Source organism: Lysinibacillus alkalisoli, assembly GCF_014643595.1.
Classification (GTDB): domain Bacteria; phylum Bacillota; class Bacilli; order Bacillales_A; family Planococcaceae; genus Metalysinibacillus; species Metalysinibacillus alkalisoli.
In genome coordinates this window covers 1-57,671 of record NZ_BMJT01000012.1, presented here as the reverse complement: position 1 = coordinate 57,671, position 57,671 = coordinate 1, and the positions used below count along the sequence as shown (strand labels likewise).

The following is a 57,671-nucleotide window of genomic DNA, read 5'->3' as shown; positions in this document are numbered from 1 at the left end:
TAATGAAAGTTTGTCATAAAACATATTGCAAACTTGTATCAATACCTGTATAATTGCAAACTAGGTGCCAAACCTATGTGATTATCATTTTGATTTTCACAAACTAAGGTTGTCGTTATGCGCGGATCGCTAGACAGCCTTAGCTTAATGAGCGGAGATGAGCCCGCTCTTTTTTTATGCAAAAAAAGGATTTCATAATGAAATCCCTTCCCCTTTATCCGATATGCTGTTTAGCTGGCTTTCCAAAAAATAATAAAACACAGCCTACTAGTAATAACACTACTGCCACAAAAACGAGAAAACTAACTTGTGGTATATGCTCAATAAATACGCCGCCAACTACTGGTCCAATCAAGCTGCCGATACTAAAGGCAATCCCACATAATAAATTGCCTGTTGGTAATAGTCGTTTTGGCGTTAAATCCGCCATATAGGAAATCCCTTGCGAAAATACTGAACTTACCATAGTGCCTGCTAAAAAGAAACAAACTAACACAGACCATTCACTATGCTCTACTAAACTGGCAATAAAGAAAATAACACTACTGCCTAAAAACCCTACTAATAAAATCTTTCGTCTTCCAATTTTATCGCCTAACATTCCTAAAGGTATTTGTGTTAAAATGCCGCCTAATGTGAATAAAGACAACATAATAGGTACTAAATTGCCATTAAAATTATTGCGTAGCGCATACACTGGGAATAATGCATTTAATGACGACTCTAAAAAACCATAAACGAACGGGCCTAGAAAAGCCACCCATGCCACAATAATAGTCGTTTTATAGCGTTTCCATCCTTCTTCACTAGGATTACCTTTCAAACGTTCTGGTCTTTCATTCTTCACAAAAAAGACGAATGACCATGCTAGTAAACATAGCACTGATGATAAAATAAATGGCAATGCCTGTGAAATAGTTAATAAACTAACCATTAAAGGTCCTACAGCAAACCCCATACTAAAAGATAAACCATAGATTGCCATGCTTTTACCTAAACTTGAACGTTCAGATGAACTTGTCACCCAAGTTTGTGTTGCAATATGTAGTGCTTGGTCACCTACTCCAATAATTAAGCGTAAGGCAAACCAAAACCAAATACTCTGCCATAACGGAAATAACATCAACGAGATAAATACAGTAGCCCCACCAATTAAAATAATTGGCTTGTAACCAAACTTACGTAACGGTTGCTCTAAAAACGGGGATATTAACAATACGCCAATATATAACCCTGTTGCATGTAAACCATTGATGGTTGATGATACACCGTTTTGTTCAAATATTACAGAAATTAAAGGTAGCAGCATACCTTGGGAGAAGCCTGATATGGATACAATGGCAACAATAATCCAAAAGCGTCGCGACTCCTCATTCGTCCAGAATTTCATAAGATGCCTCCAATCCTATGCTGTTTTATGCAAAACACACCTCATAGTACCACATTATTTTCTACACTGTGAACCCCTTATTAAGCGAATTAACCCAAATTCACTGTTTCAAGCTAATCATATATTTGAATAAATATTCTTTTCAAGTAATAAAAACCTATAGTTTGTCAGCGCCTTTTACTTGCCAATTTAAATCTGATACTTTAGGCTTATTTTGCAATAAAATAAAATGCTTTACTATTAAGATGATTATGAAAGAGGTGCGATATTTTATGTCAGAGTTAAATAAAGTCGATTACTTAAAAGAACGCTTAGAGAATTTCTTACACGCATTAGAGGAAATAGACCCTGAAACGACAGAATTAGCAGATATTGACCGTTTAATTTCGATGGTTGATGATTTAGAAGAAAAAATGAAAGAAATATAAGTAGAGTAGCTATTTTTTAGAGTGTTTCACTTTTACCAAACGTAAAAGTAAGCGCTCTTTTTTTAATGTAGGGAAAAGAGTATAATGAGTGTGGTTGTAACAATTAATTTTAGGGGGAAAAATAACCATGAATTTAGCAACATTGGAGAAAAGTATTTATGATTTAATTACAGAAACGTCAACTAACTTGCCAAAAGACGTACGACGCGCGATTAAAGCCGCAAAAGAAGCGGAAAATGCTGGTACGCGTGCAGCTATGAGTTTAGACACGATTACTAATAATATCGTTATGGCAGAAGATAACGTTTCTCCGATTTGTCAAGACACAGGTCTTCCTACTTTTAAAATCAAAACTCCTATTGGCGTAAATCAACTTGAAATTAAAGACATTATTAAAAAAGCCATTACTCAAGCGACAAAAGATGCAAAATTACGCCCTAACTCTGTGGACTCATTAACAGGTGAAAACAGCGGAGATAACTTAGGTGAAGGTGTACCTGTTGTAAAGTTTGAACAGTGGGAAAAAGATTATATTGAAATGAAACTTATTTTAAAAGGCGGCGGCTGTGAAAATAAAAATATTCAATACAGCTTACCTTGTGAACTAGAAGGTCTTGGCCGTGCTGGCCGTGACTTAGATGGCATTCGTAAATGTATTTTACATTCTGTTTATCAAGCACAAGGACAAGGTTGTTCTGCTGGCTTCATCGGTGTCGGCATTGGTGGCGACCGTTCTTCAGGTTACGATCTTGCAAAAGAACAATTATTCCGCAGTGTTGATGATGTAAACCCTAATATTGACCTAGCAAAATTAGAAGACTATATCGTTAAAACATCTAATACATTTGGCATTGGCACCATGGGCTTTGGTGGTGAGGCAACATTATTAGGCTGTAAAATTGGTGTGATGCACCGCATTCCCGCTTCATTTTACGTATCAGTAGCATATAACTGTTGGGCTTATCGCCGTATGGCTATTGATCTTAACCCTGAAACAGGTGAGATTATAAATTGGCATTATCAAGATGGCGAAAAAATCACATTTAAAGATGACGCACAAGAAGATACACCAAAAAAAGAAGTAGTAAAATTAACAGCCCCTATTACAGAAGAGCAAATTCGTGCGCTTAATGTTGGTGATGTTGTGTCTATTACAGGTCGCATGTATACAGGCCGTGACGCTATTCACCACCACTTAATGGGTGAAGGTGTGGAAGCACCTGTTGACTTAAACGGACAAATTATTTACCATTGTGGTCCTGTTATGGCGAAAGACGAAAACGACAATTGGGTTGTTAAAGCAGCTGGGCCTACAACTTCAATCCGCGAAGAGCCATATCAAGGTGACATTATGAAGCGTTATGGCATCCGCGCTGTTATTGGTAAAGGTGGTATGGGGCCTAAAACACTTAAAGCACTTGAAGAACACGGTGGTGTATATTTAAATGCTATTGGCGGCGCTGCTCAATACTATGCAGATTGTATTAAATCTGTTGATGGTGTGGACTTAATGGAATTTGGTATTCCAGAAGCTATGTGGCATTTAGGTGTTGAAGACTTTACAGCAGTTGTTACAATGGATTCTCATGGTAATTCATTACATGCTGATGTGGATAAATCCTCTTTAGAGAAATTGGCAAAACATGCCGAACGTGTATTCTAATCAACATGTATTCTCAATTAGATTTTTCTTGAAAAATTAATTTAAATTTATAGCAAAACCGCTATCCCTTCATACGTAAGGGGTAGCGGTTTTTTATTACGCAATGATAATTGTTATCGGTATAAAATGGTTGATTATAATTTATCCTTTGTTATAATTATTTTAAATTAAGAATTAGATACACATCAGCTTAAAAATAGTATTAAATTCATTACAAGCTATAATATCAATATTTTGAAATTGAATTTCATTATCAGGAGGGTTATTATGAATACATCTAATCGAGAAAAATTATCATTAAATGAGAAAATAAAAGAACATGGTGAACTTATTGCCGCATTGGCCTCTGGTATCATTATTTTGATTGCTTGGCGCTTGAATGTCGCTGGTTTAGAAACCGCGTCAGTCATTGCTTATTTAACAGCATTTGTTATAGGAGGATTTGCCAAAGCTAAAGAAGGTATTGAAGATACTATTGCAGATAAACGTTTGAATGTAGAATTGCTCATGATATTGGCTGCTGTTGGTTCGGCTATTATTGGATACTGGGCTGAGGGTGCTATTTTAATCTTTATCTTTGCTGTTAGTGGCGCATTAGAAACGTATGCTATGAATAAAAGCCATAGAGAAATTTCGGCGTTAATGGCTATGCAACCTGAAGAGGCTTGGTTAGTACGTGATCATCTTGAGCCCGTTAAGGTATCTATTGATACACTTGAGCTTGGGGATTATTTATTAATTAAACCTGGTGAACGTGTACCTGCAGATGGTGTCATTGTTAAAGGAACATCTTCTATTGATGAGGCTGCAATCAGTGGTGAACCTATACCTGTATCTAAAAATATAGGAGACGAAGTATTTGCAGGTACCGTTAATCTAAATGGACTCATTACAATGGAAATGACAAAGCCTAATAATGAAACACTCTTTCAAAAAATTATTGCTCTTGTACAATCTGCACAAAGCGAAAAATCGCCATCTCAACAATTTATCGAAAAATTTGAAGGTACTTATGTCAATGTCGTTCTTATCACTGTAGCAGTGATGATGTTTCTTCCTCACTTTGCATTAGGTTGGGACTGGACGACAACATTTTATCGCGCGATGGTATTACTTGTAGTAGCGTCTCCGTGTGCACTTGTAGCGTCGATTATGCCTGCCACTTTAGCGGCGATCTCAAATGGTGCGAAACAAGGGATTTTATTTAAAGGTGGCTTACATTTAGAGCATTTAAGCGTCTTAAATGTCTTAGCTGTAGACAAAACAGGTACATTAACACAGGGCAAACCGGTTGTGACTGATATGATTGTGCGTCCTGATTTGGATGAGAAAACGACTTTGCATGCACTTGCTAGTATTGAAGCACAATCTAACCACCCATTAGCACAAGCTATTACACGCTATGCTAGAGAACAACAAGTTGGCGAATTTACTCAACCCGCAATTGAAGATGTCCCTGGTTGGGGGATTAAAGCAACCATTCAGCAACATCACTACACAGTTGGTAAGCCTGAATTTGTTGGTAAAGATGAGGCTGCACAATTTGCTAATCATGCAGCAGATCGATTAGCACAAGAAGGAAAAACCGTAATCTTTATGAAAGATGAGCAAGGTATTGCAGCACTTGTGGCATTAAAGGATACTGTTCGTCAGGAAGCTAAAGATGCGGTTGCAGCCTTAAAACAACTTGGTGTTAAAGTTGTTATGTTAACAGGTGACAATGAAAAAACCGCTCATGTTATTGCACAGGAGGCAGGTGTGGACGAATATGTTGCAGAATGTTTACCTGAGACAAAAGTTACGTACATTAAACAATATTTAGCGTCCGATAAATTTGTTGGTATGGTTGGTGATGGGATTAATGATGCACCTGCTCTAGCTACTGCTACCACGGGTATTGCTATGGGCGAAGGGACTGATGTTGCCTTAGAAACAGCAGACATGGTGTTAATGAAAAATGACTTATCTAAAATTGCTTATGCGATTAAACTATCACGCAAAATGCAGCGCATTGTAAAACAAAATATCATCTTCTCTATTTCTGTTATTGCTTTGCTTATTATTTCGAATTTTTTACAAGTAGTAGATTTACCTTTAGGTGTTATTGGTCATGAAGGCAGTACAATTTTAGTTATTTTAAATGGTTTACGCATGTTGCGAAAACAAGATTAAAAATAGCATAATTACAATAAGCACAGACGGTTTTCATTTCGTCTGTGCCTATTTTATGAGATGATTTTGTTCAGTTACGAAACAAATTTCAAACCTACTACACCTATGACAATAAGTAGTACACTCGCAATTCGTCCAACACTCTTAGATTCCCCAAAGAACAGCATATTAATAATGACTGCCCCTGCTGTACCAATCCCAATCCATACAGCATATGCCACACTCACTTGTAAATATTCAAAAGAAAAGTATAACCAAGCAAATGCGCCACCAAAACCTAATAAGTAAATAAAACCATTAAACAACGTTTTATGCTCACTGTATTTTTTCAAACCAATAACGCCCAAAAATTCAAATGCAGCGGCTAAAATGACTAAAATCCAACCTAATGTTGTACTTGATAGCCCTGGTACAGCATCTACGACGAAATCCAATGTTGCTGCTGTTTCATATGTGCCCATATTATTCTAAACCTTCCTTTGCTTTCTTCTCATCTATACTATCAGCAATGTTTAATCCCATCACACCTACAACGACAATAAACATAAAGATCACTTTAGCTAAGCTTAGAGACTGATCAAAGAATAAAACATCCATAATAGCTACACCTACTGTACCAACACCTGCGAATATCGCATATACTGTACCAGTTGGTAAATGCTCGCATGCTTTTGTTAAGAAGTAGAAATCTACAAAAATAAAAATAATAATGGGAATCCAGTGCCACCATGCACTAGCAATATTAAAGCCAAAAATCCAAACTAATTCAAAAAAGCTCGTTAACGCAACATATAACCATGCGCGTTCTTTACCTGTTTTCATGATAAAACCTTCCTTTATTTTTTGAGGGCATGCATAATAAACTCATATACTTGCTCTTGTTGAGTAATCGCTTGAGCCTCTTTATCTGTGTCATACAAATAAATTTGTTCTGCTGCAGACTCAATTAAACCAATGATTAACTTAGATATAGCTTCCGGTTTAATATCCTCGCGTATACTGCCTTTTGTTTGCACAGCAGTAATCCATTCACTTAACCAATCATATAAGGGAGCGTATACGGTTTCCCATTCCTTAAGATGTTCTGTTGACGCGAGTCCTGCATACATCAATGCTTGGATGTCATGGTATTTTCTTGATACATCAAAAATCGCATGAATGATTTGTTGAAGCTGTTGCTCATAATCTGCTTGTTGTTCTACTTCCTCATTTACCATTGCTAATGTTTTCTCTACCATTTCTTCTGCAATAGCTGGCATTAACGTCCATTTAGACGAGAAATATAAATAAAATGTACCTTGTGCAATACCTGCGCGCTTAACAATATCTGAAATTGTAACTTTATGCACACCTTTTTCCTTAAAAACTTCTATTGCTGCAGCTACAATCATTTCTTTTTTACTCAATACTCTTACCTCCTCCTATAATGACTGATTGTCATTCATTATATACCATTCAGAAAAAAATCGCAAATCAACATGGAAAAACCTTATAATATATCACTTCTTTAAATCCATAATAAAACACTACAGAACGTTATGATTGCTCTGTAGTGTTAACTGATTATTATTCAATTGTTACAGCTAGCGACGGTAAATACCAAGAAGGACTACTTACACTTCCAAAGCCCACATACACATCATTACTCACTTGTTGTACATCTTGTAATAATGTAAAGAAATTACCTGCGATCGTCATCTGCTTCAAAGCACTTGCAATATTTCCATCTTTAATATGGAAACCTGTTGCGGCCAAAGAAAAATCACCTGACACACTATTAGCACCTGCATGCAATCCTGTTAAACTATGAATTAAAATACCATTCGTAATAGTGCTCATCATCTTTTGGAATGACTCTGTACCTTGTTGTACTACAAAATGATGTGGCGCTACACTTAAGGTATCTTTATAAGATGCCTTTGCTGCATGCCCTGTTGTTGTCTCTCCTGCTTTTTTTGCTGTTTGTCGATTGTGCAAAAACGTTTGTAAATAGCCTTGCTTTATAATGGTTGTTGGTATTGTTGCTACACCTTCTGCATCAAATGTTGTTTGTGTTAATGCTTCTTTATAACGAGGCTCATCTATGATGGTCAATACAGAAGATGCAATTTGCTTGCCCACCTGCTTGTCTAGACGTGACATGCCTTTTTGCACTTGCTCTGCTGAAAAGGCATTCGTATATACACTTAGTAAAGAAACCGCAGCCTTATTTTCTAAAATCACAGGATATGAAGCTGACGGTAAGGATTGGCCTCCTAGTAAAGCAATTGCATTTTTTGCTACTTGTTGAGCAAATGTCTGCCAGTCAAAAGTAGTAATATCGTGAATTTGCGCACTATGAGCTCCTGTCTTTGTTTCTTGATTACTTTTGGCGACAGCATTCGCTAACACAATAAGGCCATTGCCTTTCTCATACAAGTGCAAACCTAAACTGTTAGCCAGTTGGCGTTCGCCTTCATATTGTTGTAACTGACAATAATTCACGCTGATAATTCTTTCATCATATGCCTTAATTTCTTTTTCGATATTTCTTAATAATGTAATCATTTGTTCAGGCGTTGCTGCTGCTGCTTTGGGTTTGTAAAAATCACCTTGTGCATAATCTGTACTCCCTGTAAAAATAGTCGTTTCATCTTCTACTTCTAATACCTCAGCATTTTCCTTCACTGCTTCAATTAAAAATGGAATACTATCCTCTGTGATCTTTTCTGTATACGCGTAACCCATTTTGCCTTGATGTACTGCACGAAAACTAACACCACCTTGTTGCGATGTTTCATAAGCGTCCACATCTTGGTTATACACTTTGATTAGTAGAGATGTACTGCGTTCGGCATACATTTCTGCTTGTTGTAAGTTAGCTTCTTTAGACGCTTGTAATAGTAGTGCTTCAAATTGTTGTAGCTTCATTATACTTCCTCCTTTGTGCCACCAACCGTCATTTCACTCACGCGAATCATCGGCTGCCCGACATTTACAGGTATGCTCCCACTGACAGAACCACACATGCCTGCACCGTGTGCTAAATTATTACCTACACGATCTACTTTATAAAGAGTCTCTGCACCATTTCCTATCAATGTAGCCCCTTTAATCGGTTGTTTAATCTCGCCATTTTCAACAATATACCCTTCCATAACAGCAAAGTTATAATCACCTGTAGCTGGATTTACTGAACCCCCGCCCATATACTTTGCATAAATCCCGTATTCTGTATCTTGAATAATGGATGCTGGTGTTGATGTGCCATTTGCAATAAATGTATTCGTCATGCGAGATGTAGGATTGTAGCGGTAAGATTGTCGACGAGAAGAGCCTGTTAGTGCTGTGTTCATACGTCTTGCATTAAATTTATCTACAAGATATCCCTTTAAAATACCGTTTTCAATTAATACGTTGCGACGCGTCGCTTCTCCTTCATCATCCATATTTAAGGAGCCCCACTCATTCGCTAATGTACCATCATCAATATAAGTAACTAAATCCGATGCCACCTTTTCACCAATACGATTTGCAAATACCGAGTTTCCTTTAGCTACAGCCGTTGCTTCCAAACCGTGCCCACAAGCCTCATGGAATATTACACCACCAAATTCATTATCAATAATGACAGGAAACTTACCACTTGGGCATTCTTCTGCCTTTAACATCGTCACTGCAATGCGAGAAGCCTCTGTGGCATAATGCTTAATATTTAAATTTTCAAGAAACTCAAAACCTGCTGAGGCACCTGGTCCATAATGACCGGTTTGTATCTGATTGCCCTCTTTAGCTGTAGGCATAATACTAAATCGTGTATGTACACGTAAATCTTCCACAAACTTTCCTTCTGAGTTCGCAATCATAACACGTTGCTCATCTTCTATATAATTAACACGCACTTGTGTAATCTTATCACTATAAGCACGGGCAATATGGTCTGCTTCTTTCAGTATACGCACTTTCTCGTCGTATGCTACATCACTTGGCATACGTGTAATTTCATTTACGATTTGTGCTTCTTCACGCGTTAATGGTTGCACATGAGTATCATCTCCTTTTAAGGCTGCTGCTGCACGTTTAGCCACCTCGATCAGATTGCCTTCCTCTGCATCAGTTGTATAAGTATACACATTGCGTAATCCTGAGAAAATACGTATACCTACACCATAATCACGGCCAGTAATAGCGCGCTCTATTTGTGATGTTTGCATCTCTAAACGGCTTGAAATTTTATCTTCTACAAAAATCTCAGCAAAATCGCCACCTGTTGAAAGCGCTGCTGTAATCACATTATCAATTGTTGTTTGCTTTAACATATAAATTCCCTCCTGTGTGAACCATAGTATAAGAGTAGTGGAATGCGTGCACTTTATGCAAGTCATACGTTTACTAGAGAAGAGATGAATGACTCTTAGATTTACTATGTATGCTAACGACTAAAAAAGAAAAAAGCGGTAAGAGGAAAGATCGTCTTCCCTTTACCACTTATTTTATATCCCACTCGTTACTATTATGCTTTGAGTTGTTGCTGTTGTTCCTTAAGTTGTTGAAAAGTAACAGCTCTTTTATTCATAGAAGCATTGAGAATGCCACCAAAAATTAAAATAATACCTGTGAAGTACAGCCATAACATCAACATAATGACCCCACCAATACTGCCATAGGTAGCAGAATAATTACCAAAATGCGAAATATAAAAAGAAAAACCATACGTGAGTAACATCCAAGCTGCTGTAGCAAATACAGCACCTAACCACACACTTTTAAATTTTAATCGTGGTGACAAATTGGGTACAAACCAATACATGCCAATCAACACAACAAAGATTAATAATGGTGGTGTTGCCCAACTTAAAATATTAATGATTTTTAAGAAGCCTAAATCAATATGCATATAATGTGTAATGAAATTTACGATTTGCTGACCAAAGACAGGTAATAATAAGGTGAGTAAAATGACAATCGCCAATGCAAAAGTAAATACTAGTGATAATACACGTGTTTTAAAACCTTGTACATTCGTTGTATCATATGCCTTATTCAATCCATTCATTAACGCATTAATCCCTTTTGAGGCTGACCAAATCGTTGCTAAAATACCAATAGATAATAACCCACCATTACGATTCGTCAATATATCGTTTAATGGCTTTTCCAACATGCGATAAATCTCTTTAGGCATTAAATTTTGCAAGAAATCAAAAATTTGACTCACTTGTAAATTTAAAAAGGGTAGTAAAGTCACTAAAAATATAATTAATGGAAAAAAAGATAACAAAAAGAAATACGCTAATTGCGCACCTTGTGCTGAAATATCCACACGCTGTGTACGCAAGATTAAATCTTGTAAAAATCCTTTCCATGTCGTCATATCAATTTCTTCTAAGTCTGGTGATACATATGACTTTACCAATGATACAGCTTCTTTACTGCGCTTCATTTGTTCGCCCTGCATGCCACCCCTCCTTATGACTTAACGCTGCTCTTCATTTTGCTTTTCAAATGCTGATTTTGTATCACTAATCATCGATTGTAATGTTTCAGGCATGCCTTTCAAGCCATCAACTTGGCCTAATAGTGATTGTACCGTATCAGATGCCCCACCATAAAAGCCTTGTGCTTGTTCAATTTTTTCAGCAATCTTTTCTTGTAATTCATCACGGTTTGATGCGTAATAGGATACTGTCGAAGCCACTTTTTTAGTAGTTGCTACTGTGTGCTCGCGAGTAGCACGATCTAACATGCTAACTGCTGCTCCTGCTAATGCTCCTAAAATCATTGAAGATACTAATTTGCTTTTCGCCATTGTTATGTCCTCCTAAAATATGTTTTACTCTATTCCCCTTCGCGTTTAGCATAAAACGCTACTCTATTTTATATCTTACCAAAAAACAGCTTATCACGCTTGTTTTAATATGATAATTCTAGCTAAGTATCACTAGTCCAACCATAAAAACGAGGGATTCATTATTGACTTTTGATACACTTAATGGAATGATAAATTTATTGAGAAAGGCGGTATGTCAAAATGGATTTATCTACACCTTCTAAAGAAAATGTAGCGTATATGATTGAGCAATTAAAAGAAAAACTGCGCATGGTTAATGTTGACGCTATGAATGCAGATAGTTTTACTGAAAACAATTATGAAGATTTATATGACCTGTACACGATGGTTATGAAACGCACTAATTTTAGCCCCAATGAAATGCAAGCTATTGTAGCTGAATTAGGCTCTTTACGTGCATAAAAAAAGAAGTCGCAAACTACTGCGACTTCTTTTTATTTGTTGTCTGGTTCTTCTGCTGATGTTGTTTCTTGTTGCTCTTTGATGTTGTCTTCCATCGTGAATGTGCCATCCTCTAGCACACGCGGTTGTATCAATACTTCTACTCGACGGTTTTTATTACGTCCTGCTTCTGTATTGTTATCTGCTACTGGTTTATTCTCCCCGTAACCTTTCGCACTAAAATACTGAGGATCAAGATTAGGGTTACTTTCAATCAGTAGCTCTAAAAAGTTGACAGAACGTTTAACAGATAATGACCAGTTAGATGAAAACTCTGCTGTACGGATTGGAATATTGTCTGTATGGCCTGTAACAACAACATTACGTGCTGGGTCAAAGACAAGTAATTGTGATAACTCCGCTGCTACTGGCTTATATTCATCCTTAATCTCCGCTTGCCCCATATTAAATAATACGGAGTCACGAATTGTAACGAGTAAGCCTTCATCCGTCAACGTTGTATTAAACATTTCTTCTAATTCATTATTTGCAATAAATTGTTCAACATTGTCTTGGATCTCCCCTAATGCTTCTTGATCTTCTACATAGGCTGAGCTCTTTGGCATCTCAGCAGCATCACTAGGATTTTGTGAATCTACTGGTGCAGGATGTTCCATAAAACTAGAACCACCATCAAACACTTGATTAAATACAGCTGACATTCGTTCTAATTTCTTTTCGTCAACAGTACTTGAGGCAAACAGTACAATAAAGAGCGCAAGTAATAATGTTAAAATATCTGCATAAGGAACGAGCCATGACTCATCTACATGTTCCTCTGGTTTTTTACGCTTAGGCTTCCTTGCCACCGCCTCCACCTTCTCCCATGATTTGTTTACGTTCGTCCATCGTTAAGTAGGATGCTAATTTTTGTTCAATGACACGCGGTGCTTCACCTTCTAAAACAGATAAAATCCCCTCAATCATCATATTTTTTTGACGTACTTCAATTGATGATTTTCGCTTAAGTTTATTCGCAAATGGGTGCCATAAAACATAACCTGTAAAAATACCAAGTAATGTAGCAACGAATGCTGCTGAGATGGCAACACCTAATTTATCGATATCATTCATATCTTTTAAGGCGGCGATTAACCCAATTACCGCTCCCAAAACCCCTAGCGTAGGTGCATATGTACCAGCTTGCGTAAATATCGCTGCGCCTGAAGCATGACGATCTTCCATCGCCTCTACCTCTTCTGTTAAAACATCTCTTATGTAATCTGCATTTTGACCATCAATGGCTAGTGTTAAACCATTTTTTAAAAATGGGTCTTCTACTTCTGATGCTTTTCCTTCTAATGCTAATAGCCCTTCACGACGAGCTAAGTCTGCCCATTCAGAAAACATCTTAATAATTTCAATGTCACTTGCCAATTTTGTTTCCGTAAACAAAATCTTAAAAAGCTTTGGTACACGTTTTAACTCTTTCATTGGGAATGCAATGGTAACGGCTGCGATGGTACCAAAGATAATGATTAAAATTGCGGCAGGGTTCGCTAACGCGTCAATGCCTACACCTTTTAACATCATACCTGTAAGTAGTGCCACAAAGGCAACTACTATACCTACTACTGATGATAAATCCATTCTTCTACCTCCATGTATACTTTATGTACTGTGTAATCTTCTACTCCTTTATTTTAACAATTTTCACAAGCAAAACGGCTTTTTAAAGACAAATGTTTTAAAAGATTTACGCTGCATGTACATAAAATTGTTAAAATTAATTCGTATTTATACTTTAGTAGCTTGCTCACGCTTGCTTCTTAAAGTCCTTGTGAAATGCATTTCATAAATTGTCCTTACTTTTAATAATCGACTATTGTATACTTGTTGTATAATAGATATTGATTATTTGAAAGAGAGGAGTATGTAATTATGTTTGCTGCAACTGTATTAGGTTTCTCACTAGTTCTTATTCTTTGCATTGTGTTCTTCGTATTCTACTTAATGGTAGGTCTAGACTCTTCATCTTCTATTAAAGTGGATCCAATGCCAGAAAACCAGATTGACTAAGACTAGTCTCACAAACAGCCCTGAGCTTTTATGCTTAGGGTTTTTTATTTTTCTAATTACTTCTTCATTGTATAGGATTCTTACCTATATTCCTATATATTTAAATCAATATAAATCTTATGTACTAATAGGTGACCCATTTGACCTATTACTCATTTCGCTATTTTTGTAAAAAATACCATGCATTATATTGCGAAATAATTATGAATACTTTAACAAATCCAAAATTCGCTATATTTTTTCACATTTTGTACAAATTTCACTGTTAGCATGTTCAATTAGCATAAGTTGATTTAAAATAACACTATTGGGAGGGGAAAGAATATGTCGATTTTGCAAGATATTTTAACGTATAATGCATCATTTGTTGAAAATAAAGAGTATGAGCCGTATATTACGACGAAATACCCTAATAAACGTATTGTAGTATTATCGTGTATGGATACACGATTAGTAGAGTTATTACCTAAAGCAATGAATATGCGTAATGGTGATGTTAAAATCGTTAAAAGTGCGGGTGCACTTGTTAGCCATCCTTTTGGTGCAATTATGCGTAGTTTACTTGTTGCTGTCTATGAACTACAAGCAGATGAAGTTTACGTAATTGGGCATTATGATTGCGGTATGAGTGCTGTAGATCCTGAGAGTATGATTCGTAAGATGGTTGACCGAGGGGTGTCGCAAGAAATCATTGATGTTGTAGAGTTCTCTGGTATTGATTTAAAAGAATTTTTACGCGGCTTTGGCGATGTTGCAACGAGTGTTGTAAAAAGTGTTGAAACCATTCGTAATCACCCATTAATGGCAAAAGACATTCCTGTTCATGGCTTAGTAATTGACCCAAACACAGGCCGCTTAGATGTAATTGAAGATGGCACTGTGATTCGCGCTAAATAAATCTATTATTTATAAAAAAACACATTTTTCACGCTTGTGAAAAATGTGTTTTTATTTGTATTATTTTTGAAGTAAGTAATCTTCTCTAAGTAGCGCATATAAATAATGGTCTTCCCATAATCCATTAATATAGAGCAATTTTCGCAGTAAGCCTTCCTGTGAAAAATTTGCTTTTTCTAACACACGAATAGACGATATATTTTGAGGCGAAACGTAGGCCTCTAAACGATGTAATCTTAATTGTTCAAATGCAAAGCGTTCTAAAAGGTGTACAGCCTCTGTCATAATACCTTTTTGCATAAAATCTACGTCCATACCATAACCTATGAAGCCACTAGAATATGGCATCTTCTTCACAGCATATAAAGAAAGATGCCCTACTAATTGTTGTTTACAAAAAACGCCAAATGTAAATTCTCTTTGGCGTCTTAACATATGTAGGCTTTCTTTTAATTTTTTACGCTGTGCCTCTGGCGTATAATAATAAGCTTCGTGTATCGGTTCATAAGTAGACCATGCTTCTTTATTACGTTTTAGCATCACTGCTAATTGCTCAGCATCCGTTGGTACAAGAATACGTATTGTACAAGTCTCACCTTGTATTGTAATAGGTAAAACAGGTTTGCCTATTATTCGTTGAAGCCAACTCTTCATTTCGTTTTTTTATTTTTTTTCTTTTTGCGCTTTTTTTGTTTTTCTTTCTCCTCAATCATCACTTCGCCATCGGGCTCATTACCTAATGCATCCGTCAACTTCAAGCCACGTTCTTCTAAATGATACTCGATTTGACGCAATGTCTCCTCTAATACGTGTATACGTGCATATTTTTTGTTGTTACCTGGCACTAAAATCCAAGCTGCATTATCTTTATCTGTTTTATCAAACATTTCTTCAGCTGCTACTTCATAACGTTCCCATTTTTCACGATTACGCCAATCTTCATCTGTCAACTTCCACGCTTTATATGGATCATTTTCACGGTCAAGGAATCGTTGTAATTGTTCTTCTTTTGACACATGTAACCAGTACTTGACAATGATATAATTACCATCTGTTAGCATCTTTTCAAAGTTATTAATTTCTTCGTAGGCGCGAGACCACTCTTTTTTAGTGGCGAAGCCTTCAACACGCTCAACTAATACACGACCATACCACGAGCGGTCGAAAATACCAATTTGGCCATGTTGAGGTAATTTGCGCCAGAAACGATGCATATAATTATAGCGTAACTCATGGGGTTGCGGTGCAGAAATCGGATGTACAATATAACCACGAGGGTCAATGCGCTCTGTAATACGTTTAATTGCGCCACCTTTACCTGCTGCATCCATGCCTTCAAATACAAGAATTAAACCAATTTTATTTTTTAATAAAAATTGCTGAGCATTCAGCATTTCATATTGGAGTACTTCAAGCTTCTGAAAATAAGATTCTTTATCAATTTTTTTTGATAAATTTAAGTTTTTTAGTCGTTCAGACATTTTACCACTCCTCTATTATTAATATATCTATTTTACTAAATATTGAAAAATAATGATACTAGATTCACATACTTTATTTTATTGAAATACTTTAAGGAGGGACTTATTGTTGTTGTATTTGCTGTTAATGATTGTGTCTTTTGGGTCAGCAGTCGCTTGTAGTATTATTTTTTACAATTGGCATATTACTGCTACAAATGCACTCAGTACCATTACACGCTATCCTGTATTACTCTCACCTACACATGTGATTTATATGATTGTATTTATACTTTATGCTTTTATGGCATATTGGATTTGGCAACAATATAAACATCAACATACCTTATACCAAAAACGTGCTTTATATTTTTCGCTAGCTATGGTAATACAAGCTTTACTATATATTGCTTGGCATAAAGAGAATTTAACTTATATGTTGCTATTACAAGTATTACTAATTGCTATCGCGTATCTTTTATACCGCACATATCCGAAAAGAGATTATCAATGGACAGGTCGCTTACCATTATCCTTATATTTTGGATGGTCCTCTGTATCACTTTTATTTATTTTAGAATTTATCTTTGTATACCATAATTTTCATGGCTTTGGGTTAAGTCGACCATTTTGGGCTATTGGACTATTAACATTAGGTGCGATAATGGCACTTTATATTCGTTATCGTTATGATGATATTGCGTTTATTATTCCTTTTACCTTAAATTATATCGGTATAGCAATACATCTACAATTTGATGAAATGTTAGTTACAGCTGTTACACTATTTCTAACAGGTAGTATGCTTGTTGGCATGATGTATTTTCAACCAAAGCAACAGGAATAAAAAAATGCACCTCAAAACGAGGTGCATTTTTTTTATTCATCATCTAATTTTGTTAAATAAATAGGCTCACCTTTTGTCACTACAATCGAATGTTCAATTTGTGCAACACGGGATTTATCAGGCGTGATAAATGTCCAGCCATCACCAGATTCGACGATATGTTCTGCTTTCTCTGAGATAAATGGTTCTACAGCCAATACCATCCCCTCTTTCATAATAGTCGTATCCCAAGCGTCATAATAATTTAAAATATGGTCTGGTGCTTCATGCAATGAACGCCCTAAACCATGCCCTGTTAAATTCATAATAACTGTTAAACCATGTGCATTTGCCTCACGCTCAACCGCCTTACCAATTTGATTTAGTTTAGAACCTGCTTTTACTTTTGTCATAGCGCGGTCAAAAGAACTTTTTGCAACATCACATAACTTTTGTAACTTCTCGTCTTCTCCAACGACAAAGGAAATGCCTGTATCTGCAAAGTAGCCTTTATAAGAGCCAGAAACATCAATGTTAACAATATCACCTTCATTAATTATACGGCTCCCAGGAATACCATGAGCCACTTCATCATTTACACTAATACATGTATAACCTGGAAAGTCGTACTCCCCTTTTGGCCCTGACACTGCGCCCTTTTCTTCAAACATACGGCCTGCAATATCATCTAATTGCTTTGTTGTTACGCCTGGTTTAGTTGCTGCTTTCATAGCTTCTCGAATCTCTGCCATAATGCGGCCTGCTTTTTTAAACGCCTGTAATTCTTCATCAGTAGTAATAATCATAAAAAATTCCCTCTCATCTTTATAAGATAAGTCAATAATATCATAGTTTTTGATTTCATAAACGGTTTCGCTTTAGTCATTCTTTGGCAATTTATGTTATGCTTATTTTATATTAAGAATAGAGGTGTTTGTACATGGAAAATAATCGAGTTTTAAGCGCTTTGAATTATTTTAGCTTATTTTTTGCACCGTTTTTATTTCCTGTCATTGTGTGGATTTTAGTGAAAGATACTGACGTTCGTTACCATGCAAAACGTGCATTACTATCACATTTAATTCCTTTCCTCTTTGGGTTGTTTTTTGGATTTTTATTCTTGACTACATTTGTTGTTAAGCAAGATGCTTCTAACGCAGATACACTTTTTGGTGTCTTAGCTGTTGGTGGGTTTATCTTCTATCTTATTATCACCATTGTTTTAATGATTTGGAATATCGTGCAAGGCTTACGCTTGTTAAGGTTTTAACATATACACTTTAGGTTATTACACATAATAAAGGAGTGGTTATTATGGCACAAAACACAAAAAAAGAAAGTGGCTTAACAATTGGCAATGTGATTCGATTCGCCATTACCTATAGCCCTATTATTATCCCGATTGTAAAAAAAGTGCTAGATGCGCGTAAACAAACAAAAAGGTCCTAATAAAATAAGTGGTAAAGGGAAATGTTGTAATCCCTTTACCACTTTTCTATTTGACTATAATCGACTGCGATGCTATTTTTGCAGTATTAATGTTGTCATTTCTGGACGGTTAAATAAACGCAGTTTTAATGTCCCACTCCCTAAACCTCTACTCACATACATTTGTTTATCTTGATGTTGATATAATCCTGCATCATAAAGAGGGAACCAGTCTCTCTCTGGCGATACTACGCCGCCCACAAAGGGAATACGTATCATACCCCCGTGCATATGACCAGCCAGTGTTAAATCATAACCGAATGATGCGTATGTCTCAAAATACACAGGATTATGTGTGAGTAAAATATGATAACCTTCTTCATGAATCGGCTCTCCCATTACCTCTTGCATAGTATCTAACGAAAAATGATACGGCAATGTGTCATTGTCCTGACTAATATCACGATAATAACGAAGATTAAACCACATTCCACTCAGGGTGATCTCTTGTTGTTTTCTCTTAATTTTCGTGTGTTCATTATCCAGTACTGTAATGCCTAATTTTTTTAAATCCGTTACTAATTGTGTACGCGCAGCTAATGGCATCGCTTGCTCATGGTTACCAACAATATAATAAGTATCGTAAGTTTTGGCAATTTGCTCAGCAATATGTAAAAATGGTGCTGTACTTTTATCTAAAGTACTAACCATATCACCTGTCATAACTACAATGTCAGGAGATTGTTTGGTAATTTCACGTAATAGCATTTCGTTATTTTTACCATAAACTTTATTATGTAAATCGGTTAGTTGGACAATTTTAAAACCATCAAAAGCTGATGGAATCTCGTCATCTTTTATCGTAATTTGTGTAACCTCAACACGCGAGAAATAAACATACATTCCACCTATTAATACTAAAAACAGTAGCCATTTGCGCATATTACCCCTCCTAAAAAGGAGATTATATCATAATTCTAAAACATAAATAAAGACACAACCTCTCAGTCAACACTGTGTGAATAGCCTAAGAAAATAAGAGAGCCGAATTCCGACTCCCTTACCATACTTCTTTTACTTAATAATAATTTGCGTTGTACTAGAGCCTTCTGCATTTTTCTGTACTTGCAAAATGGCTGGCATTGCATTTTTTAATTCCTCCACATGTGAGATGACACCAATTGTACGTCCGCTCTGTTGCAGTTCAATTAAAGTATCAATCGCCTTAGTGAGAGAGGCATCGTCTAATGAGCCAAACCCTTCATCAATAAACATCATATCAATTTGAATATTCCCTTTAAATTGCTGAATGACATCTGCCATACCTAAAGCAAGACTTAATGAAGCATTAAATTTCTCGCCTCCTGATAAGGTTTTTACATCCCTAATTTGATCAGTATATACATCATAAACATCTATAGTTAAGCCACTTTGTGCATTATGACGCGCTAATTTATCTGAACGTAATAAACGATACTGTTGATTGGCGAGATGTTGCAGTCTTAAATTAGCTGCTTCAATAATTTGGTCAAAATAATACATTTGTACATAACGTTCAAATGACAATTTTTTCGTATTATCACCTTGTCCACGTAACATATCATCTAAATGCTTAGCCGCTTGGTACTTAGTTTCAATATGAGCCATTTCCTTATGTACGGCTTGTAAGTCTAGCAAAGATTGTTCACACAAGTTAACGGCTTGTTTAACGTGATGCAATTGTTCATAACAAGAAGATTTTACTTGTTGTTGATTTTGCAAAGCCATTTCTATTGGTTCAATAGGTGCATAAGTCACACCTTGTAATTGCTGGTCTGCCTCTGCAATTTGTTTAGCTAAGAAACTTCTTGCCTCATCAAATGTAGTAATAGTAGTTTGCCATGCTTTAATGTCTTCTTCACTCGTTAAGGCTTGTTCATATGCTGTTATTGATAAGTTATGCTTTTGGAGCATTTGTTGCAGTTCTTGCTTGGCTACGTCATATTGTGTAGCTGTCATATCTTGTACCTGTTGTTGGTGCTTAACATTTTCTTCAGCACGAATGCTTGCTTGTTCTACTCGTTCTTTTTGTTCATTGAATGCCTTGACTTCCTGATGCCACTGTTGTAACTGTGCTTCACCTTGTTGCAGTTCTGTTTGTATACTGGTTAATGTCACATGTGATGGCACTTGCTGCTGGTATACCGTCAATTGGCCTTCTATAGTTTGTTTTTCGCCTTCAAGTTGTTGTGCCTTTATCATAAGGTTTTGATAATTCGCTTGTTGCGCTTGCCAAGCGGTTTGACATTGCGTAATTTTTTGTTGTTGCTGTTTCTTTAATCCTTTATGTGTTTCTTGTTGTGCTAATTGTTGTGTCACATATGCGATATCACTTTCAATATCTTCCGCTACCTCTATCGATTGTTGGTATTCTGCTAGCTGCTCATTCAACTGGTCTTGCTTGACTTGTAAAGTAGTCAACTTATGATGGATTGCCTCATATTGCGCTTGTGCTTCTTCATATTCTGTTATCGATACGACGTCTTGTGCTAATGGCATTAAAGCAATATTTACAGTATGGCCACATACTGGACACTCATCGCCATCATGTAAATGATTGGCAATTTGGGCAGCTTCGTAATGAAGAAACCGTTGCTTGACTTGTGCTACATGTGCTGTCATCTGTTGTTTAACTATTGTTACTTGCGCGATTTGCTCTGTTACTTCTTTCAGTTGTTGGCGACATTGCTGTTGTTGATTTATCAATTTTTGTTGTTGCTCAAGATCACGTAATGATAACTCATAATTGGTATGATCTTCTTGCTCTTCTAATTGAGCGAGTTGTTGTTGGGCTTGTTGCAAGGCTTCTGTATAATGCTCGTATTGTTTCTTTGCCTCATCACGCTGTACAATCATAGCTTGCAACTGTTGTTGTTGCGTTTGTAACAATTGTTGTTGCGCTGTTATTTTCTCCATAATAGGCAACCATTGTTGATATTGTAAAAGGCGTTTTTCTATTTGCTCATACGCCGCTTTTCTTGTATTAATTTTTTGCTCTTGTGTTTGTAACTCTTTTTGATATTGTTGCTGTTCTGCTTGCTTTTGCATAGCCATCTGCACGTGTTGTTGTGCCATTTTATGCGCCTCTTCTGCACGTGTTTTGTGCGTGACAAATGGCTTGATCTGTTGGGCTTGTTGCGCCATTTTTAATTGCTGTTTAAGTGTGGCAATTTGGGTGAGTTGCTGCTCATACTGTTCATACTTTTCCTTGCGTTGTTGCTGAGCTTGTAATTCCGCATTTTGTTGGCGTTGTTGCTGTAACTGTTCATTTATTTTTTGTTCCTCTGCAACAGCGTCTTCGTACTGCTGTTCTGCTTGCTGTTGCAACGCTTGCAAAAACTGCACTTCCTGTTGTAGCGCACGTTCAATACGGAAAATGTTCAAAGCTTCAAGTTGTTGAATAGCTTCACTATGTGGTAAGTTTTTTTTCAATGTTTTTACTTGTTGTTGTAGTTGTACTTCAAAACCTTCACGCTCTTTATTCAATTGTTGACATCGTTCTTTAACGTGTTGTGCGACTAAGTCAAAGCGTTCAGTAGTAAAGAGTTGTTGTAAAATAGCCTCTTTATTTTTAGAGTCAGAGGTTAATAATTTACGAAATTCACCCTGTGGTAACATCACAATTTGACTAAACTGAGCTTTGCTTAAACCTATGAGTTCTATGATTTTAGCGTCAATCTCACTGACAATAGCACGCTTAGTTAATGGGACTTCGCCATCTGCGGTCATTTCTACGAACAAAAATTCTTTACCTGTCACTGTTTTTTGCCCTGCTTTAATATGACCCGGTTGTCGTACAATGCGGTATTGTTTACCACGCAATTCAAACACTAACTCTACACGAGTTGGTATTGTATCATCCGCAAAGTCACTACGTAGCATGGTTTGGTCATTGCGATCCTCGCCACTAGCGCTGCCATATAAAGCAAAGCAAATGGCATCAAAAATTGTTGTCTTACCTGCTCCTGTTTTACCAGTAATCGCAAATAAACCGTATTGATGAAGTGTGTCGAAATGAATTTCTTCACATGTTTTATAAGGGCCAAATGCGGTCATTTTAAGTGTTATCGGTTTCATGAGTTCGCCTCCTCACGCATGCTATGTGTCAACGTTTGCAATGCTGTTTGGAATAATTTTGTTGTTTCCTCTTCAGGGTATTTCCCACTTACTTCTTTATAAAAGGCTTCGAATAATTGTTCATCTGTTAAACCTTCTATTTGGACAGTAGTTGTGGATGTTAAATGTTTTGTTGCGATTATGCGCTCGACATGCATAGCATTAGGGAATACTGTGCGCACCTTCTCCATCAGCATCGCAATAGGTTTTTCGTCTAATAATTGTACAAAAACATAATCGTCACTTTGAGGCTGTTGGAGTAGCTCTGCTAAGGTCATTTTGATTTTTCGCAAATCGCGCTGTGGAATGAGCGGTTGCTTTTCAATCTCTAAATTACCATCACCTTGTAATGTAACGATATAATAGCCCTTCTCGTGTTGATGTTCTGAGGCAGAGTATTTTAGTGGAGAACCTGCATATCGGACATGCTCACTACCTACTTTATGTGCTTTATGTAAATGTCCTAATGCTACATAATTAAAATTTCCAAACAGTTGGGCGTCCACATACTCTACCCCACCAATAGCAAGCGGGCGCTCTGAATCACTTGTATTTTCCTCTTGTTGCCCCATTGGTGTAACGAACGCATGCCCTACAAAAATATGTCGTTCACCCTCTTGCATAGTTTGCTCGATTTGATTAACAATTGCTTGCATTGCCTGTTGATGTGTACGAATGGTATCATCTTGAAATGCGTAACGTACTTGTGAAGGCTCTGCATAGGGCACTAAATGAAAATGGACAATGCCATGTTCGTCCTCGAGTTGTACACATTTGATATCACTTGTTAATTCACCTGCTACATGGTAACCACTAGCTTGCATTAACTCACTACCAAACTGTAAACGCGTTGGGCCATCATGGTTACCTGCTATACTTAATACAGGTATTTTTAGTGCTAGTGTCAACTCTGCAATAATTTCATTTAATAAATTTACAGCTTCTACGGGTGGTAATGCTCGGTCATACACATCCCCTGCAATAATAATGACATCGGGTTGAATCACTCTCATTTGTGTAATAAATTGGTGCAAAATATAAGATTGGTCTTCCGTCATATACACACCTTGTACTAATTTTCCTAAATGCCAATCTGCTGTATGAACAATTTTCATTCCAATCCCTCCAAATAAAACGTATGTTCTCTAATTATCAAAAAGTAGAGAAATCTCTTTTACAAAAGATTTCTCCACGTATTATTTATTTGTTATGTTGTTCTTGTGCGATTATTTCTTCAAAGCTTATGGGGTTTGCTGGTGGCGCGACAGGGATTTGTATTTGACGATTAGTATATTGTTGTAAAAATGCATTTGCCATCACACGATATCCTTCTAAATTGGGATGAATATCTGCTACGTTAGGTAAATAACTGCGGGCATTTGTCCCAAATTGTTCGTCTACAGCAACAAAATGAGCTTTTTGCTTTTGAGCAGTTTGTTGTAATAGTTGATTTAATGTAGCAATTTGTTTAACAACACCCTGCTTTTGTTGCTCATGCACATAAGGATAAGCAAAATAATATCCCATTACATAAACGTCGGCTTGTGGTGCTAATTGTTGTACACGTTGTAAAATCTTTTCCATATCTTTACGCACGCCATTTAAAGCAAAATTAGCCACTGTTTGCTCAAATGCTACCATACCCGACCTTACATCGCGTTTAATAAGCGGTAATACATTATTTGCTCCTGCTGAAATAGTAACAAGTGTGGCATCTTGTAGTATTTTCTTTGCTTCTTTTTCGTTTAGTTGCTTTAGTACATCTCGAGTTGTATACCCTGGAAAAGCTAATTTTTTACTAAATGTATCAGGTTGTATGGCTAATGCTATCATGCCCGTATAACCTATATCAATTTCTTGGTAGGGTGTTTGCCCAGCAGCTAAAGAATCACCAATTGCTACATAATTTTGTGCTGAAGCCGTTATCGTCATAAAAGAAAAACAGAATGCTAAACTTACAATAAGTTTTCTCATGCTATCTCCCCTCTACTTTTAAAATGCCCAATTTCCTTTTCGGAAGATGGGTTCAACTGTACCATCTTTTAATATACCATCAATATCCATTTCTGCGCTACCAATCATAAAATCTTCATGCGTGATAGAGATGTTTGCTCCTGCAGTTGCAATTTCTTCATCAGTAAAGTCACGACCACCTTCTAAACAAGTAGGGTATGCCTCACCAATCGCTAAATGGTTAGACGCATTCTCGTCAAATAATGTGTTAAAAAACAAAATTTCAGAAGCAGAAATTGGCGATTCATGAGGAACTAACGCTACCTCGCCCAAATAGCGAGAGCCCTCATCTACTTGCATTAGTTGTTGTAATAAGTCTTGGCCAACACCTGCTTGTGCTTTTACAATTTTGCCATCTTCAAATGTTAATGTGAATTTATCAATAATATTACCTTGATAAACAAGTGGTTTTGTATTGCTAACATAACCATTAACCCCTGTTTTTAATGGCAATGTATATACTTCTTCTGTTGGCATATTTGCCACAAAAGATACTTGTTGTGGGGTTGTGCTGCTAGCTGCTAACCATTGATGTAATGGTGGTAACTCAATCGTTAAATCTGTACCTGGCGCTTTATAATGTAATTTATGATATTTTTTTTCATTTAATATGTTTGCGCGTTGTTCAAGATTTAGTAAATGGTCACGCCACTTTTGAACGGCATCTCCTTCACCAATACGCACCGTACTAAAAATAGCCTCCCATAGCGCTGTTACACCTGCTTCAGCCGATAAATCAGGATAGATTTTTGCTGCCCAGTCCTTTGAAGGTACGGCTACTATTGACCAAGCAATATCGTCTTTCATTGCTGCTGCACGATACTTGGTTAACGCTTGTCCTGCTACTTTTTGTTGCGCCGAAATGCGGTTGACATCAATCCCTGATAATAAGTCTGGGTTGTCTGCATCAATCCATAATAATGCGCCACCACGCTCTACAATCTCATTCCGTTGTGCTGCTGACCATTCTGGATAACGCTCAATCTCTGCATCACTAGCATGCTCGTAAAATGCACGTGTCATCACATCGTCTGTTAATTGTACATGCACACGGCCTGCGCCTGCCTCATATGCTTTTTTCACAACGAGACGTGCAAATGGCAGTGCCTCTGTATTTGTATTCACTAACAAGTATTGGCCCTTTTGAATATTGACCCCAACTTCTACTGCTAACGCTGCATAGGCTTCTAGTTTGTCTTGGAATGTCATTGTCATTATTTTTTCCCCTTTTTCTTAAGCGTATTAGCATTGCCTTCTACTAATTCGCCTTGATAATATACTACTTGAACAGCTTTGTTTGGTAATTCACGGATTAAGCGTTTATAGTCTCGCTCGTCTCGGTAAGATAATAATGTTAATACTGTACCATCTTTGCCTGCTCGCCCTGTGCGTCCTGAGCGGTGTAAATATTGTTCGATAGTGCGTGGTACATCAACGTGGATAACATGTGTTAAGCCATCAATATCAAGCCCTCTTGCTGCTAAATCTGTTGATAGTAAAATACGTGCATCGCCTTTACGGAAGCTATCCAATGATTTTTTACGCTCTTCCTTTTTCATCTCGGCATGTAAGGTTGTAATAGGCGCATTACGGTACTGTAATTTTGTTTCTTTCATTAGCACTTGGTCAATATTATTAACAAATGCTAGGGCACGCATACCTTCTGTTTGGGACAATTTACGTAGAAATTCTGTTTTATCACGTTCGTCAATTTTCATATATAAATGTTGTACTTTACTTACCTTAACCATATCTTCTGGTCGAATGCGTAAGCGCATTGGCTCAAACATCATACGTGTTGCCACCAATTCGATTTCATCCGTTATCGTTGCGGATACTACAACGACTTGTCTACCATATTTAGAGCCATCAATAAAGGATTTCACCATCACGCGATATTCTCGGCTTAATAATTGGTCGCATTCATCTAAGACCACTGTCTCAATATCTTTTAACTTTAATTTACCTGCACGTACTAATTCATTTAAGCGCCCCGGCGTACCTACTACAATTGTTGGCTTCTTTTTTAGTTTTTCAACTTGTCGCGCCATATTAGCACCACCAATTAATTGTTGTACTGTAATATCTGTACCTACAATCCATGTGCGAATGACTTCTACAATTTGCATCGCTAACTCTTGTGATGGTGCTACAATTAACCCTTGTGTAGCTTTACGCGTCCCGTCTAATTTATGTAGCATTGGCAAGACGTAAGCTAATGTTTTACCTGAACCTGTTGGTGATTCTGCCACAATGTCTTTACCTGCTAACATGGCTGGAATCATTTCTTCTTGTACTTTCATTGGACTCTCAAACGTCCACTTTTGTTGTAAATCTTTATTTAGTAAATCAATGCTAGACATCGTCTACTCCCACCTTCAGTTATAATAATTCATTATAGCATTCATTGAACGCTACACTGAAACAAATTCACACCACTTTAAGGAGGTTTATGAATGTATGCACTAATTAGTGATTTACATAGTAATTATGAAGACACTTTAGCTGTTTTAACACATATTAATCAAGTAGCGCCAAAAGCTACTATCATTTGTCTAGGCGACCAATATGAGTGCCATATTAGCAAGCGAAAAGCGGGCAAAAAACAGGTACCTTTGTCTAAAGCTATGACATATGATGCACGCTTTGAAAGATTATTAGCCTTTCCTACAATTATTGGAAACCAAGAAGAACGAATTGACTTAGCAACAGGGCAAACTCAATTTATACATTTGCCACACACTATTCGTATTCCTAATGCTACGTTAATTCATGGGCATCAATTTGACTGGAATGAACATTTTGAGCCTACTTTTCCTGCCTTTACAACACCTCTTGTATTTTTTGGTCACAGCCATCGTTCAGCTATCTACCAAGGCAACAAACGAATAGATGTAGGTACAGCGTATTCTTTCATAGCTAGTGAACCTTGCTATATTAACATAGGCGCTGTCATTGATTATCGTGAATGGTGTTTATATGATAGCCTTACATGCCGTATTTCTTTTATGCAAGCACCTCATAAAAATAAATAAAAACCAACTGACTCATGTCAGTTGGCTAATCTCTCATGGTGAGGATATAACGTCTTCACAATAACATTTATTATTTTATTAGTGATATTTCTTTTTATCTTCAATAACTATTTCTCGCAGTTGCTCTAATATCGCAATGACTTCTTGAGAGGCTGCTGTTAAATCCACCAAAACTTCTTCCGCCTGTTGTGTTTTACCATCATTATGAGTTTTTACAGCCTTACATGCTAACTCATACATGCGCAAATAAGGCGCTTCTAATTGTTGAAAGACGACCTTATCTCCTAGTGTCTCTTGCCCCTTACCGTAATACCAACTACCAAGACGTGAGTCGCGTGCAGTGCCCATTTCTTCTACCGTCATATGGTCAAAACCAAGCAACAGGTTATAAATACGCCAACGCCATAATAAATGATCTGTAATGGCCAGTGAAATGACGTCTTCATGGCTAATGATAAAGTTTTTGGAAATCGTCGTAGCACGGTACGCATCAATCATTTGGCTCAGTTGATAAATCGCTTCCCCCGTATGGAACACAATATCTTTACTTTGCTGCATACTCGTTAAAATATTACGATTGCGTGCCGTAATATCCGATGCGGCCTCATTTTGCGCCCTTGTCAGTTGTGCCATCTCCTCAAAACGTGTCCCTTGATGTTGCAGATGGGTATTTAACTCCGCGAGTGTCGTTGAAATCCGCAGCGTATCTGTAACCCCTTGATGTAAATCCGTCGCAAACTGTTGGGTAAGGGCATCAATATCATGTGTAATGGTGAGTAAGGCGCCAATATCGTCTTGAATGGATTGAATGGATGTTTTCGTATCATCGGCGAGTTTCCGCACTTCTTCGGCCACTACCGCAAACCCTTTGCCCGCATCGCCTGCGCGTGCCGCCTCAATCGACGCATTCAAGGCTAATAAATTCGTTTGGTCGGCAATGCTTGTGATGAGTGCCATTAACGATGTCACACTTGTCACACGCTCTACAAGTTGGGCAATATGCGCTTGCATCGTCTGTTGCCCCTCATCTGTTGTCTGCAAAATTTGCGACACATGTTGTAACGCTGTTAAATCCTGGTTTAATGCTTGAAGTGTCGCGCTTGTCGTCTGCGAAATATCACTGACCGTTGTCGCCACGTCGGCAATACTCGTATCTAAGTTTTGCATTGAGTCGTTGGCGTGGACAATATCTTGTTCTTGCCCTTCTTGGAATTGCATCAGGGCTTTAATTTGGTCAAGTTGTGTATTGTACGTAATAATATCCCCCAAGCCATTAACCACAGACCCTGCTTGGATTTCAATATATGTCTCGACAATGATTTGTTGGTCAATCGTCACCAAGCTATCATAGGAGAGTAACACTTCTAACATCTTTTGAGGCTCATGAGCAAAGCGGTCAACAATGAGCGGAATAATTAATTGATTCACTAACGTATACGCCGAAATCATCCAGTTTGGGAGCACACCTAAGCGCGCATGCGTATACGCAATCTTGCGGCGTTTAAACACATAATTTAAATCTAACTCGTCTTGAAAGAGACTAATAAAATGCGCATCAAAGGTTTTTTTCAAGCGTTCTACCGTTGTATGCGTCTCAATCACATGGGCAAAGTCAGGAATCGCCAAGAGGCGGTCATAAAAGTTATCTAAAATGGCGACACGATTCTCCTCATATAAGTCCTTAAGAAACAGGACAGATTCCCTACGAATGCGTGAAAGCGCCAAAAAATCAAGCTTTTCTTGAAACCGCTCGTTTGCCCCGATATCGGATTGATTTTCGGTATTAAAATATTGATATAAATCAATTTTTTTCTTTTTAAAGATCATCTTCATCCCCACCTTAGTCGATAGTCGTGACTTTTTAGTATTCCTTTTAGATATATAGGCTATAAAATGGCGCATTATGCCATAACTTTTGTCATTACTTTATTATACTCACTTTTTTAAATGATAAACATGATTTTGTTGATTTCTTACAAAATGATGATTAAACTGAAACTTTTTACACACTTCATACGTTAAATAGGTGGGCAAGTTTGTAAAAAAGAGAGAAGGAAGCAGCCTAATCATAAAATATTGGAGGGAAATAAATGAGCAAGAAAGCAAAAATTTGGACATTAGTGATTGTCCTAATTGTCATTGCTCTCGGCGTTACAGGTTTCATTTTTAAAGATAAACTCTTTAGCTCAGAGGATGAGTTTGGCGAGTTTGACGAACCAATTATGGTGGAAACTGTTCAAATGCAAGAGTTAGGTGAAAGTATTTTAGTAACAGGAAAAATTATTCCAAGTGATGAACAAAAGGTTTTCCAAGAGGCGGAAAACGGTGAGATAAAAGAATTTTTAGTGCAAGAAAACCAAAAAATTAAAGCAGGTACCCCGCTCTTTACATACGATGATACTAAAGTAAATAGTGATTATGCCAAAGCTATACGCGCACGTGATTTAACGAATAATCGTCTATCTATTTCATTAAATGAATTAGCCAATGCACGCAAAAATTTAACAAACATGAAGAAAAACCCTGAAGTTTCACGTGAAGAGTTAAATGCTGCAGCTAAAGAAATTAACCAAATGGAAATTGAAATTGAAGCTACTAAAGGTGAAGTCTCTTCTTATCAGGATGAAATTAATACTTTAACAACACAAAAAGAAAAGCTTGTTGTTAAGAGTAAAATTGATGGCACCATTGTGAAAGTCAATAAAAATGTAGAGCCTGGTGAAAACGGTGCGAATGAACCAATTGTTCATATTATTTCAAGTGGCCCATTTAAAGTTATTGGTTCTATGAGTGAATTTGACACAGTAAAAATCAAACAAAACCAAGCTGTTGTCATTCGACCAAAAGTGTTTAAAGACCGTACTTGGGACGGCACAATCGAATCTGTATCACACTTCCCTGAAGGTGGTGACACTGCTGGTGGCGAAGATTTTGGCGGCGGCAGTGGTGGCAATGTTACAATGTATCCTTTCAAAGTAAATATTGCTGGTGATACTGCTGACTTACGTCAAGGCTTCCACGTATCGTTAGAAATCAATGTCTCTGACTTAGAACAAAGTGAACAACTTGCGATTCCTCATATGGCCCTTGTGTTAGATGAAGAAGGTAATGAATTTGTTTATGTATTAACAGATGAAGATATTTTAGAAAAGCGTACCATTGTGTTAGGTGATATGAATGATATGTTTGCAGGTGTAGCTGAAGGGCTAGAACTTGGTGATCGTATTATTACCAATGGTTATATTGTTGAAGCTAAAAAATTAGAAGTTGGTAAAAAAGTAAAAGACTACATGGATGCTAACGAAGGTATGATGGAAGATGGAGGCATGGTTGAAGATGGTATGATTGAGGAAGAACCCGTAGATGGTGAAGAACCACCTGCAGAAATGGAGCCCGAAGCAGAAACGGAGGGTTCACAAAATGATGAAGCTAAATAATATCACAAAAGTTTATGGCAGTGGTGATTTAAAAGTACCTGTTTTACATGGCATTGACCTTCAAATCGAAGATGGTGAATTTGTTGCGATTATGGGGCCTTCTGGTTCTGGTAAATCGACATTAATGAACATTATCGGCTTCCTCGATAAGCAAACAGAAGGCACATATGCTTTAAATGGTAAGGATATTAAAGATTCTAAAGAGAAGGACTTAGCTCGCTTACGCAATGAGCATATTGGGTTTGTCTTTCAACAATTCTTTTTGCTACCACGGTTAAATGCACAAAAAAATGTAGAGACGCCTCTTATTTATGCTGGTGTTAGTAAAGCTGAACGTGCTGAACGTGCAAAAGACTTGCTGACTAAAGTGGGATTAAAGGACCGCATGGGGCACTTACCTAGTGAGTTGTCTGGTGGGCAAAAACAACGTGTAGCAATCGCACGTGCACTAGTCAACAACCCTTCTATTATTTTAGCGGACGAACCTACAGGTGCTCTTGACTCTAAAACAGGCGTTCAAATTATGGAGTTATTAACGGCGTTAAACCGTGAAGGTAAAACAGTTATTATTGTTACTCACGAAGAAGAAATTGCAGCATACACTAACCGAACAATCGTATTAAAAGATGGTTTAATCCTTGAAGATAAGAAGGTGACAACGTGAATATATGGGAAAGTTTTATACTAGCGTTATCATCTGTCTGGAACCATAAAGTACGCTCAATCCTAACCATGCTTGGCATTATTATTGGGGTGGGCGCTGTAATTATTGTTGTAGCCATTGGTGACGGTGCTAAACAACAATTGTCTGATGATATGTTTAATACAGATGAAAATGCGATTACGCTACAGTTTGAGCCTATGATGTCTGAAGAGGACGACGGTATGATGTGGATGGAACCTCCAACGGTTACCTCAGAAGATTTAGCACAATTACGTGAAGTACCTGGTGTCAAAAGTGTATTAGGGACTAACAATGGTTGGGGAACATTCGTTAACAACGATAAATCTTCTGAAATGCAAATTACAGGTGTTGATAACCAATATTTCATTACAAAAGATTTAAAATTATTAGAAGGTCGACGTTTAAATACACGTGACAACGATAGTTACTCACGCGTCGTTATGATTGACTCTTTAGTGCGTGAAAAATTGTTTAAAGCAGATGAAGAAGCTGTTGGAGCTATTGTAGACATTAACGATAACCCTTACAAAGTTGTAGGTGTTTATGAATCCATGTTACCTAAAGAATTACAAGAAATAGATGGATTCTCAAGTGGTGAAGCGCTAATGCCACGCACATTAATTGCTATGATGTTTGGTAGTCAAGAAATAGACACGATTAATGTCATTGCGGATAACCCCGAGACTGTATCAGAGACAGGGCAAGCTGCTGCTGAAAAACTTAATGAAATTATAGCTAGTGAAGATGGTATGTACATACCTGATGATATGGCTAAATATGTAGAAGAGAGTGAAAAATTCTTCACTACCATTACTTTATTCATTAGTAGTATCGCTGGCATCTCTTTATTAGTAGGTGGTATTGGCGTTATGAATATTATGCTTGTGTCTGTAACAGAACGTACACGCGAAATTGGTTTACGTAAAGCACTTGGTGCCACACGTGGTCAAATTTTATTACAATTTTTAATTGAGTCGATTACATTAACATCATTAGGTGGTTTAATTGGTGTAGGCATTGCTATATTAATTACAACGATTGTTGGTTCATTCTTGCCATTTACACCGATTCTTAACCCCGTTATTATACTAATTGGTGTATTGTTCTCGTCATTCATTGGGATTGTATTCGGTATTTTACCTGCAAATAAAGCGTCTAAGCTTAGCCCAATCGAAGCTTTACGCTACGAATAACAAATAATAAAAAGAGAAGTGATAAAAATCGCTTCTCTTTTTTATGTTTAAGTTATGGGTTACTTAATGGGTTTAAAATACTTTGCGTTGGTATACTGTATGACTTGTTAACCATGAAATGACATATAAAATTATCGAAATAATAGCACCAAGTCCATATAGTATAGGTTGTGGCGTTTGGGTAATGAAATTTGAAATTGCCGGCAAATACTGCGATAAAAAACGAAAAACTATAGGCCCCATACTCGCTAACACAATCAATCCAATAATCATAACTGCACCAATATAACCTGGTTTTAAGATATAAAACAAGGGAAAGGCAACGGCACTAAAAATAAAGAACATACCTACTGCAAGAGCAATATCTTGCCAGGTAAAAGGGAATCTTGCCACATATAAAATTACACTTGTTACCGCAACTGCCATCACCATATAAATAATAGCTCCCATATACTTTGCCACAACAATTTCTTTACGTGTATAAGGTAAAGAATTTAATAATACATTGGCATCGACTTGCTCTTCATAAATATAACTATTTAGCGGAATATACAAACTTGCCATTAAAAAAATAAAGCTCGGGCTCATATGTTGACCAAAGAAAGCATAAAATACAATGAAAGGGATAAATAAATACAGCTGTTTCTTTTGAATAATTAAGTCTTTTATCATCAAATTATACATAGAGAGCTTTTCCTCCTTTAGCATAAAAAATAATATCTTCTAATGATACTTTCTCAAGCTGGACTTGGTGCCCTAATAACTGTGCGACCTTCTCTGTATGACCTGTTAGCGCTTCAAAATGATTGCCTTGTTGCCTAATGCTTATAAAGCACGTATTTACTTCGTCATTCAATAGAGAAGTAGAGCCTTTAACAAGTGCATAATTTTGCATAATATTCGCCTTCGTATCTGTAAATAATAATTCGCCTTTTTGTATAAATGCCACACGGTCTGCAATACGCTCCAAATCGCTTGTAATATGGGTGGAGAAGAAAATACTCCTCTCACCGTCGCTCACTATCTCCTGTAAAATATCTAATAATTCTCTACGAAACACAGGGTCCAAACCGGCTGTTGGCTCGTCCATTAAAATAAATTCTGCCTTGTGGGATAATGCCATGGCTAATGATACTTTCATTTGCATGCCTTTTGAAAAAGTTTGAACGGCCTTGTTCGTTGGTAACTCAAATAATTTAATATACTGATTAAATAATTCATTATCCCAACTTTGATAAGCAGGTGCAACAATCCTTCTTATATCTTTTATATGTAAATCCTTATAAAAAATATTGTTATCATAAACGAAACCAATACGTTCTTTTATCGCCTTCTCATGGTGGGCATATTGTTGACCAAACACTGTAACCTCTCCTGTATCTGGCTGCAACAAATTCATGATCAATTTAATCGTTGTTGACTTACCTGCACCGTTTGCTCCTATAAACCCTGTGATCTCTCCTTTTTTAATTGTTAAGTTCATATTTTTTATAGCAAAGCCATTAAATGATTTTGTCACATTTTTAAAAGCTACAATATTTTTCATATGACTACCTCCTAATAATAGTATATATACTTTATATACACTATATACTATATTAACAATAGCTGCAATAAAAAATATAGCTAGTCTGTTACATTTGCCGAATATACATATAATCAATAAAACAAGTGGTAAAGAGAAAACTGACCTTTCTCTTTGCCACTTGTTTACTTCAAATTTATTGTTATTGTCGTTGTGCTGCTTTTAAATAAAAGATAAGCTCATCTAATGAAATATTCTCCATCACAACATGCTCTCCAAATATATCGGCTATTTCTCTTTTACAGCTAGCTAATGCTCTGAATGTGTGTGTCTCTTGAATAATATGAATAAAATGCGCTTTAGTATCTCGATCTAATAATGTATTACTCCCTTTCACCACGACGTAATTTTGTAAAATTTCATCTGTTGGTGCATGTAAAAGTATTTTGCCTTGGTCTAATACAACAATATAATCGGCATAACGCTCTAAATCACTCGTAGTATGGGTGGAGAAAAAGATACTTCTCCCTTCCTCTACCATAACTTGTTGAAAAATAGCCATTAACTCCATACGAAAAGCAGGGTCCAAGCCGGCTGTTGGTTCATCCATAATTAATAGCTCTGCGTGGTGAGATAACGCGATCGCAAGTGATGCCTTTGTCTGCATACCTTTAGAAAAATGTTTTATTGCCTTCTTCATCGGCAACTCAAACTGCTCCACATAATGTAAGAACGTAGCTTGGTCCCATGTGGGATAAGTAGGCGCAATCATTTTCTGTATCTCTTGCAAATTTAGCCATGGATAAAAGATATTTTGGTCATAAACAAAACCAAGGCGACTTTTAATAACCTTTTCTGCTTGTGGCTGTTGTAAGCCAAATACATGCACATCCCCTGTATCAGGTTGTAGTATGTTCATTATCATTTTAATAATCGTTGATTTGCCCGCACCATTTGTGCCAATAAAGCCTGTTATGTAGCCTTTTTTCACTTTTAAGTTGAGTTGGTCAATCTCAAAAGAGGCAAATTTCTTGGAAACGTTGTGAAACTCAATCACATTTTCCATCTTACTCACTCCTCATAAAGCAACTTTAATAATGCTTGTAATTCCTCATAAGGTAATCCAATCTCTTTACTATTAGCAATGACGTCTTGTAACTGCTCCTCTATTACACGCAGTTTTTTCTCTCGAATGACACTCATGTTTTGCTCTGCCACAAAGGAACCTTTGCCAACAATTAAATAAATAAAGCCCGCTTTTTCAAGTTCTTCATATGCACGTTTTGTTGTAATTACGCTAATATGTAAATCTTTTGCTAACTGTCGAATTGAAGGTAAAGGCGTGCCCTCTGTTAACTCACCCGTTAAAATTTTAGCTTGTATTTGTTTGTATATTTGTTCGTAAATTGGCTCTTTGGAACTATTTGAAATAATAATTTCCATCTTACTCCCCCCTTTTTTGAGGACTTGCGTAACTTGTCATTGTTTATTTTATTAGTATAGCTGATATAGCTCATATATTCACTAAGCACACTGCACTTTACTTGCCAATCCACAATATAAAAACAACCTACCAATAGCTTAGCAGGTTGTCTCATGTTACTTTTTAACGTCAACATAGTGATTACGTATGCTATATTGAATTAACTCATGCGTCTCTTTTAATTGTAACTTATGCATCATATTAGCTTTATGGCGTTCTACAGTCTTTGTGCTAATATGGAGCTGCTCACCCACTTGTCGATTCGTATAGCCTTGTCCTACAAGGCTTAATACTTCTGTTTCACGTGGTGTTAAAACAGATGTTGCAGCGTTTCTTTTTAATTTAAGCAACACTTCTGTTGGCATTTTCGTTCGGTAAAAAGATTGACCGTTGCTCACGGTTTGTATCGCTTCTTCTAGCTCATTCTCTTCACTATTTTTCAACAAATAACCCGCAATATTGAGTTGTAAGGCTTGTTTAATATACGCTTCTTCATCATGCATTGTGAGCACAATAATTTTAGCTTGTGGCACTGTAGCTTGTAAACTTTTAGCTACAGTAAAACCATCTAAGCCTCCTGGCATCGATAAATCTAATAAAATAATGGCTGGTTGCTGTTGTTGCGCTAATGTAATGGCTGCTGTACCATTATCCGCTTCAATAATCTCATGAACAGATGGTATTTTTTCAAGCAATAACCTTACACCTTTACGAATTAATAAATGATCATCTACAATTAATAGTTTCACTTACTCACCTTCTCGTAGCCATTCATTCTTTGGAATGTAAGCATTAATTTTTGTGCCTTCACCTAAAATGGACTGTATCATTGTTTCACCTTTCAATTGTGAAATGCGCTCCCCCATATGCAATAAGCCTAATCCTTCTCGTTTAGCCTCCACATCAAAGCCAATGCCATCGTCTTCTATACAAATACGTAAGCCAAAACGATCTTTTTCAAATGTAATGGTAACTTGCTGTGCCTCTGCATATTTCATAATATTATGAAGAGCTTCTTGTACAACACGGTAAATATTAATTTCAGCTACCGCAGTTAAACGCTCATAACAATTTGTGTGTAATGTAATCGTTAAATCTGTTCTTTTTTTACGCAATGATTCAATTAAGTTTTCAACAGTTGGTATTAAGCCAAGTTGGTCTAAACTTTTAGGTCGCAAGGATTGAGAGTAAAATTTAACATCTGCCATCGCCTTACCTACTTCATCTCTCACCTCTTTTATATACGCGTGGAGTGCTTCATCTTCTATGACGAGTGATAAATTATCCATTGCAATGGCTACACTGTACAAAGACTGACCTACCCCATCATGTAATTCTTGACTTAATCGCTTATGTTCAGCTTCTTTTGCTTCGGTTAAATGTTGTAACATCTTCTTAGATAACCTTGCCTTCTCTTGTTGTTCTTTTATTGTGCGGTCTCGAATTACTAGTAAATAGTGCTTCTCTTGTGTATCATCCGCCTCATAAATTAAAGCATTACTCATTTCGACATTAATTAAATACTCGCCTACTCTTGGTAGTTTAGATTCAAAATAAGGGACTTTTCCTTGATTGGCAATGAGATAGCAACGTTCTTCGTGTAATTGTAACGGACGAGACTCACAATAGGCACAGTAAGGCACAACATCACCTACCCGCCATCCCATAAGTTTTTGGGCAGCTTGATTAATCTTTTTAATTTCACGCTTCGTATCCATAATAATAATGCCATCTTGCAGATGGTGAAATAGCTGTTCAGCATAGTTCATACTGTCACCCCCTTCTTCTAGTGTACAAAAAAAGAGCGACGAAAACGCGTTTCGCCACTCCATTATTAACGATATTTATTCATCGTTGTTAAAAATGCTTGCATCATTTTAAGTCCATCTTGCACGACAGGGTCTTTAATCATCTTCATTAAGCCAAATACCGAAATAGGTGCATTATTTTTAGTACGTGCAAACTCTTCTTTTGTTGCTGTTAAAATTTCCTGACCTTGGTCTAATGGCAAATATAAATTCACAGTTTCCTTTGTTGTTGTTAGGAGTTGGTCTACCGTACGCTTATCACTCCACACACTTTCAGCAAAAGCCGCGATGTTATCAAGTTGCTGCACTAGTGGTGTGAGGCGTGGCAATAACTGCATTAAATCCATCATAGCGTTTACGTGTTGCTCTGTTAGGTGCAAGCGTTCTATTTTTTCTTCCACATCATTAGCTATGACCTTCAAGGATTGTTCATCTTGTAAGGAAGAGGTGATAAAGTCGAGTTTATCTTCTGCTACTTTTAACGTTTCAACGAAAGTTGGTAATTTTTCGACTAAATATTGTAATGAAGCAATTTGCGCTTCATCTTCTAACTTTAACATTACATCTGCAAGTTCTTTAGTTTGTTCAGCCACCTTATTTCCTCCTTTACATTGTGCCTTTTAGCATGCCATTCCAATACATCATAGGTAATACATTTTTCTTTAACATATGCATGCTATGACGCTGTTTACGCTGGTCAATAGGGAATGATTCTTGCGCTTCATAACCATAAATAAACTCAGCTAACATCACTGTGTTATAACCTGTCACTACAGGACAAGACGAGTAACCATCATAACGTGCTGTCATGGCTTTCTTATTTTTATGTGCAAGTAAATTATCAACAGCTACTGGTGCTTGCTTACGAATAGCTGCACCTGTACGAGAAGTCGGTAAACTTGTACAATCGCCTGCTCCAAAAATATTCTCATACTTCGTATGACGCAATGTATACATATCTAAGTCTACCCAGCCTGCCTCATTCGCAATAGGGCTTTCTTTAATAAAATTAGGTGCTGACATAGGTGGCGTAACATGAATCATATCAAAGCCTCTTGTAATCGTTTCGCCTGTTTCAATATGTTTAAACGTCGCCTTTTGTGCTTTGCCATCAATCTCCACTAAATCCATGAAGTAGGTTTCTTCAATATGCTTCTCTTTCACTAATTCTTTTAATACAGGATAGTAACGTTTCACAGGGAATAAATCATCCATACCTGAAATAAATTCAATCGTCGTCTTGTCACGTACACCCGCTCTTCTAAAATGCTCATCAGCAAGGTACATAATTTTTTGCGGCGCACCTGCACACTTCACTGGCGTAGAAGGCTGTGTAAAAATAGCTCGTCCGCCATTTACAGCTTGCATTGCCTCCCAAGTACTCTCTACATAATCTTGATGGTAATTACTGCACACACCATTTTTACCTAACGTTTCTTTTAGTCCTTTAACCTTATCCCAATCTAATTGAATACCAGCGGCTACCATTAAATAGTCATAGTGTACAACTGTGCCTTCAACCGTTGTTACTTCATTTTCATCTGGACGAAAAGTGGCAACAGCCTCCGCTAATAACGTCGCGCCCTCTGGCACAACCTCTTGCTGTGGACGCACATTATCTTCTAGTTTTGCATCGCCTCCACCTACTAATGTGAAGAATGGTTGATAATAATGTTTATCGGCTGGATCTATAATCAGAATTTGATTTTTTAAATAAGGTGCTTTACGCAATAATTGAGCCGCCATCGTAATACCTGCTGTGCCTGCCCCAACAATTGCAATCGTTGTATTTTTCGTTGTCATAAAAAAAAGCCTCCTCAAAATGTTGTTGTACCAACTACATTTATCATAGGAGATTAATCGGTTGCTGCCTATTAGGGTATTCCCTCATCTTTAATTTGATAGCGTTCACAAACTTAACTATTTTTTATACCTATACCTTGTATAAAAGCAGTAACTCTCACATATCGTTTACTGCTTTTATACGTTGATTTCTAATTTATAGTGTTAGTAATTTATATCCCCAGTTCCTTCATAATGGCTGTTACTTTATCTATCCGTTCATGTAAATCTTGACCATTGTATCGTGGCAACGTCATTTCTGTTGCGATTTGACCATCACGCATAAATAATATGCGCTCTGTCTTTGCTGCAACTTGGGCGTCATGGGTTACGAGCATGACGGTCGTGCCATTTTGATTGATTTGTGTGATGATGTTCATAATTTCTTTAGCCGACTTTGAATTAAGCGCGCCTGTTGGCTCATCTCCGAAAATCACTTTAGGGTTACTTAATAATGCACGACAAATTCCAGCACGTTGTAGTTGTCCGCCAGACATTTGTGTAATATCACGCTTCTCTAATCCTGAAATGCCTGTGCGCTCCATTAATTCCTGTGCCTTTTTGATAATAGTTGAGCGATGTTTTCGTTTATCACGCATAGCAGGTAATATAATATTATCTAACACATTTATGTTTTTTAATAATGTCGGTTGCTGAAAAATAAAGCCCATCTTATTTCTACGTAAATCAGCCAACTCATTTTCTTTTAAAAGAGCTAACACTTTACCGTCAAAAGTCACTTGTCCTTCCGTTACTTTATCCATCCCACTCAAGGCATGCATTAATGTAGATTTGCCAGAACCAGACGGCCCCATAATCGCAACAAATTCCCCTGCTTGTATAGTAAGTGATATATCACGTAGTACAACTTGCTCCTCATCACCTACACCAAATTTTTTTATGATGTTTTGCGCAGTAATTATATTTTTCATTAGTTTACTCCTTCATATACTGAGAGATTTTGATTCGACCTGCATAAGATGCCCCTATAATTGTAGCTACTAGCACTGCACAAATGAGCATAAGAGGGCTTAACACATAGGCTGACAATGGCTGGATTGTAAAAGTAAAGGCAGTTGCGCCAAATGTACCAATGACTGCGCCTACTATACTTTCGCCTAATGTATTTGCAGCGATTGTACCTATGATGACACTGATTATTGCTACAAATAGTGCGCGTGACATGTATTGTTTTGTAATATCTGCGTTCGTAAATCCAAATGACTTCATTACTGCAATCGTATAACGATCTTTAGCTGTTAACATTTTAATAAACAAAAATACAATTAACATAGCAATCAACAAAGCTACCACAATAGCTATAAACGCTGCCTTTTCAATTGACGCAATTGTTGGGCCATACGATTGTTGAATATACTCATCAATATGAGAAACTTTAGCATAGCTGAATTGGTCAGCATATTCTTTAACTTTGGCGTTTAATGCCGGATTTGCCTTAAATGTTACATTAATGACGTACCACATCATATCTTCTGACGAAGTAGTAAATGTCGCCTTAGCTGTCTTACCTCCATTTGTAATATCTGAATAAATGCCGCTCACCACAAACGGCTTGGCCTCATCATCAACGATAAGCGTTATCTTATCGCCCACTTTTTTGTTTAATTCGTCTGCATTCATTACAGAGAGCGCAATCTCATTTGTCTCCTTAGGTGCATTACCCTGTGCATAGGTTACAGGGAATAACGTGTGGTCACCTAATTCTACCTTGATTCGTTTTTTCTGTTGATCTTGTTGTACATAATATGTTTTTGTAGCCAATACATTATAGGCTTGAACATCATCATCATTTGCTAGCGCTTTGACCATTTGATTTGCTTTAGTTTTAATCTCTGCTGTTTGTTGAATATCAATACGCATATCACTATTGCCTATTCCCATATATGTGGTAAAATCTTTTGACGAAATCGTATGATACAAATTTTGAGGCACAATCATAATAAATGTCGTAATTACTAAAACAATAAGCATTGTGAAGTAGAGTCGCTTACGTGTCATCACATCTTTAAGCCCTAAAAACACATTAGTAGGCAACCATTTATTCGCCGCTAAAGTAAAATGCTTTGTGCTGATAGACTTCTCTTGAGCTGTACCAAATTGAATGGCTTCTGTTACCGCTATTTTTTTAAAGCGCCCCAATACCAAGTAAATATACCCCATAATGATGATACATAAGACGCCAACGCCTACCATACCTAATCCTATAGCTAGTGCTGTATTTTCACTTTCTCCCATGTATAATTTAATATTTTCAAGCAACAAGTCTTTGCACATATAGGCTAATACAACACCTATACTAGCTCCTACTAATGTAATCACACTGTACTTTGCTATATAGATTTTCTTAATATCGGCCACACGTAGTCCTATCGCTTTTAAAACACCTATTTCACGATAATCTTCTTCCATTTTGGCCAACAATGTAAAGCGAATACATAATAAGGAAATCACTACTATGAGTACACTGACAAGTAAGATAAGAGCAATCATTAAGCCATCTGAAATAGCATTTAATGTTTTAAAAAGAGGATATGTAATGGTTGGACCATTTGCCTCAAGCCCTGCAGTAATATAATCATTCTCAAGTGTGCTCAGTTGTTCAAGTTGTTGTAATCTAAATTCAATCAAATACTCTACATTACCTACCGACTGCAAGGCATTGTAATCCTGATCACTTACTAAAAATCGTTTAGAAGATGCCAAAAGTGAATTCATTTGAGAGTCTCTTAAGAAGCCTTGAACTGTAAATGCTTTATTCTGAATAATAACTTGGTCGCCAATCGCTACTTCTTCTTTCATATAACTCACTGGCAAATAAATTTCACCATCATGAACATCAATTCGCTTACCATTAATATCTAATAAATAGTCAAAGGTTTGACCTTGTTTACTCACGCCATTGTCTTGTACACTATGTGCTAATGATGTACCATTTATCGTAATTTTAGCACCTTCAATATTTAAAAATTCATTAATTTGGAAATCTTCCACATAATCATGACTTGACGCAAATGCTTCAAGCCGTGTCTGGTCAATCTCACCTGCATGCATCTGCATAAAATGTGGCGTTTTCGCTTCTCGCATTAATGTGTCAATTGCGCCTGAAAGATTGACCATCAAAATCGCTGACAATGCCACAAGCATCGCTGCAATCGCTATAAATATCGTTGTTATCAATGTAGTTAGTTTGCTTTTCAACATATCATTTAAAATAATCCTGCTAAACATACGTCACCTCTGTTATTTGTTGTTATGACATTCTCGCCAAACTTTAGTTATCTTTTGATAAAGATATATTAAACATGTTGAATCGCTACGTTATCATTAGTCAGCCTCCACACCAAACATTTGCAAGGTGCCCATTAAACTACCACTTTTAGCGCCTAACATGCGCTCCACATTTTCAATAAAAGCGATCATTCTTGATAAACGTTCTTGCTCATTTAATAACACCATATCGCCATCAAATACCGTTGTTGCGTAAATAACGACCATCTCCATACACTCATAAGGTACTGGCGTATTGAATAATTGTTGTTCGATCCCCTCTTCAATTAGCGTTGTTAAAATAGGGGGCAAATGAGCGATTATTACTTGCTGTATTTTTTGATGCATTAAGGCATTTTGAGGCTGATGGATATGCTCCATTACCTCTTCACTACTCTCGCCCTCCAAATTTAGTGACATTACGACCTGTATAATACGTGCTAAAACAGGCACGCTTTTCTCAGAAGCAATCGCTTGTGCTGTCTCTATAAGACGCATTTGATAACGAGCAATTAAACCATCCATAATATCTTCTTTTGAAGGGAAATGATGATACAATGTGCCTCTTGCAATCCCTACCTTCTCTAAAATGTCATTTGTACTTGTGCCATCAAACCCTTTTTGCCCAAAAAGTTCATCAGCAGCATTTAATATTTCATTTTTACGATCCTCAGCTTTTTTTACTATTCTCATTTCTATCACTCCATTTAGACCGACTGTCTGTCTATAAAAGATTAGCATATTACTTTTGCCTTAGTCAATCTAATTTATGATGTTATTTTTACATACAATAATCTATAAACTTGCAAACGTGTAGTAGGGCAATAAAAAAAGGTTAGACCGCCTATCTCGGTCTAACACTTCAAAAAAGTTAATGCCATCTAACACACTTTTCGTACTAACAAGCACTTATTTTTTCTCCAGATAAATCGGCACACCAAACCCTTCTCTTTTTGTCAGCAACTTACTGATGTTGTCATGATCTTCTTTCGTATGATATCTTACTACTACTAGCCCTTTATTAGATTCTTTTTCACAAATATTTGCTGCTTCCACTACAATATCCGTACCTTGACTCTCAATCTCTTGAATGAACGCTTCGTTATTGTCAAGTGATGTTTTCACCTCATCAAGTGTTGGTAATTGATCACATGGCGGATGCGCATCCTTTGTTGTTGAAAAGAACAAACCATTTACTACGCTAAACACTAAAAAAAGACCTACAAGCGCCACTACACCTACTATTATTTTATTTCTCTTTGACATAAGTAACCTCTTTTCATATACATTATTATTTATAATTTTCGTTCTTTCACTTGATTAAAACACCATTTGATACTAACGAAATGACTGAGTAGCGTAACAACAATGCCATAGAACGCTATTAGCAAAACGACAGGCACACTCCTATTTGGATAAACGGCAAGAGTAATAACTATGATGATAGCACCTACCAAAAATTCTCGCATTAGCTTATCTTTACAAATATAAAGCCAACGCTCACCTGACAATCTTAAAATAAAGTTTTTCTTTGCATGAATCAGCGCTGTAATGAAAGCATTCATTGCTGTAACAATAGTAAATGAAAGTAAGATGGATATGAGTGATAAATTTCGTAACCACGCCATATAAGCGGCATATTGTGCTTGTAACATACCATTTTCCGCAATATAAACGACATTAATTTCGCCTGTAACTCCTGCTTGACGAAGCCCTTTAGCATCAAGATTTTGATTTTGCAATTCTCTTTGTGTAGCGATAGCACCCGTGAAGGTAATATTCTTACCCGAAACCATTGATGTCAAAGAAGATTCACTATATAACGTAGAGATGGACGGCAATATCACCAATAGTACATTATCCGTGAAAACTAATTGCTCACCACCCCCACCTACAGACACAGCTATTGCCTGCTCATTGCTAGGTGTCATAAATGTAATCTCTTGTGACATATTAGCTTGATTGCCTTCTTTAAACCATATTTCCAAATTCTCATCTATACTTTTCACTATAGTATGTGATAAAGCCTCTTTATTTATCTCTGTTAACTGATTTTCCTCGACGCCAAGTGTGTCTAACCAACCTTGATTAACGAACGAAACATACTCATATTCACCAAAGTCTTCTGCAAAACCCATGTCCTTTGATAACGTATAAGAAAGCAGTACATGATAATCTTCTTCCATCTCTCGGATTACATTTTCAATATGAGACTCTACTAAACGCATGCCATCTAAATCCGTGGCAAACTCTAAAGCCACTTGATCGGATAATTGATTCCATTGCTGCATCTCTAACGCAACTTGTTTTGAATTTTGATAGGCATGCCATGCTGCATTCGCTAGTATTACCACTAAAATAAAGGTAAGCAATTGTAAAGCGGTGGTCACTAAACGCAAATTTTTAATTGCAGGTTGTCTCGTAGCTAGCATCCAAGCTTTAGGCCATGTTAATAGTGACATAATGATTGTGAATAAAACCGTGGTCACTAGTACAATCAGTTGTAAGGCTAATGATATTACAAGAAAAATACCTAAATACATCCACTGATGAAAAATACCAATATAGAGAATAGACCCTATTAAAATGATACTTGAAGCTAACAGTAATAGCGCAATGAAGCCTGATAAGTCTTGTATTTGAATACGACTTGTAGGCACGCCATTTAGCACTCTCAATGCCCGTCCCTTTGCCTTTATCGCTAGCCATAACAGTGATAATGTTGTCATTAAAATAATAGAAGCTATAATTGCTATTGTGAATCCACTTTCAAACAGTACAAATAATAATGTGTAAAATATTGATGGCTCTCTTAAAACAACTTCTACCCCGTTTTTATGTAACGTTTCTTTAAACTGCTCATTTTTATTAGCATGTCTAATGTAATACTCTCCGTCTGGATAAGAATGTGCTAGCCGTTCTTTTCCTACGATTACGCCACGTTCATGATTAAACCAGGTAAACTCTTGTTCTTTAATGTCCTCTGATAAATCCACAAACAACTTACCTTGGGTTTTATCTTCTAAGTTTGGTACAATTTTTAGTAAACCTAGTGCCAACCTTTTATTTTCTTTTTCTAACAGCTCAAACGACTCATCTATTGTGAGTGGTGAATTAGTAAAGTCTAAGGTAACTTTACTTTCAACATCGAGGTCTTGAGGGAAGTCACGATCATGTAAGTCCATAATGATAATGGCTAACAATGTTAATAAAGAAAATAAAACACTAGCTGTTATAACTATAACTTTTTTATACATCGTGATATGCTCCTTACTTCAGAATCAAAGCCTTATTTGCGTGCGATACGATTACTTTGCACTTCATAACAAACATCACATGCCTCAATCAACGCTGCATCATGCGTAGAAATAATTACCGTATAGCCCTTATTCGCAAAATCACGAAATAATGCAATAATTTTTTCTCTATTTTTAGCATCTAAAGATGCCGTTGGCTCATCTGCATAAAGCACTTTTGCATTTTTGTAGATTGCCCTTGCCAGCGCTAACCGCTGTTTTTCCCCTCCACTTAAATAACTTGCCAACTCTTGCTCCCTATTACTCAATCCTGTTTGTTCAAGAACATCTCGTAAACGTGCCAGATCTCCCTTTACCTTTTTCCCAAACAAATCTTTTTGCATCGTAACATTAAATCCCACCGATTCTTCATCCATTATTCCATAATCTTGAAGAATAAAAGCAACTTCTTGTTGCCAAAAACGTTTAATCTGAGAGGTACTTGCCTTCGTATAATTATGCTCTTTATAAAAAATAGCTCCTTTATTCACAGGTAATAATAGCCCTAAAGCATGTAATAATGTTGTCTTGCCACAACCGCTAGGCCCTATTAAAGCTGTCATCTCACCTGCTTTGCAAGTTAGCGTAACATCACTCACCACTTCTTTTTTACCAATAAAAACTGATACACCTTCTGCTCGAATCATCTTTACCATCCCCTTTTTACACTTGCTATTCGTAAATTACTTTCACACACGTAATACAATAAACTATAATTATGTATTTATGGTTTTTTAAATATAAAAATACAGTAATAGGATATTTACAGTATAACCTATTCAAGTATACGGTACACTGTTAAGAACTTTTTTTGCATAGAATTATCAGATTCATTTATCACCGATTGTAAATTCTGAAATTTTCAATTACAATGACTTTGACTTAAGAAAAGGTGGTTTTCTTATGATGAAGTTATGAAAAAATTGCTATAAATAACATTCAAGGAGGACAAATATGGATTTTATAATAAAAGAGGATAAAAATATTTCGACTAGCCAATTACAGGCATTATATGAAGATGTAGAATGGTTCGCTTATACAAAAGATTTAGACTTATTACAACAGGCCTGTCTGCAGTCATTAGATGTGTTTTCAGTTTGGCAAAATGAAACACTACTTGGATTAGTTCGCATTGTTGGTGATGGATTAACGATCATTTATATTCAAGATATATTAGTTTTGTCTACACATCAAAATAAAGGGATTGCTACATTACTTATGCAACAGGTTCTTAATAAGTACAAAAAAGTACGACAGAAAGTTTTGTTAACAGAAGAAGCTCCAGACGTTCGTCATTTTTACGAAAAAAATGGATTTATTTCATGTGACAAGGGTTCCTTAGTATCTTTTGCTAAGTTAGATTAATAAGATATACAAGAAACATAAAATAACATTCTAATTCTAAAATTAAAATTAATTTTAGAATTAGAAATAAATAAGTTTATAGGTTATACTATTGGTATCCATCAAAAGGAGATGTTATTTATGGCTGCCACAATTTCAGTATCTCAATCAGAGGCAAATACTTTTTTCTTACATACATTAGTTGTGGGTGAAGAATTATTATATAAAGACTTAAAAGGTTTGTTAGAAAATAATTTTCCTGGTATCAATGCAAATCAATGTAGTGGTTTAATTCATAGAGCCCATGAGAATGATAATGCCGTTTTAGAAAAAGTAAATAAAACGTATCGCTTACTTCCTACTCTACACAGTTCGAATAGCCAACTAGATAATTCAACTGTAACAGTTCAAGGCATTAATAAAGTAAAAGCTCGTATTAAAGGCTTATTAAATGAGATTGAAAAGATACCTGTGAACGAATTTGAAACCGCAGAAGATTTTATCCTATTTAAAGAAATTCAATCAAAACTTCAAGAACTAAGTAATTAACTAAAACTATTTTGAAAACATGAAAAAAGAGAAGTGGAGCGCACTCCATTTCTCTTTTATTCGGCTGAAAACTATTTATGTCCCAGCCTCAACTTTACGCTCTATTTTCTACGTGAGTTGAGTGAATAGAATTACTGTTTTGCGACCTTTTCAACAATTGTTATGTTGCCCCTTATGGAGTATAACTCCAATATTTTTACCATTACTAACCATTTTTATAAATTTCTATTTATTACCCAAATCATTCCTAATACTATCAATTAAGTTGTTACGAGCTATGTCGATGTTATTTTCTAAAGGATCATTTCCTTCTCTAGCAGGATAGCCTGAGATGAATACATTATGTATAATCACTTCGAAGCTAACAAGAGCATTTCTAACATCTTGTCCCGCATAAAGAGTAAAAATAGATTTACCAGATTCAGAAAAGGACTTGTAATTATCCCGTGCCTTGAAATATTCATCTTGAATTTCAATTATCCTCTTTTTGGCATATTCTCGATTTGATATTTTCAATTCAATATCATTTTTTTGTTCATAGCTATTTTTGAGATTATTTAACTGACTTCTATAATCTTCAATTTGAAAATCTAACGATTTTAATGTAGTTTCAAACCTTTCAAATGAATAACCAGGACCATGTTTAATATTGCCTAGAACATCAGCTGGTGATTCATTAGGATAAGAATTGATTGCGGAAATTAAAGCTTGATACACTTCGCTTAGGTTATCCCGCTTTGATTGAAATTCTTTTTGTTTAAACTTTAAATTTTCTTTAAAGTTAGAAATGTATACCGTAGATATTTGACCTATTAAAGTAATTATAGCACCCAAAAATGCCGCTATCAAAGTATCAGACATAATATCCCTCCATGCTTTAGCATCTATATTCCTAAAAATGTTTTTGTTTTTCTAAAATCATTATCTTTCTACACTAAATTTTCTTCGATTTTTACTTACTCGTTTTTCATGCTATTTACCACTAAGTATTTCTTCAAACTAGACTGCTTAAATTTTGCATTTAGAGTGATATAATACACTCTGATATATATAATCAACCTGGGCGTAATTATCGATGTTGATTAGTTTAAATATAACTTAAATTAAGCTATCTTACTAACATTCCTGATGAAAGTAACTCTCCGAATCCAACCCAAAGATAGTAGTAAGTTAATAATATATAGGAGCATAATAGTGTTTCGTAAAAAAACAATGAATCATTATTATATAAATCCTTTAATTATCCCTACTTACCTTCACAACCACGATACATACTCCACATGCATGAGATTAATTGTACAAAATCGAATAGTTATTTTATGTAATTCATAAACTTCTCTCCATCTTTTATTCTTTATTTGTCAATATCACCATGGCAGATTAGCATAAATAATGTTATAATTTTCTACCATTCCTACGCTTAGTCACAGCTAAAAAAAGTATCCATTTGGTAAAATAACTCATAAACAGTGACTACAAAAAATAATGAATAAAAAAGAGATACTGTTTTTACACAGTATCCCTCATTTTTCTCCATTTCCTCTGGTGGAATCTTGACGGAGAACCTATTCATTTTTAATTATTTTATCCATTTTACGTACCATTGAAATACAGTCAAATTAACGTTTTCACTTCAAATACTTCTAGTGATTTATTCCCACTCAATAAAGGATCTTCAACAACTTTTATCATAAACAATCAGGTTTATTGCTAATAAAAGAATTTTCATGTTATCAACTTGTTTAATAATAGCTAATCATATGTTTCTAGATTTTGAATAAAACTCCCTAAATTAACAAAAAATTGTTAAATAACCCCTCAATTGTTCTTCATTTTCCTCCAAAGAAATCACACTCTCCCTTGTTTTAGACAAAAGAATATGACAGATAAAATTTGTCACACGTTCATTCGCTTACTTATAAAACTTCTGCAATACCAGCCATAATATATTCCGCGCATGGTACCGCAATCGTATTTCCAATTGCTTTATATCTAGTATGATCACTTATCGATTCATTTTCATTTCCAAGAGCTGTCCATCCCTCTAGTAATCCCATCAAGCGTTCACATTCTAATGGTGTAAGTTGATGAATAAATCCCTTTCCTTCTTCTCCTTCGTACCAAAATGTAAAATAATTTACGGATCCTGCGAGTAAAGTGGGGAAAGGATCTCCTGTTCTTCCGAAACTTCCATGAAACCCTTTTTCATTTTTTTCTTTGGCTGTACTTCGCATACGTCTTTCTTGAAAGGGACGGACGACGGGTATTTTCCTCCTTGCTTTTTCAAAAGATCTTCGACTGGCTGCGGTGGAGGATGTCCTGCCTTCCCCGCAAGACGTAAAAACCGACTGCAAATCGCGGGCTTTAAATAATATTTCTGTGGCACGTGATTCTCCAAAATCTGCCACGAGAAAGATACGTCTTCTTCTTTGAGCGAGTGTGGGCTCTCCCCAATATCGGGCATCCAACAATCGCCAGACGATATCAACATCATTCCCTCGGACCATTCCAGCGTTTGCCCAGACCTTAGAATTAGGCATTGGAATTTTGGTATTTGTGAACGATTCAAGCACGGTCTGAAAATCCATCCTGTTATTTGATGAAAAAGCTCCCATGACGTTTTCCCAAACAGCGATAACTGGATATGTTCCATTCGTTGCACACCTCATTTCTTCTATAATTCGTATTGCATGATAAAATAAACTGGATTGACTTCCAGTAAGACCTTCTCGTTTTCCGATATTAGATAAGTTCTGACAAGGTGAACCGAATGTAATGATATGAACAGGTGGAATTTTTCCACCATTTACTTTAGTAATATCTCCAAAATGAATCATGTTAGGAAAATGTCGTTTCGTAATAGATATGGGGGCTTTTTCAATTTCACTTGCCCATATTGGTTGAATTCCATAACGAGAAGCAGTTAATGGAAATACACCAATACCATCAAATAAACTTCCTAGAGTTAAATTATTCTTGAAACCTATATTCTGCATAAGTACCACCTCTAAATGATTCCATAAAAAAAACGCCATTCATGCAATTCATGAAATGACGCCTTACTATTTTTAAATATATTATAAATAAACTTGATTAACCACAATTGTACACAATATTGGAGTGATGCAATGGAAACCAATAACATAAGTAAATAAGAATACAAAATTGTATTACTTCAATGACAATCCCCTAAAGATTTCTACCTGATTGACAATTTAAATAATAAAGATTAATAGATGATTTATGGGAATTAACCTTTGAATTAAATTATAACGTTGAATTATACATTATCAACTAAGCTAAATAGTTTCTTGTAATTCTCTTTTTTTAGGATTGGTTTAGTTAACTTTATGACATGGTAATTTTCCAAGTCAGTTAGATACTCCAGATTTTCAGATATAGTAACAAAAAATGTTTGAGTAGGAATCGAAAGGAAATATCTTTCTACTTCTTTAAAGGTAATTCTTACAGTTTCTTTGTCAATTTCATTTTTAACAAATGAATCAATACCAAAAGGAATAGTATATACTCCATATTCGGAAACTAACTTCATATAGGTTAAGTATAAAGCTAATAAAGTTTTATTATTATCCATTCCACTACCTTTGACTTCTCTGAAATCGAAGAATTCTATTTCATTTAGTTTTGCACTTCCAAACCGAAGATTAATATCACTTAGAATTTCAAAGTATCTTTTTCTAATATCGGATTTTCTCTCTTGTTGTTTTTTCTTTAATAATCTAATTTCTTTATTTATTTCTTTCACTATACTTTCCAATTCATTTTTATATATATTTAGCTCGTATATTGTTTTTAAAAACTCCTCATTTGCCAATCTCTTTGATTCTAAATCAATATATTTTTGAAGACTTATAACTTTTTGTATTTCCTTTTTTTGTCTAATAGCAATATTATAACTATGATTTAATTCGACAATTTCGTCTTGTAGATTTTCTATATCCATTTGTAACTTTTCAATTTCTTTCTCATTTTGATCATATAAATGTTGTATTTCAAATAAATTATTATTTAATTTAAGTCTAGTTAAAGATTGCTCTAATGTTAACTTTGAGTGGCAATGAACACATTCTAACGCAACTTCTTTATAGGCTTTTTTATTAATAGCCATTACCTTCTTCAGCTCAATATTGTCTTGATATATTAAATCCTTTTCTGACTTATTAGTAAATAGTTTCCTCTTCCTTGTAGAGATTTCATTAGTAATATTACTTAATCTATTAAGATTACTTCTAAATGCTACTTCTAATTCTTCTATATCAAATGGTGAAGAATCTAACATTTCCGTTTTATCGGCATACTCTTCTTGCAATGTATTTAGTACCTCAATTTTCGACTCATTATCTTTAATTAGTTTTCGCTTTATACTTTTTTCATTCTCTTTTTCTAATATTTTTTCATTAGATATTCCTAATACATACTCCAATAAATCACTTGGAATGTTCGAATATCTACCTAATGAATCAGAGGAGTTTTTAAATATATATCCATTCCAGGATTTATCCTGATCTAGATAAAATGGAGCTAAAATTTCTGTAGAATAAACACTTGATAATTCTTTAGTACTTGCTCCTCGTAACTTCAATTTCATATTTAAGGATAATTTTTCTTGAAGCCATTCTGAAAATTCCTTAAGATTTAAAACTCCCTCATTGTCTGAAACGTAAAATAAGGAATTATTTCTAATAATAGAATAGGATAGTCCATTAATTAATATATCTATCCGAAATCTCATTGTCTTAACATCCCAACCATGCGGGAACTGTTTAATTTCAAACCCTAATGCATAGTAAAGTGATTTCGTTAAACTTGATTTCCCTACAGTAGTTCCATCACTTGTAATAATATTAGGCCCTTTTGAAAATTCAAATTCATTTGCTACTTTATTTTCATAATCTAATATAATTATTCTTTCTATAATCATACTTTCTCACTCATTTCTGCTAATACTTCAATGATAATCGCTTTTTTAGTAAATTCACCTAATGTATTAAATGTTACATCACAATTACATTTTTCCATTGCTATATTAATTAATTCTTCTTCTGCCGTACTGAGAACATCAATGTTGCTTAATTCTCGTTTTGCAATTTCTTTCTCGGTGATATATGCATGGATTATTTTCAATTGCTCTTGTTTAATCTTCTTTTTCCAAAAAACAGAATAAGAGGTTGATGAAAGTATAGAATCAAAAAAGTCTAGAGTTGAAGTTAATTTAAAAATTTCTTGTAAATCTTCTTTTAAGATTTTCTTTTTGATGTAATCTTCATCACTCTGAACGACATATTCACTCTTTTGATCAATAAGGGTAAAAAGTTCATTAATCGCAATTTGCCCTCTCTTCTGACTAACATCTATTTCTTTTAACGCCATTTGACCTAGCAATACGGGTATCGCATCTATTAATCTATCCTCAAAAGGAAGCATATAAATATAGCTTGACAATAATTTCTTCTCAAAACTTTCAATATCACTACTTCCTTTTAACTTATTTAATATAGTTTGTTTTTGTTCATCGCTGTATGAGTAAAGTGGATCACAAATATTACCTTCAGAGTTTAAAAGCATTTTTTTCACATCAGTCTCCGCAAATGATTTAACAAAAATTTTATAATGGGAATTTTCGTTTCCATTACTTAAATTTTTCTCTAGTATTGATTTTCCATCTTTACTATTTAATAGTTTATTTAAACTTAATTTTTGACTCTTTACCTGAATGTATGCATCATAACCATTAAATTTAACCTCAAAATCATCTCTTGCTTCAACTAAAATATGAAAATCTGGTTTATTGAAATTTTTAATTGCTATAAAAGTAATGGCAGCTTTTTGAAAGTTGAATCCTTTTATAGCAAATGCACCACCATTTTCAAAATCGGACATATGAACTCCACCTCAGATAGTTATTATATAGCTATCGTAATCTATTGGAATTTTTATATCAATAAAAGTTATACCAATTATCCCCTTTCAATCACTTAACATATCCTTTTTCAAACTTTAATACCTACAAAAATACCAATATAATTTTATAGTTCAAAGTAAAAAAGGTAACCATGATTTAATTACTCATAGTTACCGAATTTAATACTTTACAAATTACTTTATTAATATTCCCTTGTGTTCCCACATACCAGATCAATTACCACTGAAACGGTAATGTGGTTTTTCAGTACTTTATTTCTCGTTTTTTCACCTTCATCGACAAACACGAAATGCTTGTGAAAGTGTTTAAAACTAAGGATTTCTATATAGTTTCTCTTTGTAGCAACGATACGCACTCAACGTGGGTTGAGTGTTTTCGCAACATACTTTTTTCTTGGCGACTTGAGGACTTTTCTTGCTGGTACTAGGTTACTTAGTACCAGCTTTTTATATTTTAAGTTAGTAGATGTACAAAAATTAAAGTATCGATATTAAGGTAAAGGTGTAGCATACGACAATTTTATCATCATTAATATTTATAAAAAATAATGTGAGCTCTACACAAGACTATAATTTGTACTAAGTAAATAAATTAGTTCACTATAACTAGGATAAGAGTGAATAGTATTTTTTATATTTTGAATAGGAATACCCTCCATTCGCGCTAACTGCAATTCGCTTAATAACTCGCTAGCTCTTTCTCCAACAATAGTCGCTCCCACTATATAACCTTTTGAGTCACAAATCACTTTTGCAAATCCAGTAGTTTTGTCATCTACAATCGCGCGATCTAGTTCTTTGTAAGACAAGTATAACACTTGTATGTTTGAATATATTTCACTTGCTTTGACCTCTGTCAAACCCAATCTAGCAACTTCTGGTTCTGTAAATGTTGACCATGTTATATTTGTATGATCCAAATGCTTAATTTTATGATTACCAGCACTACAAATATATTTTATTAATTCTCTAGCTTGATAACCTGCAGCATGTGAAAATAAATAGGTTCCTATCACATCACCTACTGCGTAAATGTTTGGAATAGATGTTTGAAAACATTCATCAACTTTTATATATTCATCAACTTTTTCTATTCCTACATTCTTTAAGCCAATATTAAAGCTGTTCGGCTCCCTACCTGTTGCCAGCAATACTTTATGCACTTGTCGTATTATTTTATCACCAGAAGAATTTATAATTGTACATACGATACCTGATGATTGTGTTTCTATTGTTTCTACTCTTGCACTTGTATGTACTTCCACCCCTTCATATTCTACTGTGTGCTGTATTAATTCCGATGTAACTTCTTCCTCTTGCATGAGAATTCTAGGATTACGTTCGACAACAATAACCTCTACACCTAAACGGCTACTTGCTTGAGCCAATTCAATACCTATAGGCCCGCCACCAATAACTAATAATGAGGTTGGTAACTCCTTTTGTTGAAAGAAATTTTCATTAGTTAAATACTCTATGTCTTGTAAACCCGAAATCGTAGGTATGCGAGCGTGTGAACCAGTAGCAATAATAATAGAGTCGCCATATACTATTTCATCATTAACTTTTACGCTGTTGTTTGTTTGAATTTCTGCATGACCACAAATATAATATATGCCATTTTCTTGTATCTTTTCTACAGATTCATTAACATGTGCTACTTGAACACGTTCTCTTACAGTATCCATAATAAGAGCTGTATTAATTTCTACAGCTGGCGTATGCTTCTTCACTTGTTGGTATTCTTTTGCAATTTGAAGAAATGCCTTACTAGGAATACAGCCTGACCACGTACACTCTCCTCCAGGTCTATACTTATCAATTAAAACTGTCTTCTTTCCATTTTCTACAGCAGAAAAAGCCGCATTCAATCCTGCAGCACCTGCTCCTATAATAATAATATCAAATGACTCCATATTTTAATTCTCCTTCCTTACTCTAAAAATCATAGTAAAGTATGGAGTTACTCAAGAGTCAAGCTCACAATTGAAATAAATATCTTGATAAGTGGTTGGCTTATCTTCTTTTGTTAATATATTAAAAATTTTTACACATTGTGTATCTATAACTAATCCTTTTTTCTCTGCAAACTCTTGAGCCTCTTTCCAAATATTTTTTATACTCATACCTATATCAAAAGTACGATAACGTATCGCATTTTTAAAATTATAAGATTGAATCATTTTATTATCACTACCTATATAATTAAAACAAATGGGACACTCGACTATACTCCCTAACTCCTCTTGCTTCTTATACACTGTTCCTAAAATCGATGTTCTCGTCCAGAATTCATCATCTAAACAAGCTTCTTTCATGTTTGGTAATGATCCATATTCTTCTTTTACTTTCATTTCATACATATAAAAAGAAAAATTTGTAAAGTGAATTATTTTTTCATCTGATTTTTGATTACTTAGTGTATCTTTAATAATAGAAAGATATGTTAACTTTCTTTGAATTTCTTGTTGTTGTATTTTTAAGTATTCCTCTTGAGTATCCATAGTTTGAATTAAATTTTCTATTGTTAATGCATTTAAAAACTGTTGAATATTTTCAACACTTATATTTGTTTCTCTTAATGCTGTCACAAGATTAAACTTTAATGCTTCATATAACGTATAATAACGATAACCATTGGTGTCCGAAAAAGAAGGTCTTACTAGATTATGCTTATCATAATAACGAACAGTATCTGAGCTCACATTGTTAAACTTAGCTATATCACCAGTTTTATAAAACATTGGTTCTTTCATCACTAATTCCCTCCTTCAAGTAAATTAGTCATCTAACAATTCTAAATAACGATAAAGCGTGGACTTACTAATCCCTGTTTCATTCTTAATATCAAACAACGTATGTTGGCCCGTTTGATACATCGCAATCGCTCGTTTCACATTTTCATCTGCTTTTCTTGGTCTCCCTAGTACTTTACCTTTCTCTTTTGCTTGCATCATACCTAACATGGTGGATTGTTTGATAATATCACTTTGAAATTCTAAAAAGCGATTTAGCACATCTAACAAAGGCTTTTCTAGTAACTCTACTGATGTCATATCGTCTTCTATAAAATGAATTGTGACACCATCATAAGCGCAGATTTTCAGTAATTCTTCAAGGTGTCTCGTTGTATCAGCTAATGCAAAAAAGCGAGACACTTGAAGAATATCGCCTGCTTTCATTTCCAACAATAACTCTTCTAACGCATGACGCTTTTTTGCTTGACCATGCATCTCTTTAAAAATCCTATCACTCTTTTGTAATACATCTGATTGTACTAACATATCTGGGTCATCATATAAAGGCCTTTGATAGCCGTATAACATTTTTATTCACTCCTATTATTCCTATAATGGTTCCTTTTTGGGAAAGTTATGTTATGATGAACGAGAAATTTTATTTAAGATAAGGAGATTAGTATGCAAACTTTACAACAACAATGGTTTGGGAATGTACGTGGTGATGTGCTATCAGGTATTGTAGTTGCCTTAGCCCTTATACCAGAAGCAATAGCGTTCTCC

At 35.7% G+C, this 57,671-nt stretch carries 55 protein-coding genes and 1 pseudogene; 15 read left to right on the top strand and 41 right to left on the bottom strand.

Features of this window, described 5'->3' with window-relative positions; all coding sequences use genetic code 11:
• Positions 1–214: 214 nt before the first annotated feature.
• Positions 215–1,390, bottom strand: a complete 1,176-nt coding sequence (locus IEW44_RS14350; RefSeq protein WP_188615750.1) for an MFS transporter — start codon at positions 1,388–1,390, stop codon at positions 215–217.
• A 272-nt stretch (positions 1,391–1,662) separates the two neighbouring features.
• Between IEW44_RS14350 and IEW44_RS14345 the strand changes: the two genes are divergently transcribed.
• The 3 genes from IEW44_RS14345 to IEW44_RS14335 all read left to right on the top strand — a co-directional run bounded on the left by IEW44_RS14345 (position 1,663) and on the right by IEW44_RS14335 (position 5,653).
• Complete coding sequence (locus tag IEW44_RS14345; protein ID WP_188615749.1) at positions 1,663–1,818, top strand: SE1561 family protein; 156 nt, start codon at positions 1,663–1,665, stop codon at positions 1,816–1,818.
• A 127-nt stretch (positions 1,819–1,945) separates the two neighbouring features.
• The gene (locus tag IEW44_RS14340; protein WP_188615748.1) at positions 1,946–3,481 is read left to right on the top strand and encodes a fumarate hydratase; all 1,536 of its coding nucleotides are present in this window, start codon (positions 1,946–1,948) and stop codon (positions 3,479–3,481) included.
• A 267-nt stretch (positions 3,482–3,748) separates the two neighbouring features.
• The gene (locus IEW44_RS14335; RefSeq protein ID WP_188615747.1) at positions 3,749–5,653 is read left to right on the top strand and encodes a heavy metal translocating P-type ATPase; all 1,905 of its coding nucleotides are present in this window, start codon (positions 3,749–3,751) and stop codon (positions 5,651–5,653) included.
• Between the two features lie 74 nt (positions 5,654–5,727).
• Here IEW44_RS14335 and IEW44_RS14330 read toward each other — a convergent pair whose 3' ends face one another.
• The 7 genes from IEW44_RS14330 to IEW44_RS14300 form a co-directional block, all read right to left on the bottom strand.
• Positions 5,728–6,114 (bottom strand): DMT family transporter, encoded by a 387-nt coding sequence (locus tag IEW44_RS14330; RefSeq protein ID WP_188615746.1) that lies wholly within the window; start codon positions 6,112–6,114, stop codon positions 5,728–5,730.
• A gap of 1 nt (position 6,115) precedes the next feature.
• Positions 6,116–6,475 (bottom strand): DMT family transporter, encoded by a 360-nt coding sequence (locus IEW44_RS14325; protein ID WP_188615745.1) that lies wholly within the window; start codon positions 6,473–6,475, stop codon positions 6,116–6,118.
• A gap of 14 nt (positions 6,476–6,489) precedes the next feature.
• On the bottom strand, positions 6,490–7,044 hold the full coding sequence (locus tag IEW44_RS14320) for a TetR/AcrR family transcriptional regulator (RefSeq protein WP_188615775.1): 555 nt from the start codon (positions 7,042–7,044) through the stop codon (positions 6,490–6,492).
• Between the two features lie 175 nt (positions 7,045–7,219).
• On the bottom strand, positions 7,220–8,563 hold the full coding sequence (locus IEW44_RS14315; RefSeq protein WP_188615744.1) for a TldD/PmbA family protein: 1,344 nt from the start codon (positions 8,561–8,563) through the stop codon (positions 7,220–7,222).
• Positions 8,563–9,951, bottom strand: a complete 1,389-nt coding sequence (locus IEW44_RS14310; protein WP_188615743.1) for a TldD/PmbA family protein — start codon at positions 9,949–9,951, stop codon at positions 8,563–8,565. Before IEW44_RS14310 ends, IEW44_RS14315 begins: the two co-directional genes overlap by 1 nt.
• 194 nt (positions 9,952–10,145) lie before the next feature.
• Complete coding sequence (locus tag IEW44_RS14305) at positions 10,146–11,090, bottom strand: YihY/virulence factor BrkB family protein (RefSeq protein WP_229704262.1); 945 nt, start codon at positions 11,088–11,090, stop codon at positions 10,146–10,148.
• Positions 11,091–11,108: 18 nt separating this feature from the next.
• Positions 11,109–11,441, bottom strand: coding sequence for a YtxH domain-containing protein (locus tag IEW44_RS14300; protein WP_188615742.1), 333 nt, complete (start codon positions 11,439–11,441; stop codon positions 11,109–11,111).
• Between the two features lie 222 nt (positions 11,442–11,663).
• On the opposite strand from IEW44_RS14300, the gene IEW44_RS14295 reads away from it, so the two are divergent.
• Positions 11,664–11,885, top strand: a complete 222-nt coding sequence (locus tag IEW44_RS14295) for a DUF1128 domain-containing protein (RefSeq protein ID WP_188615741.1) — start codon at positions 11,664–11,666, stop codon at positions 11,883–11,885.
• Positions 11,886–11,917: 32 nt separating this feature from the next.
• On the opposite strand, the gene motB is transcribed toward IEW44_RS14295, so the two are convergent.
• On the bottom strand, positions 11,918–12,733 hold the full coding sequence (gene motB, locus IEW44_RS14290; RefSeq protein WP_188615740.1) for a flagellar motor protein MotB: 816 nt from the start codon (positions 12,731–12,733) through the stop codon (positions 11,918–11,920).
• Positions 12,717–13,514: a flagellar motor stator protein MotA gene (motA, locus tag IEW44_RS14285; protein ID WP_188615739.1), complete on the bottom strand. Its 798-nt coding sequence runs from the start codon at positions 13,512–13,514 to the stop codon at positions 12,717–12,719. Before motA ends, motB begins: the two co-directional genes overlap by 17 nt.
• A gap of 753 nt (positions 13,515–14,267) precedes the next feature.
• Here motA and IEW44_RS14280 point away from each other — a divergent pair.
• Positions 14,268–14,840 (top strand): beta-class carbonic anhydrase, encoded by a 573-nt coding sequence (locus tag IEW44_RS14280; RefSeq protein ID WP_188615738.1) that lies wholly within the window; start codon positions 14,268–14,270, stop codon positions 14,838–14,840.
• 60 nt (positions 14,841–14,900) lie between these two features.
• Here IEW44_RS14280 and IEW44_RS14275 read toward each other — a convergent pair whose 3' ends face one another.
• On the bottom strand, positions 14,901–15,494 hold the full coding sequence (locus IEW44_RS14275; protein ID WP_188615737.1) for a GNAT family N-acetyltransferase: 594 nt from the start codon (positions 15,492–15,494) through the stop codon (positions 14,901–14,903).
• Entirely contained in the window at positions 15,491–16,321 is an 831-nt protein-coding gene (locus IEW44_RS14270) for a polyphosphate kinase 2 family protein (RefSeq protein ID WP_188615736.1), read from the bottom strand. The genes IEW44_RS14275 and IEW44_RS14270 overlap by 4 nt, the downstream gene beginning before the upstream one ends.
• Before the next feature lie 109 nt (positions 16,322–16,430).
• On the opposite strand from IEW44_RS14270, the gene IEW44_RS14265 reads away from it, so the two are divergent.
• On the top strand, positions 16,431–17,147 hold the full coding sequence (locus tag IEW44_RS14265; protein ID WP_188615735.1) for a TspO-related membrane protein: 717 nt from the start codon (positions 16,431–16,433) through the stop codon (positions 17,145–17,147).
• Positions 17,148–17,179: 32 nt separating this feature from the next.
• Here IEW44_RS14265 and map read toward each other — a convergent pair whose 3' ends face one another.
• Positions 17,180–17,932: a type I methionyl aminopeptidase gene (gene map / locus IEW44_RS14260; RefSeq protein WP_188615734.1), complete on the bottom strand. Its 753-nt coding sequence runs from the start codon at positions 17,930–17,932 to the stop codon at positions 17,180–17,182.
• 134 nt (positions 17,933–18,066) lie between these two features.
• Here map and IEW44_RS14255 point away from each other — a divergent pair, with 134 nt between their 5' ends.
• Both IEW44_RS14255 and yxzF read left to right on the top strand, forming a co-directional pair.
• Positions 18,067–18,396 carry a magnetosome magnetite crystal formation protein family gene (locus IEW44_RS14255; protein WP_188615733.1) on the top strand — a complete coding sequence of 110 codons (330 nt, stop codon included), beginning with the start codon at positions 18,067–18,069 and terminating at the stop codon, positions 18,394–18,396.
• 44 nt (positions 18,397–18,440) lie between these two features.
• Positions 18,441–18,575: a small protein YxzF gene (yxzF, locus tag IEW44_RS16040; RefSeq protein WP_268236389.1), complete on the top strand. Its 135-nt coding sequence runs from the start codon at positions 18,441–18,443 to the stop codon at positions 18,573–18,575.
• Between the two features lie 72 nt (positions 18,576–18,647).
• Here yxzF and IEW44_RS14250 read toward each other — a convergent pair whose 3' ends face one another.
• The 6 genes from IEW44_RS14250 to IEW44_RS14225 form a co-directional block, all read right to left on the bottom strand.
• Positions 18,648–19,496, bottom strand: coding sequence for a metallophosphoesterase (locus tag IEW44_RS14250; protein WP_229704261.1), 849 nt, complete (start codon positions 19,494–19,496; stop codon positions 18,648–18,650).
• Between the two features lie 132 nt (positions 19,497–19,628).
• The gene (locus IEW44_RS14245; protein ID WP_188615732.1) at positions 19,629–22,670 is read right to left on the bottom strand and encodes an AAA family ATPase; all 3,042 of its coding nucleotides are present in this window, start codon (positions 22,668–22,670) and stop codon (positions 19,629–19,631) included.
• Entirely contained in the window at positions 22,667–23,824 is a 1,158-nt protein-coding gene (locus IEW44_RS14240) for an exonuclease SbcCD subunit D (RefSeq protein WP_188615731.1), read from the bottom strand. Before IEW44_RS14240 ends, IEW44_RS14245 begins: the two co-directional genes overlap by 4 nt.
• Before the next feature lie 85 nt (positions 23,825–23,909).
• Positions 23,910–24,683 carry an SGNH/GDSL hydrolase family protein gene (locus tag IEW44_RS14235; RefSeq protein WP_188615730.1) on the bottom strand — a complete coding sequence of 258 codons (774 nt, stop codon included), beginning with the start codon at positions 24,681–24,683 and terminating at the stop codon, positions 23,910–23,912.
• A gap of 18 nt (positions 24,684–24,701) precedes the next feature.
• Positions 24,702–25,931, bottom strand: coding sequence for an aminopeptidase (locus IEW44_RS14230; protein ID WP_188615772.1), 1,230 nt, complete (start codon positions 25,929–25,931; stop codon positions 24,702–24,704).
• Positions 25,932–25,936: 5 nt separating this feature from the next.
• Positions 25,937–27,085, bottom strand: a complete 1,149-nt coding sequence (locus IEW44_RS14225) for a DEAD/DEAH box helicase (RefSeq protein WP_188615729.1) — start codon at positions 27,083–27,085, stop codon at positions 25,937–25,939.
• A 93-nt stretch (positions 27,086–27,178) separates the two neighbouring features.
• Here IEW44_RS14225 and IEW44_RS14220 point away from each other — a divergent pair, with 93 nt between their 5' ends.
• Complete coding sequence (locus IEW44_RS14220) at positions 27,179–27,757, top strand: metallophosphoesterase family protein (RefSeq protein ID WP_188615728.1); 579 nt, start codon at positions 27,179–27,181, stop codon at positions 27,755–27,757.
• Between the two features lie 78 nt (positions 27,758–27,835).
• On the opposite strand, the gene IEW44_RS14215 is transcribed toward IEW44_RS14220, so the two are convergent.
• Positions 27,836–29,584, bottom strand: a complete 1,749-nt coding sequence (locus IEW44_RS14215; protein ID WP_188615727.1) for a protoglobin domain-containing protein — start codon at positions 29,582–29,584, stop codon at positions 27,836–27,838.
• A 263-nt stretch (positions 29,585–29,847) separates the two neighbouring features.
• Here IEW44_RS14215 and IEW44_RS14210 point away from each other — a divergent pair, with 263 nt between their 5' ends.
• Genes IEW44_RS14210 through IEW44_RS14200 form a run of 3 tightly spaced genes read left to right on the top strand, consistent with a single transcriptional unit; the run spans position 29,848 to position 33,072 of the window.
• Entirely contained in the window at positions 29,848–31,194 is a 1,347-nt protein-coding gene (locus IEW44_RS14210; protein WP_188615726.1) for an efflux RND transporter periplasmic adaptor subunit, read from the top strand.
• The gene (locus tag IEW44_RS14205) at positions 31,178–31,858 is read left to right on the top strand and encodes an ABC transporter ATP-binding protein (RefSeq protein WP_188615725.1); all 681 of its coding nucleotides are present in this window, start codon (positions 31,178–31,180) and stop codon (positions 31,856–31,858) included. The genes IEW44_RS14210 and IEW44_RS14205 overlap by 17 nt, the downstream gene beginning before the upstream one ends.
• On the top strand, positions 31,855–33,072 hold the full coding sequence (locus IEW44_RS14200) for an ABC transporter permease (protein ID WP_188615724.1): 1,218 nt from the start codon (positions 31,855–31,857) through the stop codon (positions 33,070–33,072). The genes IEW44_RS14205 and IEW44_RS14200 overlap by 4 nt, the downstream gene beginning before the upstream one ends.
• A gap of 72 nt (positions 33,073–33,144) precedes the next feature.
• On the opposite strand, the gene IEW44_RS14195 is transcribed toward IEW44_RS14200, so the two are convergent.
• The 14 genes from IEW44_RS14195 to IEW44_RS14130 all read right to left on the bottom strand — a co-directional run bounded on the left by IEW44_RS14195 (position 33,145) and on the right by IEW44_RS14130 (position 46,961).
• On the bottom strand, positions 33,145–33,756 hold the full coding sequence (locus IEW44_RS14195; RefSeq protein WP_188615723.1) for an ABC-2 transporter permease: 612 nt from the start codon (positions 33,754–33,756) through the stop codon (positions 33,145–33,147).
• Complete coding sequence (locus tag IEW44_RS14190) at positions 33,749–34,618, bottom strand: ABC transporter ATP-binding protein (RefSeq protein WP_188615722.1); 870 nt, start codon at positions 34,616–34,618, stop codon at positions 33,749–33,751. Before IEW44_RS14190 ends, IEW44_RS14195 begins: the two co-directional genes overlap by 8 nt.
• A 181-nt stretch (positions 34,619–34,799) precedes the next feature.
• Entirely contained in the window at positions 34,800–35,663 is an 864-nt protein-coding gene (locus IEW44_RS14185; RefSeq protein ID WP_188615721.1) for an ABC transporter ATP-binding protein, read from the bottom strand.
• 5 nt (positions 35,664–35,668) lie between these two features.
• Positions 35,669–36,040: a GntR family transcriptional regulator gene (locus IEW44_RS14180; protein ID WP_188615720.1), complete on the bottom strand. Its 372-nt coding sequence runs from the start codon at positions 36,038–36,040 to the stop codon at positions 35,669–35,671.
• A 156-nt stretch (positions 36,041–36,196) separates the two neighbouring features.
• The gene (locus IEW44_RS14175) at positions 36,197–36,829 is read right to left on the bottom strand and encodes a response regulator (RefSeq protein ID WP_188615719.1); all 633 of its coding nucleotides are present in this window, start codon (positions 36,827–36,829) and stop codon (positions 36,197–36,199) included.
• Positions 36,830–37,849: a PAS domain-containing sensor histidine kinase gene (locus tag IEW44_RS14170; protein ID WP_188615718.1), complete on the bottom strand. Its 1,020-nt coding sequence runs from the start codon at positions 37,847–37,849 to the stop codon at positions 36,830–36,832. It abuts the gene before it with no gap.
• 65 nt (positions 37,850–37,914) lie between these two features.
• Positions 37,915–38,481: a helical membrane plugin domain-containing protein gene (locus tag IEW44_RS15935; RefSeq protein ID WP_229704260.1), complete on the bottom strand. Its 567-nt coding sequence runs from the start codon at positions 38,479–38,481 to the stop codon at positions 37,915–37,917.
• 13 nt (positions 38,482–38,494) lie between these two features.
• Positions 38,495–39,691, bottom strand: a complete 1,197-nt coding sequence (locus tag IEW44_RS14160) for an NAD(P)/FAD-dependent oxidoreductase (RefSeq protein ID WP_188615717.1) — start codon at positions 39,689–39,691, stop codon at positions 38,495–38,497.
• Between the two features lie 212 nt (positions 39,692–39,903).
• A complete protein-coding gene (locus IEW44_RS14155) occupies positions 39,904–40,662 on the bottom strand; it encodes an ABC transporter ATP-binding protein (RefSeq protein ID WP_188615716.1) in 759 nt (252 codons plus the stop codon).
• 4 nt (positions 40,663–40,666) lie between these two features.
• Complete coding sequence (locus tag IEW44_RS14150) at positions 40,667–42,979, bottom strand: ABC transporter permease (protein ID WP_188615715.1); 2,313 nt, start codon at positions 42,977–42,979, stop codon at positions 40,667–40,669.
• 96 nt (positions 42,980–43,075) lie between these two features.
• A complete protein-coding gene (locus tag IEW44_RS14145) occupies positions 43,076–43,711 on the bottom strand; it encodes a TetR/AcrR family transcriptional regulator (RefSeq protein ID WP_188615714.1) in 636 nt (211 codons plus the stop codon).
• A 216-nt stretch (positions 43,712–43,927) separates the two neighbouring features.
• The gene (locus tag IEW44_RS14140; RefSeq protein ID WP_188615713.1) at positions 43,928–44,284 is read right to left on the bottom strand and encodes a hypothetical protein; all 357 of its coding nucleotides are present in this window, start codon (positions 44,282–44,284) and stop codon (positions 43,928–43,930) included.
• A 29-nt stretch (positions 44,285–44,313) separates the two neighbouring features.
• The gene (locus IEW44_RS14135; RefSeq protein WP_188615712.1) at positions 44,314–46,275 is read right to left on the bottom strand and encodes a bacteriocin-associated integral membrane family protein; all 1,962 of its coding nucleotides are present in this window, start codon (positions 46,273–46,275) and stop codon (positions 44,314–44,316) included.
• A gap of 32 nt (positions 46,276–46,307) precedes the next feature.
• Entirely contained in the window at positions 46,308–46,961 is a 654-nt protein-coding gene (locus tag IEW44_RS14130) for an ABC transporter ATP-binding protein (protein ID WP_188615711.1), read from the bottom strand.
• Between the two features lie 307 nt (positions 46,962–47,268).
• On the opposite strand from IEW44_RS14130, the gene IEW44_RS14125 reads away from it, so the two are divergent.
• Positions 47,269–47,679 (top strand): GNAT family N-acetyltransferase, encoded by a 411-nt coding sequence (locus IEW44_RS14125; protein WP_188615710.1) that lies wholly within the window; start codon positions 47,269–47,271, stop codon positions 47,677–47,679.
• Between the two features lie 120 nt (positions 47,680–47,799).
• Positions 47,800–48,207 carry a hypothetical protein gene (locus IEW44_RS14120; protein WP_188615709.1) on the top strand — a complete coding sequence of 136 codons (408 nt, stop codon included), beginning with the start codon at positions 47,800–47,802 and terminating at the stop codon, positions 48,205–48,207.
• A gap of 225 nt (positions 48,208–48,432) precedes the next feature.
• Here the strand turns inward: IEW44_RS14120 and IEW44_RS14115 are convergent, their stop codons facing one another.
• The 7 genes from IEW44_RS14115 to IEW44_RS14085 all read right to left on the bottom strand — a co-directional run bounded on the left by IEW44_RS14115 (position 48,433) and on the right by IEW44_RS14085 (position 57,476).
• Complete coding sequence (locus IEW44_RS14115) at positions 48,433–49,068, bottom strand: hypothetical protein (protein WP_188615708.1); 636 nt, start codon at positions 49,066–49,068, stop codon at positions 48,433–48,435.
• A 1,055-nt stretch (positions 49,069–50,123) separates the two neighbouring features.
• A complete protein-coding gene (locus IEW44_RS14110; RefSeq protein WP_188615707.1) occupies positions 50,124–51,203 on the bottom strand; it encodes a DNA cytosine methyltransferase in 1,080 nt (359 codons plus the stop codon).
• A 284-nt stretch (positions 51,204–51,487) separates the two neighbouring features.
• Positions 51,488–53,149 (bottom strand): hypothetical protein, encoded by a 1,662-nt coding sequence (locus IEW44_RS14105; RefSeq protein ID WP_188615706.1) that lies wholly within the window; start codon positions 53,147–53,149, stop codon positions 51,488–51,490.
• Entirely contained in the window at positions 53,146–54,108 is a 963-nt protein-coding gene (locus tag IEW44_RS14100) for a hypothetical protein (RefSeq protein WP_188615705.1), read from the bottom strand. The genes IEW44_RS14105 and IEW44_RS14100 overlap by 4 nt, the downstream gene beginning before the upstream one ends.
• Positions 54,109–54,707: 599 nt before the next feature.
• The gene (locus tag IEW44_RS14095; protein ID WP_188615704.1) at positions 54,708–56,066 is read right to left on the bottom strand and encodes a dihydrolipoyl dehydrogenase family protein; all 1,359 of its coding nucleotides are present in this window, start codon (positions 56,064–56,066) and stop codon (positions 54,708–54,710) included.
• 51 nt (positions 56,067–56,117) lie between these two features.
• Complete coding sequence (locus IEW44_RS14090; RefSeq protein WP_188615703.1) at positions 56,118–56,906, bottom strand: MerR family transcriptional regulator; 789 nt, start codon at positions 56,904–56,906, stop codon at positions 56,118–56,120.
• Between the two features lie 24 nt (positions 56,907–56,930).
• Complete coding sequence (locus IEW44_RS14085) at positions 56,931–57,476, bottom strand: recombinase family protein (RefSeq protein ID WP_188615702.1); 546 nt, start codon at positions 57,474–57,476, stop codon at positions 56,931–56,933.
• Positions 57,477–57,569: 93 nt separating this feature from the next.
• Between IEW44_RS14085 and IEW44_RS14080 the strand changes: the two are divergent.
• Positions 57,570–57,671: pseudogene (locus IEW44_RS14080) on the top strand (SulP family inorganic anion transporter); the annotation flags it as partial.

Bases quoted from the DNA above. Each gene is read 5' to 3' on its own strand.
- IEW44_RS14350 (WP_188615750.1), bottom strand. From the start codon at position 1,390: ATGAAATTCTGGACGAATGAGGAGTCGCGACGCTTTTGGATTATTGTT.
- IEW44_RS14345 (WP_188615749.1), top strand. From the start codon at position 1,663: ATGTCAGAGTTAAATAAAGTCGATTACTTAAAAGAACGCTTAGAGAAT.
- IEW44_RS14340 (WP_188615748.1), top strand. From the start codon at position 1,946: ATGAATTTAGCAACATTGGAGAAAAGTATTTATGATTTAATTACAGAA.
- IEW44_RS14335 (WP_188615747.1), top strand. From the start codon at position 3,749: ATGAATACATCTAATCGAGAAAAATTATCATTAAATGAGAAAATAAAA.
- IEW44_RS14330 (WP_188615746.1), bottom strand. From the start codon at position 6,114: ATGGGCACATATGAAACAGCAGCAACATTGGATTTCGTCGTAGATGCT.
- IEW44_RS14325 (WP_188615745.1), bottom strand. From the start codon at position 6,475: ATGAAAACAGGTAAAGAACGCGCATGGTTATATGTTGCGTTAACGAGC.
- IEW44_RS14320 (WP_188615775.1), bottom strand. From the start codon at position 7,044: ATGATTGTAGCTGCAGCAATAGAAGTTTTTAAGGAAAAAGGTGTGCAT.
- IEW44_RS14315 (WP_188615744.1), bottom strand. From the start codon at position 8,563: ATGAAGCTACAACAATTTGAAGCACTACTATTACAAGCGTCTAAAGAA.
- IEW44_RS14310 (WP_188615743.1), bottom strand. From the start codon at position 9,951: ATGTTAAAGCAAACAACAATTGATAATGTGATTACAGCAGCGCTTTCA.
- IEW44_RS14305 (WP_229704262.1), bottom strand. From the start codon at position 11,090: ATGCAGGGCGAACAAATGAAGCGCAGTAAAGAAGCTGTATCATTGGTA.
- IEW44_RS14300 (WP_188615742.1), bottom strand. From the start codon at position 11,441: ATGGCGAAAAGCAAATTAGTATCTTCAATGATTTTAGGAGCATTAGCA.
- IEW44_RS14295 (WP_188615741.1), top strand. From the start codon at position 11,664: ATGGATTTATCTACACCTTCTAAAGAAAATGTAGCGTATATGATTGAG.
- motA (WP_188615739.1), bottom strand. From the start codon at position 13,514: ATGGATTTATCATCAGTAGTAGGTATAGTAGTTGCCTTTGTGGCACTA.
- IEW44_RS14280 (WP_188615738.1), top strand. From the start codon at position 14,268: ATGTCGATTTTGCAAGATATTTTAACGTATAATGCATCATTTGTTGAA.
- IEW44_RS14275 (WP_188615737.1), bottom strand. From the start codon at position 15,494: ATGAAGAGTTGGCTTCAACGAATAATAGGCAAACCTGTTTTACCTATT.
- IEW44_RS14270 (WP_188615736.1), bottom strand. From the start codon at position 16,321: ATGTCTGAACGACTAAAAAACTTAAATTTATCAAAAAAAATTGATAAA.
- map (WP_188615734.1), bottom strand. From the start codon at position 17,932: ATGATTATTACTACTGATGAAGAATTACAGGCGTTTAAAAAAGCAGGC.
- IEW44_RS14255 (WP_188615733.1), top strand. From the start codon at position 18,067: ATGGAAAATAATCGAGTTTTAAGCGCTTTGAATTATTTTAGCTTATTT.
- yxzF (WP_268236389.1), top strand. From the start codon at position 18,441: ATGGCACAAAACACAAAAAAAGAAAGTGGCTTAACAATTGGCAATGTG.
- IEW44_RS14250 (WP_229704261.1), bottom strand. From the start codon at position 19,496: ATGCGCAAATGGCTACTGTTTTTAGTATTAATAGGTGGAATGTATGTT.
- IEW44_RS14245 (WP_188615732.1), bottom strand. From the start codon at position 22,670: ATGAAACCGATAACACTTAAAATGACCGCATTTGGCCCTTATAAAACA.
- IEW44_RS14240 (WP_188615731.1), bottom strand. From the start codon at position 23,824: ATGAAAATTGTTCATACAGCAGATTGGCATTTAGGAAAATTAGTACAA.
- IEW44_RS14235 (WP_188615730.1), bottom strand. From the start codon at position 24,683: ATGAGAAAACTTATTGTAAGTTTAGCATTCTGTTTTTCTTTTATGACG.
- IEW44_RS14230 (WP_188615772.1), bottom strand. From the start codon at position 25,931: ATGACATTCCAAGACAAACTAGAAGCCTATGCAGCGTTAGCAGTAGAA.
- IEW44_RS14225 (WP_188615729.1), bottom strand. From the start codon at position 27,085: ATGTCTAGCATTGATTTACTAAATAAAGATTTACAACAAAAGTGGACG.
- IEW44_RS14220 (WP_188615728.1), top strand. From the start codon at position 27,179: ATGTATGCACTAATTAGTGATTTACATAGTAATTATGAAGACACTTTA.
- IEW44_RS14215 (WP_188615727.1), bottom strand. From the start codon at position 29,584: ATGATCTTTAAAAAGAAAAAAATTGATTTATATCAATATTTTAATACC.
- IEW44_RS14210 (WP_188615726.1), top strand. From the start codon at position 29,848: ATGAGCAAGAAAGCAAAAATTTGGACATTAGTGATTGTCCTAATTGTC.
- IEW44_RS14205 (WP_188615725.1), top strand. From the start codon at position 31,178: ATGATGAAGCTAAATAATATCACAAAAGTTTATGGCAGTGGTGATTTA.
- IEW44_RS14195 (WP_188615723.1), bottom strand. From the start codon at position 33,756: ATGTATAATTTGATGATAAAAGACTTAATTATTCAAAAGAAACAGCTG.
- IEW44_RS14190 (WP_188615722.1), bottom strand. From the start codon at position 34,618: ATGAAAAATATTGTAGCTTTTAAAAATGTGACAAAATCATTTAATGGC.
- IEW44_RS14185 (WP_188615721.1), bottom strand. From the start codon at position 35,663: ATGGAAAATGTGATTGAGTTTCACAACGTTTCCAAGAAATTTGCCTCT.
- IEW44_RS14180 (WP_188615720.1), bottom strand. From the start codon at position 36,040: ATGGAAATTATTATTTCAAATAGTTCCAAAGAGCCAATTTACGAACAA.
- IEW44_RS14170 (WP_188615718.1), bottom strand. From the start codon at position 37,849: ATGAACTATGCTGAACAGCTATTTCACCATCTGCAAGATGGCATTATT.
- IEW44_RS14160 (WP_188615717.1), bottom strand. From the start codon at position 39,691: ATGACAACGAAAAATACAACGATTGCAATTGTTGGGGCAGGCACAGCA.
- IEW44_RS14155 (WP_188615716.1), bottom strand. From the start codon at position 40,662: ATGAAAAATATAATTACTGCGCAAAACATCATAAAAAAATTTGGTGTA.
- IEW44_RS14150 (WP_188615715.1), bottom strand. From the start codon at position 42,979: ATGTTTAGCAGGATTATTTTAAATGATATGTTGAAAAGCAAACTAACT.
- IEW44_RS14145 (WP_188615714.1), bottom strand. From the start codon at position 43,711: ATGAGAATAGTAAAAAAAGCTGAGGATCGTAAAAATGAAATATTAAAT.
- IEW44_RS14140 (WP_188615713.1), bottom strand. From the start codon at position 44,284: ATGTCAAAGAGAAATAAAATAATAGTAGGTGTAGTGGCGCTTGTAGGT.
- IEW44_RS14135 (WP_188615712.1), bottom strand. From the start codon at position 46,275: ATGTATAAAAAAGTTATAGTTATAACAGCTAGTGTTTTATTTTCTTTA.
- IEW44_RS14130 (WP_188615711.1), bottom strand. From the start codon at position 46,961: ATGATTCGAGCAGAAGGTGTATCAGTTTTTATTGGTAAAAAAGAAGTG.
- IEW44_RS14125 (WP_188615710.1), top strand. From the start codon at position 47,269: ATGGATTTTATAATAAAAGAGGATAAAAATATTTCGACTAGCCAATTA.
- IEW44_RS14120 (WP_188615709.1), top strand. From the start codon at position 47,800: ATGGCTGCCACAATTTCAGTATCTCAATCAGAGGCAAATACTTTTTTC.
- IEW44_RS14115 (WP_188615708.1), bottom strand. From the start codon at position 49,068: ATGTCTGATACTTTGATAGCGGCATTTTTGGGTGCTATAATTACTTTA.
- IEW44_RS14110 (WP_188615707.1), bottom strand. From the start codon at position 51,203: ATGCAGAATATAGGTTTCAAGAATAATTTAACTCTAGGAAGTTTATTT.
- IEW44_RS14105 (WP_188615706.1), bottom strand. From the start codon at position 53,149: ATGATTATAGAAAGAATAATTATATTAGATTATGAAAATAAAGTAGCA.
- IEW44_RS14100 (WP_188615705.1), bottom strand. From the start codon at position 54,108: ATGTCCGATTTTGAAAATGGTGGTGCATTTGCTATAAAAGGATTCAAC.
- IEW44_RS14095 (WP_188615704.1), bottom strand. From the start codon at position 56,066: ATGGAGTCATTTGATATTATTATTATAGGAGCAGGTGCTGCAGGATTG.
- IEW44_RS14090 (WP_188615703.1), bottom strand. From the start codon at position 56,906: ATGAAAGAACCAATGTTTTATAAAACTGGTGATATAGCTAAGTTTAAC.
- IEW44_RS14085 (WP_188615702.1), bottom strand. From the start codon at position 57,476: ATGTTATACGGCTATCAAAGGCCTTTATATGATGACCCAGATATGTTA.